The following is a 57,671-nucleotide window of genomic DNA, read 5'->3' as shown; positions in this document are numbered from 1 at the left end:
TATATAAACACATTATAATGGCATTATCTGCGCCATTTATGAGTCCTGTTTCCGAGAAAATTGAAGCACATTTAACAGGTGCTCCATCACATTCTCACAGAAACACATCTTTTTTACAGCAACTTTGGAGAGGTATCCGAATAAACGGGAGAAACTTAATCATGGAATTACTTTTAACTATTCCTATTTTGCTTTTAAAATTTATCCCAGTAGTCAATATATTTTCAACCATTCTTTTGTTTTTAGTCCAAGCGTATTATGCTGGCTTTGGTAATATGGATTATACTTTAGAGCGTCACTTTCAATATAAAGAAAGTGTTCGGTTCGTAAGGAATCATAGAGGGTTAGCCATTGGTAATGGTATTGTATTTATTTTGTTTTTGCTAATTCCGCTTATCGGTGTCATTTTAGTGTTGCCTCTTTCCGTTACAGCAGCATCGCTAAAAACAGTTGAAGCATTAAAATTAAAAAACCATTTACCTAATGCATCTTAGTTTTGACTCATATTTCATAGAACCCATTCAAACACAAGATGCTTGGAATATCTGCAATTTTGTAGTTGCTAATGAAGACAGATTAAAACGCTATTTCCCTTTAACCTTAAAAGAAAATTTAACCCCTGACTTATCAAAGCTTTTTACTGAAATAAAAGTAAAAGAATTTGAAGCTAAAGAAGAGTTTTTGTTCCTAATAAAGGAAAAAGAAACAAAGGCCTTAGTAGGCTTGATTTATTTAAAAAAACTCGATTGGGTTAAAAAAAGAGGTGAACTTGCATATTGCATTGGATATGAATTTGAAGGTAAAGGCATTACTACCAATGCTGTTACAATATTGTCTGATTATACTTTTAACAATATAGGCTTAAAAACACTTGAAATTATAGTTCATAAAACTAACATAGCAAGCATCAAAGTAGCCGAAAATTGTAATTTTATTTGGATAAAAACACTTAAAAAGGAGCATACCCCTCCAGGTGAAAACCCTTTAGATATGGAATTATATGAATTGTATAATGAAATAGAGTAACGAATGAAAGATAAGTTCTATCAGTACATACAAGATTTACAAAACACGATTACTTCTAAGCTAGAAGCTATTGATGGTAAAGCCAAATTTCAAGAAGATATTTGGGAACGACCTGAAGGTGGTGGCGGAAGAACACGCGTTATCCAAAATGGTAATGTGTTCGAAAAAGGTGGTGTAAACATTTCGGGAGTTCACGGGAAATTGCCAAAATCGATGCAAACTTATTTTAAGGTTGGTGATGTTGATTTTTTCGCATGCGGACTAAGTTTAGTATTGCATCCGAAAAACCCAATGGTGCCAACCGTTCATGCTAATTGGCGCTATTTTGAAATGTATAATGAAGCGGGAGATATTATAGATAGTTGGTTTGGTGGTGGGCAAGATTTAACACCTTATTATTTGTTTGAAGAAGATGCAATTCACTTTCACAAAACCTGTAAAACAACATGTGATAAGCATAACCTGGAGTTTTATCCAACTTACAAAAAACGTTGCGATAAATATTTTTACAACGCTCACAGAAATGAAGGCAGAGGTATTGGCGGTTTGTTTTTCGATTATTGTAAAGCTTCAGAACAGATGTCTATGGAAAATTGGTATAACTTTGTAACCGAAGTTGGTGATAGTTTTCTTGAAGCCTATGTGCCTATTGTTGAAAAACGTAAAGATTTACCATACACCAAAGCACAACGTAATTGGCAAGAAATTCGTCGCGGACGTTACGTAGAATTTAATTTGGTTCATGATAAAGGCACTCTTTTCGGGCTAAAAACTAACGGGCGTATTGAAAGTATTTTAATGAGTTTACCACCGCATGTACAATGGGTTTATGACCATCATCCTGAAGCTGGAAGTGACGAAGATAAGCTTTTAGAAGTATTAAAAAATCCTGTTGATTGGGTTCAATAATGAAAGATTTATACCATCCTAAATACGTAGAAACGCTCTTTGACAAAATGAGCTCTTCATATGAAAGAATGAATTATATATCATCTTTTGGATTTAGTGAACGCTGGAGAAGGCAATGCGTGAATTCAATTGATATCAAAAAGGATTCTGTCGTTTTAGATTTGATGACTGGTATGGGTGAATGCTGGAAACCTATACTAAAAGTATTAGACCATAATGGAGAATTGATTGGTCTTGATTTTTCGTCAGGTATGCTGAAAATGGCAAAAAAAAGAAAAGAAAAATATTCAAAGCATAAGATTAACTTACTACAAGAAAATGTTTTTAAAAACTCTATAAGAAGCGGTTCTGTGGATTGTATTATTTCTGGTTTTGGACTGAAAACATTTTCAGAAAAACAACTAAATGATTTTGCGTTAGAAGTAAATAGATTATTAAAATCAAAAGGTTCATTTTCTTTTATTGAAGTATCTATTCCTCAAAATAGGATACTAAAGTTTTTTTACCTTTTATACTTAAAATATTGTATCCCATTTTTGGGCTTTTTATTTTTAGGAAATCCTGAAACCTATAAAATGCTTGGAGTATATACATCAAGGTTTAATAGCTCTATAAATACAAAAGAAGTCTTTGAAATGAACGGGTTTAAAGTTGAGTATTTAAATTACTTTTATGGTTGTGCAACAGGCATTAAAGGTCAAAAATTGTAACATTATGTATCCACTTAGAAGAAATAGAAGATTAAGAACCACTGAAGCTATTCGTAGTTTAGTTCGAGAAACCATAATAACCCCTAACGATTTTTTAGTACCATTATTTGTGGTTGAAGGGAAAGGTGTTAAAGATGAAATTCCATCGATGCCGAATTACTACCGTTACAGTTTAGATTTACTTGAAAAAGAAGTGAAGGAACTTTGGAAACTTGGTTTAAAATCGGTGTTACTTTTCGTGAAAGTACCCGATAATTTAAAAGATAATAAAGGTACCGAAGCCTTAAATCCAAACGGATTGATGCAACGTGCTATTAAAACTGTTAAAAATGCATGTCCGGAAATGTTAGTGATGACCGATGTGGCATTAGACCCATATTCAGCTTACGGACATGATGGTATTATTGAAAACGGACAAATAATCAACGATGAAACTGCAGAAGTTTTAGCAGAAATGAGTGTTTCTCATGCCAAAGCAGGTGCCGATTTTGTGGCGCCTAGTGATATGATGGATGGACGCATTCTTACCATTCGTGAAGCTCTGGAATACCAGGGCTTTATCAATACCGGAATAATGAGTTATTCGGCAAAATACGCCTCAGCATTTTACGGTCCATTTCGTGATGCTTTAGATTCTGCTCCTGTTGATATGATTGACATTCCGAAAGACAAAAAAACCTATCAAATGGATTATGCCAACCGCTTTGAAGCCATTCGTGAAACCGAAATGGATATAGACGAAGGTGCAGACATTGTAATGGTAAAACCAGGATTGTGCTATTTAGATATTGTGCGTGAAATAAAAAACGCCGTAGATGTTCCTGTGGCTGTATACCAGGTTTCTGGCGAATATGCCATGTTAAAAGCTGCGGCTGAAAAAGGTTGGTTAGAGCACGACGCGGTTATGATGGAACAAGTAACTGCCATAAAAAGAGCGGGGGCAGATATCATTGCTTCCTATTTTGCTAAAGATGTTGTGAAATTGATTTCGTAAATTAGCCATTAACAAAAACCATTTTAATGAGCGCATTAATTTTTTGGGCAACCATCTCCATTTTCTTTTCCTTTTTATGTTCCATCCTCGAAGCTGTTTTGTTAAGTGTTACACCAACATTCATCAACGTTAAAAAACAAGAGGGCAAAGAGTATGCATCAACTTTAGAGGCTTTAAAAAAAGATGTAGACAAACCTTTGATTGCCATACTCACACTAAACACTATTGCTCACACTTTAGGTGCTATGATGGTTGGTATTGAAGCTGAAAGCTTGCCTTATAAAGTAGAGTTTTTTGGAATTAATACAGTGGGTGTTGTATCGGCTATTATGACGTTTTTAATTTTGGTAGCTTCTGAAATTATTCCTAAAACCATTGGTGCAACTTACTGGAAAAACTTGGCTAACTTTTCCTCAAAAGCCTTAACAGCTTTAATATTTCCACTTAAATGGTCTGGTATTTTATGGCTATTACAACTTACTACTAAACTTATTGGTGGTAAGGGTCATGGTAGTGTTTTTAGCAGAGAAACTTTTATGGCTATGACCGATATGGCGCATAAAGATGGGGTGTTTCACGAAAACGAAAGTAAAATAATAAAGAATTTGCTAACCTTTAAAGATGTGTTTGCAAAAGATATAATGACACCTCGTACTGTTATGCAAACCGAAGATCAAAACACAACTATTGAAGATTTTTTTAATAGAAATATGAACCTTCGTTTTTCCAGAATTCCTATTTATGACGACAATCCAGATGATATAAAAGGGCTCGTTTTAAAAGATGAGGTTTTTAAAGAAATGGCACTTGATAATGGCTCAAAAAAACTATCCGATTTAATACGAAATATCATTGTGGTAAACAGGAGCTTACCTATTCCTACTTTATTTGAAAAACTGGTTGAAAGTCGAAATCACATGGCATTAGTTGTAGATGAATACGGTTCGGTAAGTGGTTTAGTGACTATGGAAGATGTTATTGAAACACTTTTAGGTTTAGAAATTATGGATGAAAGCGATAACGTTTCTGATCTTCAACATTTAGCCAGAAAAAGTTGGGAAGCTCGAGCCAAAAAATTAGGTATAATTGAAGAAGATAACGCTTCAGAATAATGGAAACTTGCATCATCAATTCACCTTTAGGTTTTACCAAAATTGTTGGTGATGAAGAAGGAATTAGTGCTATTACCGTTCTTAATTCCGAAGAAAAAATAACAGATATTATTCCTGTTGAGCTTGAAGATTGCGTCATTCAACTCAATGAATATTTTGAAGGTTCCAGAAAGCGGTTCGACTTAAAATTAAATCCTGAAGGCACTGATTTTCAAAAACAAATTTGGAAACTTCTTGTGCAAATCCCTTACGGTAAAACACTTTCATATCTAGAACTTTCTAAACAATTAGGTGATATAAAAGCTATACGAGCCGTTGCCAATGCTAATGGTAAAAACCCTTTGTGGATTGTTATTCCATGTCACCGCGTTATTGGTAGTGATGGTAGTTTAACGGGGTATGCAGGTGGTTTGCATCGTAAGCAATGGCTATTAAACCATGAAAGCCCATACAAACAACAATCTTTGTTTTAAAGATCTTAATTTTCTGGAATTCATTTCGTTTCAATTTTATAAAGCTGAAACATGAAGGATAAATTTATTTAACTATATTTATTTTTTACAAATCTTTCTTAAATGAAATCATTTAAATTTTTATTATCCCTATTAGTTACAATAGCAGTTTTCTACATTTTTAATACTAAATTAGGGGCTATTCCTCCAATAGGAAAGTTTTTAAGCCCTTCAACAGGGATTTGGCAAAACGAAAAAGACGAATCTGTTAATGGCAATATTCAAATTGACGGTTTATCTGAAATGGTAACTGTGCATTATGATGAAAATCTAATTCCACATATTTTTGCAAATAACGACGCTGATTTATATCGCGCCCAAGGCTATATAACAGCAAAACACAGGCTTTGGCAAATGGAGTTTCAAACCTATGCAGCTGCAGGACGATTATCAGAAATTATAGGTGAAAAAGCTCTTAATTATGATAGAGCGCAACGCCGAAAAGGGATGTTATTCGGTGCCGAAAACAGTTTGGAAGTTATTAAAAAAGATGCAGAATCTTTATCCTTTTTAAAAGCTTATACCGATGGTGTTAATACTTATATAAACGAGCTTAATCCAGAAAATTATCCCGTTGAATATAAACTTCTAGATTATAAACCCGAGCCTTGGACAGTTGATAAAATAATGCATTTATTAATGTATATGACCGATATGTTATGTGGTGGTGACGAAGATTTAGAATATACAAACCTACTACGCCAATTAGGCAAAAACCGTTTTGATTTTTTATATCCTGATTTTTTCGATTTTAATGAACCTGTAATTCCAGCAGGTACAGATTGGAGTTTTATTGATGTACCACAAACTGAAAAACCAGCAAGTGAGGTGCTTCTGGACTCTATTTCAGAAATAATGGAGAAACCAAATCCAGCTAATGGAAGTAATAATTGGGCTGTTGGATCAGAAAAATCGTATTCAGGAAACCCTATTTTAGCAAACGACCCCCATTTAGGACTTAATTTACCATCCATTTGGTTCGTAATGCAGCTAGCAACTCCAGATCATAATTCGTATGGTGCCACACTTCCAGGTACTTTAGGTATTATATCAGGTTTCAATACACATATTGCTTGGGGAGAAACCAACGCAACACGTGATGTGAAAGATTGGTATAAAATTGAATTTAAAGACAATTCTAGATCTGAATACAAATACGATGGAGCATGGAAAAAAACGAGTTTAAGGCTTGAAGAAATTAAAATTAAAGGCAAAGAAACCTTTATAGACTCAGTCATTTACACACACCATGGACCCGTTAGTTACGACCATAGTTTTAAAGGAAATACCCAAAAACAAGGTTATGCCATGAAATGGGCAGGACATATGGGGCATAATTTTGCACGATTGTTTACCGAGTTAAACAAAGGAAAAAACTATGATGATTATTTAAAAGCTATCTCTAATCATGTGGCACCTGCTCAAAACTTTGTATTTGCATCATCCGATGGTGATATTGCACTTTGGATTCAAGGAAAATTTCCAAACAAATGGGAAGGTCAAGGTAAGTTTTTAATGGACGGTAGCAACCCTGACCACGATTGGCAAGGGTTTATTCCTAAAGAATTTAACGCCCATACTAAAAACCCTGAACGCGGTTTTGTGAGTTCTTCAAATCAGCATCCTACAGATTCATTATATCCTTATTATGTGTTTAATGATGGTTATGATACCTACAGAAATCGTGTGATAAATGATTTTTTTAGATCTAAAAACACTTTTAATATTCAAGATTTTAAAGATCTTCAAAATAACAACTTCAATAAAAAAGCATCAGAGCTTTTGCCTTATATGTTTGAGCATATGGATACATCTTCACTATCAAATGAAGAGCAAGAAGTTTTAAAGACGATTAAGGCATGGGATTTTAACAGTGAAACAGACCAATTAGCCCCAAGTATTTGGGATTTATGGTGGAAAAAACTGTATAACCTTACTTGGGATGAATTTGATGTAGAAGAGGTTGCCTTACAAAAACCTTATACCTACCAAGCAATTAATATACTTAAAAACTCCCCGGATGACCCATTCATGGATATAATAAACACAGAAAAAAAGGAAAACTCGCATGATTTATTTTTAATAGCCTTTAAAGAAACTGTAAAAGAACTCAATGATTGGAAGTCTGAAAATGGTGATTATAATTGGCAGATGTATAAAGGTGCTTACGTTGGTCATTTATTACAAGCTTTACCTGCTTTTTCAAGATTTAATCTTCCAATAGGTGGAGATAGAAACACCGTAAATGCAGCCGACAAAAATCATGGTCCATCGTGGAGAATGATTGTTGAAATGAGTTCGCCTCCACAGGCCTTAGGTATTTATCCTGGGGGACAATCAGGAAACCCCGGAAGTAAATATTACGATAATTTTATAGACCCTTGGGCCAATGGCGATTATTTTAAAGCCTTATTTATGCAAGATCAAAACAAAACAGAAGGTATTATTGCCACTCAAATATTAACACCATCACCATGAGAAAAAATATTGTCAATTTTATAGCAACAATAATTATAGCCGTTATTTTGTCTCAATTTTTGCCTTGGTGGTCCGTTATGCTGGCCTCATTTATTACAGGTTTATTTTTAAGTTTAAAAAGAGTAGCTGTTTTATTTGTTCCATTTTTAGCCATTGCTGTTTTTTGGATGGTTTATTCGTTTTGGTTAAGCAATGGCAACGATTTTATTTTAGCCAAAAAAATTGCTGTTTTACTACCTTTAAAAGGAAACCCTTATTTCTTAATACTAATTACAGGAATAATTGGAGGCTTAGCTGCGGGGGTTTCTGGTATATTTGGAAAACAATGTAGTTTATTATTGAATAAAAGTAATTAATAGTATTTACTATGATTTCAAAACTCAATTTAGAAAACATATTATTTTTAGATATTGAAACCGTTCCAGAAGTTCAATATTTTTCTGGTTTGGATGAAGACAAGCAAGTGCTATGGGAGCATAAATCTCAATATCAGAGAAAAGATGATGAAACCGCTGAAGCTTTTTATGAGCGTGCTGGTATCTGGGCAGAATTTGGTAAAATAATATGTATCTCAGTTGGTTACTTTACTTTTCGAGGGGATTTAAGACATTTTAGGGTTACTTCTTTTTATGGTGATGAAGTTAAAATTCTTAAAGATTTTAAAAACTTACTCATTTCTCATTTCAGTGAAGCAAAACATTTACTTTGTGCACACAACGGCAAAGAATTTGACTTTCCATATATAGCGCGTAGAATGATTATTAATGATATTGAATTGCCATATAAATTGAATCTTTTCGGCAAAAAACCTTGGGAAGTTCCTCATTTAGATACTTTAGAACTCTGGAAATTTGGCGACTATAAAACCTACACTTCCTTAAAACTCCTTACCAATGTACTAGGAATCCCTTCGCCAAAAGGCGATATAGATGGTAGCGAAGTTTATCGGGTTTTTTACGAAGAAAATGATATAGACCGAATTATAAATTATTGCGAAAAAGACACTATTGCTGTGGCACAAATATTTTTGCGTTTACGTGGCGATGACATTTTAATTGACGACGAAATTATTCATATCTAAATGTCGAATAACAATATTTTATCTTTTAAAAATTTATCTATTTCCTTTGGTGAAAATGAAGTGATTCATAATATTTCATATCACTTAAATAAAAATGAAATCTTAGGAATTGTTGGCGAATCGGGTTCTGGTAAATCTGTGTCTTCTTTGGCAATTTTAGGACTACTTCCTAAGAAAATATCAAAAATTACCACTGGTTCTATTATTTTTAATAATACAGATTTAACAACACTATCTAGTAAATCGTTTCAAAGTATCCGTGGAAAAAAAATATCCATGATTTTTCAAGAACCTATGAGTTCTTTGAACCCGTCTATGAGGTGTGGAAAACAAGTTCAAGAAATTTTATTACAGCATACCAACTTATCAAAACAAAGAGCAAAACAGGAAACTATTTTGCTCTTTGAAAAAGTAAAACTCCCAAACCCTGAAAGGGTTTATAATGCATACCCACATGAAATTTCAGGTGGTCAAAAACAGCGTGTCATGATTGCCATGGCAATTGCTTGTAAGCCCGATATTTTAATCGCTGACGAACCCACAACAGCTCTTGATGTTACGGTTCAAAACGAAATCATCAAGCTATTAAAAACTTTGCAGGCTGAAACCAAAATGAGCGTAATTTTTATTACGCATGATTTATCATTAATTTCTGAAATTGCAGACAGGGTGCTTGTTATGTATAAAGGAGATATTGTTGAACAAGGTGAAACTGCAAGTATTTTTAAAGACCCGCAACATATATACACAAAAGCGTTAATAAACTCTCGACCTTCCTTAGAGACTAGACTTAAGGTATTACCAACTATACAAGATTACCTAAACAATACTACGAATCACAAGATTATTTCTGAAGCGGATCGTAAACAGAAACATAAAATATTATACAGTAAGCCTCCTTTATTAGAAGTTAAAAATATTGAAAAAGAATATATTTCTAAAAGCGGTTGGTTTAATAAACCTACCTCATTCAAAGCTGTTAATAATGTAAGTTTCAAGTTATATGAAGGTGAAACTTTAGGTTTAGTTGGTGAGTCTGGTTGTGGAAAAAGTACTCTTGGAAATGCTATTCTTCAGCTAGATAAAGCAACTTCAGGTTCTATTTTGTATCAGGGCATAGATATTACAAAGCTTCCTAATTCTGAAATTAAAAAGTTACGTAAAGACATTCAAATTATATTTCAAGATCCTTATTCATCTTTAAATCCAAGGATTCCCGTTGGCGAAGCTATTATGGAACCCATGAAGGTTCATAAACTATATATTTCTGATAAAGAGCGTAAAGAAAAAGTAATTGATATTTTAAATAAAGTTGGGTTGAGTGAAGCGTATTTCAATAGATACCCACACGAATTTTCGGGCGGACAGAGACAACGTATTGGAATTGCTAGAACTATTGCGCTACAACCGAAGCTTATAGTATGTGATGAATCGGTATCTGCCTTAGATATTTCTGTGCAAGCTCAGGTTTTAAATCTTCTCAATGAGTTGAAAGAAGACTTTGGTTTTACTTACATTTTTATATCGCACGATTTGGCTGTTGTAAAATATATGAGCGACCAACTACTCGTTATGAATGAAGGTAGAATTGAAGAATTAGATGATGCAGATGTTATATATAAGAATCCCAAAAGGGAATACACAAAAAAATTAATTCATGCTATACCAAAAGAATTATAGCATGAATATTTTTTTGGTTAAATAAAACAAACTCCTTAAAAATTGTAAATTCTCTTTAACAGTTTCTTTGAATTTGCTTTCATCATTAGTAGGTAGTTCAGGTAGATTTTTTGCAATATTCATAAGTCTCTAAGTTTATGGTAGATTTGGGGAAATCTAAAATTTTACTTTGGTTAATTTGAGGACTGCTAATATGTAATATATTTTTAATAAATCGGTTTAAAATCAAAAAAATTCGACGAAATGCTTTTTTATTTAACATTTTATCGAATTAAAAATATCCTTTTTATACTTTCTGTAAAATTTAGAGGTTCATTTCTGGTATATTACCTTCAACAATTAAATGTCCTTCTGTAGCTTTTTTTATGTCATCTACTGAAACTCCTGGAGCACGTTCTAATAACTTAAACCCTTGATTAGTCACCTCAACAACAGCTAAATTAGTCACAATTTTTTTAACGCAACCAACTCCTGTAAGAGGTAAAGAACAACGTTTTAATAATTTAGACTCACCTGCTTTGTTAGTATGCATCATAGCTACAATTATATTTTCCGCACTTGCAACCAAATCCATAGCACCACCCATACCTTTTACCATTTTACCTGGTATTTTCCAATTAGCTATATCACCATTTTCTGCCACTTCCATAGCGCCTAAAATAGTTAAGTCGACATGTTTACCTCGAATCATAGAGAAGCTTAAAGCAGAGTCGAAAAAACTAGCCCCTGGAAGCGTTGTAATTGTTTGTTTTCCAGCATTAATTACATCAGCATCTTCTTCACCTTCAAATGGAAATGGGCCCATTCCCAAAACACCGTTTTCACTTTGAAATTCAACTTCAATATCTTCTCTTACGTAATTAGCAACCAAAGTAGGAATGCCTATTCCTAGATTTACATAATAACCATCTTTGACTTCCTTTGCTATACGCTTTGCTATACCTGTTTTGTCTAACATTTTATCAGTTTTAACTTCTTTGTCTTACAGTTCGTTGTTCAATACGCTTTTCATATTTCTCACCCTGAAAAATACGTTGTACAAAAATACCTGGAATATGAATTTGGTTAGGGTCTAAACTCCCAAGCGGGACAAGTTCTTCCACTTCGGCAACCGTTATTTTTGCAGCGCCACACATATTAGGATTAAAGTTTCGAGCAGTTCCTTTAAATATTAAGTTTCCTGCGGCATCACCTTTCCAAGCTTTTATGAAAGCAAAGTCTGCCTTAAAAGCATGCTCCAAAACATACATTTTACCATCAAACTCGCGGGTTTCTTTTCCTTCAGCCACTTCAGTTCCATAACCTGCTGGCGTATAAATTGCTGGGAAACCTGCTTGCGCTGCTCTACAGCGTTCTGCTAATGTTCCTTGTGGAATAAGCTCAACATCTAACTCGCCTGAAAGCATTTGACGTTCAAACTCATCATTTTCGCCCACATACGACGATATCATTTTTTTGATTTGCTTTTGTTGAAGAAGTAATCCTAATCCAAAATCGTCAACTCCTGCATTATTAGAAATACATGTTAATCCATTTACTCCAAGTTTGACTAATTCGGCTATGGCATTTTCAGGAATACCACTAAGTCCAAACCCACCTAACATAAAAGTCATGTTATTAGCTACGCCTTTTAAGGCTTCTTGAACATTGGCTACTTGTTTATTAATCATTATTATTCAGTTTTAGCTGCATAAAATTACGAATAATTGAATGATTTCCCGAAAATATAAACAAATAAAAAAACCATCCCTGATAAGGATGGTTTCTATATTACCTATTTAAATAATCTTTTAAAAATTTAAGTCATCTGGAGTTTTTTTGTCTGAATCATCACCAGTATCATTTGTCTCTTTAGAACAATCGATATTTATTGAAAGGTTTTCTGGAGCCACAAAGTCTTCTTTAGAGATATTTAAAGTTTCATCTGCATAACAACTCTTCATATATAACCCCCAAATTGGTAATGCCATGGCTGCTCCTTGTCCATAAGTTATGGTTCTAAAATGCACAGCTCTATCTTCTGCACCAACCCAAACACCTGTAACTAAATTAGGTACCATACCCATAAACCAACCATCACTTTGGTTTTGTGTAGTTCCAGTTTTTCCTGCAATTGGATTTGTAAACCCGTAAGGGTAACCAGTTACGACTTCTTTATAGTCTGGTTGATTAACAGCCCATGTATGTTTTAACCGTGTACCAGATCCGCCCTCTGTAACTCCCTGCATTAATTTGACCGTTACATAAGCTGTTTCTTCACTTAATACATCACGAGTTTCCGGTTTAAATTGATATAAAATTGTACCATTTTTATCTTCAATATTCGTAACCATTACTGGTTTGGTATAGACCCCTTGGTTTGCAAAGGCAGAATACGCCCCTACCATTTCGTAAACACTGATATCTGGTGTTCCTAGTGCTATAGATGGTACAGGTAGCATCTCAGATTCTACACCTAATTTTTGCGCCAAATCCACCACCGTTTGCGGGCCTACTTTATCAATTAATCTTGCTGTAATAGTATTAACAGAATTGGCTAAAGCATTTTTTAAAGTTCTTTGTCCTCCATAACTTCCTCCAGAATTCTTAGGGCACCATTCTTCGGGGTTTCCAAATTTACCTGCTTCAATACAAAATGGGGTGTCTGGAAACTCATCACAAGGAGAATAATGTAGCTGATCAATAGCCGCAGTATAAACAAAAGGCTTAAAAGTAGATCCTATTTGTCGTTTCCCTTGTTTCACCATATCGTACTGAAAGTGACGATAATTCATACCGCCTACCCAAGCTTTCACGTGACCCGTTTGTGGATCCATTGACATCATACCTGGTCTTAAAAACGATTTGTAATAACGCATAGAATCGATAGGTTTCATGATGGTGTCAATCTCTGAAGCCTGCCCGTCTACCCAAGCGAAAACTGACATTTGCACTGGTTTATTGAACGATTCCTCAATTTCTTTATCAGACTTTTTTAAATCATATTTCATGTGTCTCCAACGTTCTGATTGCTTCATAGAGCGATTAAGCAAATCTTTAATTTCACTTTGGTCTAACTCTAAGAAAGGAGCAGTAGGATTTCTGTCTGGTGTATTTTGATGAAAAAACTCTGCTTGCAACCTTGGCATATGTTGTTGCACAGCGTCTTCAGCATATTTTTGCATTCGAGAATCAATAGTGGTGTAAATTTTTAACCCATCATTATATAAATTCCATTTTGTACCATCTGGTTTCGGGTTATTTTTTATCCATTCTTTCATAAACCCATCTAAATATCCTCTAAAATAAGTGGCTATACCCTCACGATGAGATTCTGGAGAATAGTCTAAATCTAATTCGGTGTTTTGAAGAGAGTCTTTTAGCTTCTTATCTATATAATCATATTTATACATTTGTGCTAAAACCACATTCCGTCTATTTTTTACTCCTACAGGATTACGTCTTGGATTGTATAATGATGAATTTTTAAACATCCCTACTAACATAGCAGACTCTTTTACATCTAAATCTTTCGGTTCCTTATTAAAATAAATTCTGGAAGCACTTCGGATTCCGTCAGCGTTATTACCAAAATCATAAATATTAAAATACTGCGATATAATTTCTTCTTTAGTGTATTGACGTTCTAAACGTGTAGCAATTATCCACTCTCTGACTTTTTGAGAAAGTTTTTGGATAACATTAGCATTTTCTCTTCTATGAAATAATTGTTTTGCTAGCTGTTGAGAAATAGTACTTGCACCTCCTTTACTTCCAAGAAAAACTGCGGCTCTTAAAGTCCCGATTGCATCAATACCTGAGTGTTTGTGAAATCTTGCATCTTCAGTAGCAATTAAAGCATCTACCAAATGTTGTGGTAAATCATCATAACTAACAGGTGTTCTGTTATCGTTAAAATAAAATTTTCCTAGGGTTTTACCATCTGAAGAAATAATTTCTGTAGCTAAATTGGTTTTAGGGTTTTCTAAAACTGTATGGTCTGGCATTTCACCAAATACGCCCCAAGATGCTAATAAGAAAATTAATAAAATTGCTAATATGCCACCTATAAACAACTTCCAAAACCACCGAATGTGCTTTGAAAAGTCCTGTGTTTCTTTTTGTCCCTTTTTTGTTTTTGCCATGTACTTTGCTTAATAAATACTTCTCGATACAATTCAGATAAAAAAAATCAGAATCACTCGAAGTGACATTTAATTATTATTTATTTTTTCTACTCTAAAGCCAACATCTGTAACGCCTTCAAGCTCTACAACACCGTTTACTTTTCCATTTTCTCTCATGGCATGTTGAATATTAACAGTATACTCACCAGCTTCATTAAAAACAACTTGTTCTTTATACCAAAGCTTATTTTCTTTAACATCGGTAAGTCCAGTGCCCAACAATTTCCCGCTAGGTTCAGCCATTTTATATTCTAAAGTGTCTTTTATAGTTTTTCCATGAGGAAATGCCATTTCAACTATTAAAAACAGGTTGTTGTACTTATAAGAATTTGTATTTCTTAGGTTAACAAACAAATTGTAAGCATTTGTAGAGTCTGGTGGGTTTATTTTAAAACTTACGATAGAATCTTTATGCCATTTATTTGGAACCGATTTATAGGAATCGAAAACACGATTAGAATCGCAAGACACAATGCTTACAAAAGAAAAAACAAGAAGAAATAACTTTACATTACTTCGGGTCATTATTCGTTTTTTGAGGTTTTCTTTTTCTATTTTTATTTCTATTGTTTCGGTTCTTATTAGTTTTACGTTTTTTAGAACGTTTTGGACCATCGAAACGTGTTAAACTATCTTGACCTACAACGTTTTCAAACTCTGCTTTAGTATCTTCAATAACATTTGAAGCAAACTCTTCAAGACTAGCTACTTTTTTATTTTTATTATTTAGTTCAATAATTTCATTGGCTTGCTCCGTTGTTATTTTATGCCAATTCATCCATTCACCCTCGTAAGCATACCAAAGATGTCCTTTAAAAATATCTGTTTTTTGACACACCGCTGTGCCTTTTTCAGTTTGTAATTTTATATCTGTTTTTGGAAAGCTTTTTAAAGCATCCATATAAGTATCTAGCTCATAATTTAAGCAGCATTTAAGCTTACCACATTGACCTGCCAACTTTTGTGGATTTAGTGATAATTGCTGATAACGCGCTGCCGACGTGCTTACCGAACGAAAATCGGTTAACCATGTGGAGCAACATAACTCACGTCCGCAAGAACCAATGCCTCCAAGTCGTGCCGCTTCTTGACGAAACCCAACCTGTTTCATTTCAATACGGGTTCTAAACTCTCTCGCAAATACTTTAATAAGTTCTCTGAAATCTACGCGATCTTCAGCTGTGTAATAAAAGGTCGCTTTGCTAGCATCGCCTTGAAATTCGATGTCTGAAATTTTCATTTGCAAGTTTAAATCAATTGCAAACTGGCGCGCTTTAACCTTCATAGGTTCTTCTTTGTCGCGTGCTGCCGACCAAATATCAATATCTTTTTGACTTGCTTTTCTATATATTTTTAAGGCTTCTTCAATATTCTCTGGCACACTTTTGCGTTTCATTTGAACACGCACCAATTCCCCTGTAAGGGTAACCATACCAATATCATGACCAGATTGCGCTTGTGTAGCTACAATGTCTCCTATACTTAATGTTAAATTTTCGGTATTATGGTAGTATTCTTTTCTACCATTTTTATAACGTACTTCTACCCAGTTAAATGGTTTTTCTCCATTAGGTAGCGACATATTGGATAACCAATCAAAAACAGTTAATTTATTACAACTGTCTGTTCCACAAGTACCATTATTTTTGCAGCCTTTAGGTTGACCGTCTTTTGTTGAGCAACTTGCACAAGCCATATTTTATATATTGATTCCAACTAAAACCAAAGTTTTATTGGAAGATGGTTCATAAATAATTTGAATTGTAAAGATATGATTATTTACTTACTTAAGAAGGAAGAATTTCTAAATCAGTACTATAATTGCTTATTCTTTAAAACATCAAAAATATTTCTCAAATCTTTTTTATAAGGAAGATGGTCTGCGCGCCCTTTTTTGAAGATATCGTTACTATTTCCTTGCCCTTTGCGTAAGGCTTTTTGCTCTTCGTATGGTAACGCATGAATCTCTTTGCAAGTTGTAGAACAGCAATTATTCATTTCTTCCTTACATTCATCACATTGAATAAATAACAAATGACATGCTTCGTTAGCACAGTTAGTGTGTACATCAAAAGGTTTTCCGCATTGGTGGCAATAAGCAATCACATCCTCGGAAATGCGTTCTGCTCTTCTATCGTCAAACACGAAGTTCTGCCCTAAAAACTTATTATCTAGTTTTTTTTCATTGACTTGTCTTGCATATTCAATAATTCCACCTTCTAATTGATACACATTTTTAAATCCTTTATGCTTAAAGTATGCGCTAGCTTTTTCACAACGTATACCGCCAGTACAATACATCACCAAATTTTTATCTTCCTTATGGTCTTTTAAATCTTCTTCAATAATATCGAGAGATTCTCTAAATGTATCAACATCAGGCGTAACAGCATTTTTAAAATGCCCTATTTCGCTTTCATAATGATTACGCATATCAACCAGCACTGTTTTTTCATCTTCAATAAGCTCATTAAATTTTTTAGCATCAACATGAATTCCTTTGTTAGTTACATCAAAAGTATCATCGTTTAAGCCATCGGCAACAATTTTGTTTCGAACTTTAATTTTTAGTTTTAAAAAGGATTTATTGTCTTGCTCTCTAGCAATATTAAGTCGTATTCCCTTTAAAAAAACAATAGAATCTAAGTGCTTTTTAAATTCTTTAAAACGATCTGCTGGAAGCGAAAGCTGCCCATTAATACCTTCGTGTGCTACATAAATTCTGCCCAGAACATCAAGTGCATCCCAAGTAACAAATAAATGATCTCTAAAAATTTGTGGATTGCCTATTTTGGCATACTTATAAAAAGAAAGTGTTAATCGATTTTTCCCTGCCTTATCGATTAATTCTGCTCTTTCTTTTGCGCTTAGTTTATTGTACAGTTGCATGCTATACTAATTTATAAGGTTAAAGAAATATTTTAAAGTGCAAAAGTACAATTTTAAGGGAATGTCACAATGTAAAGCATAAAAAAAGCACTTTAATAACCTTAAAGTGCTTTTAGTAAAGTTCGAGTTAGTCTAAAATTCAAACCGTTTTTGGATAAATCTCATAGCAAAATTTTTCCATCTTTTATAGTAGATGCAGAATGTTGAAAAAGGTTGCGTTATAAAATTGTATTCTGACAAAACTTATAGTATTTTAGCATACAATTTTTTAGAAATATATAGAAATGAGCAGCGAAAAAGAAGCGAAATTAAAAGCACTAAAACTTACACTAGACAAACTTGATAAAGCCTACGGAAAAGGAACCGTAATGAAAATGAGCGACTCTGCTATTGTAGATGTTGATGCTATTCCTTCTGGTTCTTTAGGTTTAGATATTGCATTAGGCGTTGGCGGATATCCTCGTGGACGTGTTATAGAAATTTATGGTCCGGAATCTTCAGGAAAAACAACATTAACTTTACACGCTATTGCTGAAGCGCAAAAAGCAGGTGGTATTGCAGCATTTATTGATGCTGAACATGCTTTTGACAGGTTTTATGCTGAAAAATTAGGTGTAGATATTGATAACTTAATAATTTCTCAACCAGATAATGGAGAGCAGGCTTTAGAAATAGCTGATAATTTAATTCGCTCTGGCGCCATTGATATTGTAGTGATAGACTCCGTTGCTGCATTGACTCCGAAAAGTGAAATTGAAGGCGAAATGGGCGATTCTAAAATGGGCTTGCATGCAAGATTAATGTCTCAGGCCTTAAGAAAACTAACTGCATCAATTAGCAAAACCAACTGTACTGTTATATTTATTAACCAATTGCGCGAAAAAATTGGTGTTATGTTTGGTAACCCAGAAACTACAACAGGTGGAAATGCTTTAAAATTCTACGCGTCTGTTAGGCTAGACATTCGTCGTTCTACCCAAATAAAAGAGACGGATGGTAATGTAACTGGTAATAAAACACGCGTAAAAGTTGTTAAAAATAAAGTAGCACCACCTTTTAAAATGGCAGAATTCGATATTATGTATGGCGAAGGTGTTAGCAAAGTAGGTGAAATATTAGATTTGGCTGTTGAACACGAAATTGTTAAGAAAAGTGGCTCGTGGTTTAGCTATGACGAAACTAAGCTTGGACAAGGAAGAGATGCTGTTAAAGCATTGATAAAGGATAACCCAGAACTGATGGATGAACTTGAAGCCAAGGTTAGAAAAATAGTCTCAGAAAAATAATTAAAATCCCGTTAATTCGGGATTTTTTTGGTTTTACGCGCAACCTTTTTATTATCTAAGCATCTATAGCTATATAAACATGTTAGTTAATAATTTTAATTTTTATGAAAAAGTTACTTGCCCTGAGTTTAACTTTAGTATTATTTGTTTCGTGTAGCCTTAATGATGATACTGTAAGTTATAGTTTTGAAATTTTGCCTGTTGAGAGCGTAGATATTCCTAGTGAGTTTCAATTAGGAGAAACATATCCAATTACTGTTTCGTATTTTAAGCCTTCAACTTGCCACAGTTTTAAAGAGTTTTATTATTTAAAAGAAAATAATGAACGTACTGTGGCTCCAATTACTTATGTTTTTGAAGATAACAGTTGCAGCACACTAGAAAATGAATTGGTAGAAGCAACGTTTAACTTTATAGTTACTAGCAATGGTTCTTATATTTTTAAGTTTTGGCAAGGAGAAGATTCTCAAGGCGAGCCAATATATTTAATTATTGAAGTACCAGTAATAGACTAAAGTTTAAGTATTAATTAATACATGTTTAATTTGAGTTTAGATCAACTCATAGAAAATTGTAAAAAAGATGATACTAAAGCACAAAGCGAATTATATAAACTCTTTTCGAGCAAATTATTCGCAGTTTGCTTAAAGTATTCACGCAATTATGCAGAAGCTGAAGATAATCTGCAAGACACTTTTATTACAGTTTTTAAAAAAATTGAACAGTATAAAGGCAAAGGCTCTTTTGAAGGTTGGTTAAAACGCATTACGGTAAACACTGCGTTACAACGATACCGAAAAGAAAAGGTTTTTGATATAATTAATGAAAATACTATTGAAGATGTTGAATTAGAAGTTGATGAAGATTCTCTTTCAATCGATTATCTATTACAAATCATTCAAGAATTACCGGACAGATACCGCTTGGTTTTTAACCTTTATGTATTGGATGGTTATTCGCATAAAGACATAGCAAGTATGCTTGATATTAATATAGGAACATCAAAATCTAATTTAGCACGAGCAAGACAAATTTTGAAGCAAACGATTGAGCATTACAAAACAAAACAACATTCACAATCGCAATAATGAGTGAAAAAAAACATATAGACAGACTTTTTCAAGAGGGTTTTAAAGACTTTGAAGCGACTCCTAGTGATGCTGTTTGGAAAAACATTGAAGCATCTCTTAACGAGAAAAAGAAGAAACGTCGTGTAATTCCTATTTGGTGGCGATATGCCGGTGTAGCAGCCTTATTGCTTTTGCTTTTTACTGTTGGTTACACATTTTTTAATGACAATAGCAAAACACCAACAAATCAAGTGGTGGAAACTGATAACGATGCCTCTTTAGAGCAATTAAACGAGGAAACTAATTCCTCTTTAAAAAATTCAGATAATACTACTGACATTAAAACCGCTGTTATTGATAATGAAGAATCAAAAGAAGGTTTAAATACTTCCAATGAAAAAACGTCTCTTGAAAAATCTCAAAATAAGTTAAATTCAATAAACGAGTCTTCGATAGTTGAATCTTCTAAATCAACAAGAAAAAGTAATAATAGTGTTAATAATGTTTCAAAAGATAACATAAAAAACAAACTGGTGAATCCCGCTAGTAATAATGCTATAGCAGACCTTTCAGAAAAGGAAGAAAAGGGCAATGCGCTTGTTACATCTTCAAATGACGAAAATAATACAAGTAATGAATCTTTAATTGATAAAGAAAAGGCTCGTGAACTTTTAAATAAACTTTCAGATAACAGTAATAATATTGCCCAAAACAAAGACGAACAGTCTGAAAGTGCAACTGAAAATGAAACTGAAAAAAATGCCCTTTCCATTGAAGAGGCTTTAGATAAAAACAAAGATCTTAGTGAAGAAGAGGAACTAAAACAAAACAGGTGGAGTATTGCCCCAAATGCTGCGCCTGTTTATTTTAATTCGCTTGGTGAAGGGTCCTCCATTGATCCGCAGTTTAATAAAAATGCCAAAAGCGGTGAAGTAAACATGAGTTATGGTATATCTGCAAGTTATGCTATAAACAATAAATTAAGCGTGCGTTCAGGTATTAATAAAGTTAATTTAGGTTACAATACTAATGATGTTATTATTTTTCAATCTGCAGGCTTAAATTCTAGTAGTGGTGCATTGCAAAATGTTAATTCAACTGGTAATAATAGTTCTAGTGATGCTGTTTCAGTGATAAGCGCCGAAAGTTTAAATAACAATACTATCCCTGAAGATTTTGCTACTACTAACACCTCTCTAAATCAGGCATTAGGCTATATAGAAATTCCTTTAGAAATTCAATACACACTTTCTGATAAAAAATTAGGCGTAAATGTTATTGGTGGGTTTAGTTCATTCTTTTTAAATGATAATGAAATATATTCTGAGGCAGAAAATGGAAATAGAACTTTTTTAGGTGAGGCTAATAATATTAACAAAGTAAGTTATAGTGCTAATTTTGGTTTAGGTTTTAACTATCAGGTTTCTAAAAAAATAGACTTGAATTTAGAGCCTATGTTTAAATATCAAATTAACACATTTAAAAATACATCAGGTAATTTTACACCATTTTTTATAGGTGTTTATACCGGATTTGCTATTAAATTTTAGGTTTTTGGTTAGATCTGGATATACATTTTCATTTAAGCTCGGAAATGCATATCGAAAAAAAACCGTCTCTTCCCCGAGACGGTTTTTTATTTATTGTAAGCTTGCAGCTGGTTTAAAATAATAGCTCTTGCCTCTTCATTTAATCTCTTTGTGCCCTCAATAGTTAAACCCTTTGTAGATAAAAACTTGTGTATTTTCACACGCATGTTCCCTGGACCGCCACTAAAAAAAGTATAAGAAAAACGCTTTTTATTATCGGCAAATGTCAATGGTACAACAGGAATTTGATGGTTTATGGCTAACCTAAAAGCGCCATCTTTAAATTCATCTAACAAAATATGCTCTTCAGGTACACCTCCTTCAGGAAAAATACAAATACTAACTCCTGTTTTTAATCGTTTTTGGGCTCTTAAAAATACTCCTTGCCTACTTTTAGGTGAACTTCTATCTACTAGAATGCAGGTTCGTTTATAGAAAAACCCAAAAAGTGGAATTTTAGCCAGCTCTTTTTTTCCAACAAATACAAATGGATTTTTAACTGAAACCAGCATGAGCATTATATCAGCCATCGAGGTATGATTAGCAATAAACATATAGCTTTTTGATGGGTTTGGAGTTTGCTCGCTTTCAACAATCCATCTAAAACCCATTCCAACTAAAATAAACTTCGCCCAAAAACGCGCGAGTTTAAAAAAGAAGGGATACCATGATTCTTTAGAAATAGAAATTAAAAGAACGGGGAACATAACGATTATTGGTAAGGCTACAAGAATGTAAAACCAAATACGGTATAATACCCAGAAAATATATTTAAAAATCTTCATAAAGACCAAAAATACATATTTGTATTGAGCTATTCTATTAAAAAAATTACCTTTGCCTTTTGTTTAACTCTTAAAAAATTCCTGCTGAAGTTTATCTTGAGCGGAGCCGAAAGGCAGGAAGTATTATGGCAAGAATACTTACAGGTATACAAAGCACCGGAACACCGCATTTAGGAAATATTTTAGGTGCCATTATTCCAGCGATACAAATGGCAGAAAAGCCAGAAAACGATTCGTATTTATTTATTGCAAATCTGCATACCTTAACTCAGATTAAGGATGCTGACACATTAAGAATGAATACCTATTCAACGGCTGCAGTGTGGTTAGCTTTTGGTTTAGACATACAAAAAACGGTATTTTACAGACAGAGCGACGTGCCACAAGTAACTGAATTGTCTTGGTATTTAAGTTGCTTTTTTCCATATCAACGGTTAACATTGGCGCACAGTTTTAAAGATAAAGCCGATAGACTAGAAGATGTAAACTCTGGTTTATTTACTTACCCGATGCTTATGGCTGCCGATATTTTGCTTTATGATGCAGAAATTATTCCTGTTGGAAAAGACCAAGAACAACATATTGAAATGACCCGTGATGTGGCATCAAGATTTCATGCCAAAGTTGGAGAAACTTTTGTTTTACCTCGAGCTGAAGTACAAAAAAACACCATGCTTATTCCTGGAATCGATGGTGAGAAAATGAGCAAAAGTAGAAATAACATCATCAATATCTTTTTAGATGATAAAAAACTACGAAAGCAAATCATGTCTATTGAAACCGATAGCACCCCGCTTGAAGCACCTAAAGATTGGAAAACTTGTAACTGTTTTGCTATTTATAGTTTACTAGCTTCTGATGAGCAAATTGCAACTATGAAAGCTAATTACGAAAACGGAAATTATGGTTACGGACATGCAAAACAGGCTTTGTTTGAGTTAATTATTGAAAAATTTGCTAAAGAACGTGAGCGTTACAATTACTACATGAATAACCTCAACGAAATTGATAAAGCACTGGCCGTTGGAGCAGAAAAGGCAAAATTAGTAGCAGACACTGTTTTAAATAGAGTTAGGGAAAAGGTTGGGTATTAAACCACCTCGAATAACTTCCCAGGTAAAGGTCTAATTATACCCTTTAATTCCATATTTAATAGTGTACTACTGACCTTAAAAATAGGTAGACTGCAATTAATAGCAATTACGTCCAACTGTTGCTTTTCGTTTTCTTTCAGATAATTATAAATCGCCTTTTCAGTAGTATCTAACTCAACAAATAGCTTTTTTTGAATCGCCGGTTTTTTATCGTCCTCTAACTTCCAATTTAAAATATAAGGCACATCTAAAGGTGTAGTAAGCATATGAGCTTTTTGATGTTTAATTAAATTATTACACCCAACACTCTGGCTATCAGTTGTTCTACCTGGAACTGCAAAAACATCTCTGTTATAAGAATTTGCAATGTCTGCAGTAACTAAACTTCCGCCTTTTTCGGCAGACTCAATCACAATTGTTGCCTCACTCAATCCTGCTATAATTCTATTTCGCTTTAAAAAATTGTTTTTATCAAAGGTGTCTGTACTCCAAAAATCAGATAAAAATCCACCGTTTTTTTCTACATCAACCATATACTTTTTATGAACTTTAGGATAAATAGTATTTAATCCATGTGCTAAACAACCTATAGTTTGCAAATTATTTTTAATCGCCGCTTTATGAGCTGTAATATCGGTTCCGTAAGCAAACCCAGAAACAATTATAGGGTTATAAGGTGCTAATTTCTCAACCACATCTTCACAAAACGCCATACCACTTGTTGTAATTTTTCTAGCTCCTACAATGCTAATAATATGCTGGTTTTCTAAGTTAACATTTCCCGTTTCAAACAATAAAATAGGTGCATCAATACAATGTTTTAGCTTCTCTGGATAACTATTACCCTTAAAATAGGTAACTTTTATGTTATTAGTCTTTATAAATTCGATTTCCTTTTCAGCTTCTTTTAAATGATGTGATTCATACAAATCGCTTAAAACCACTGTTCCAATACCATTTATTTTAAGTAGGTTTTGCTTTTTTTCTTTTAAAACCGCCTCAGCAGAACCACAATGAGAAATAAGTCTTTTTGCAATAATATCTCCAATATTTGGTACATGCTGCAATGCCAAAGTATAAAGCAAATCGTTTTCTGTCATCTTAAATGTTTGATTTTGAAACCGCAATAAAAGAATTTTTACACTGTTAATAAATACTTGAGGTTAAATTTTATCTAACAGCAAAAAATTTTAACTTTGTTTTTATGCAATTAGAAACCTATATAAGCGATTTATTATACCGATATGAATGTGTTACCATACCTGATTTTGGTGCTTTTTTAACACAAAACACATCAGCCACCATTGATGGAGCTTCTAACACTTTTTATGCGCCAAAAAAAATGGTTTCATTTAATGAGCAAATTCAAAAAAATGATGGCTTATTAGCACATTACATAGCGGATGTAGAAAAAATTCCTTTTGAAACAGCCAATAAAAAAATTGCTAAACGAGTCAAAATACTTAAGTCTTATTTAACCCAAGGTGAAACCCTAACCTTTAAAAATATAGGCGAAATTGTTTTTAATAAAGAAGGTAAAATCTTGTTTGAGCCTTCATACCATCTTAATTATTTAACCGATTCTTTCGGTTTGTCTCAATTTGTATCGCCCTCTGTTAATCGAGAAGTTTATAAAGAAACGGTTGAGACTATTGAAAAAGTAATACCAATTGCTGTTACTCCTGAAAAGCGCAAAGCAAGACCTTATTTAAAATATGCTGCTGTGGCATTAATAGCATTAACCTTGGGAGGATTAGTTGCTTCTAATTTTTATGTAAACCAAATTGAGCAACATAATCAATTAGCACAAGAGGAAGCGGCTCAACAACTTGATACTAAAATACAGCAAGCTACTTTTAATTTAAATCCGCTACCTGCAATTACATTAAATGTTACTAAACAATCAGGCAATTATCATATTGTTGCTGGGGCTTTTAGAGTTGAAGAAAATAGTGATAAAAAAATTGCTCAACTAAAAGCTGATGGTTTTAGCGCAAGAAAAATTGGTGTTAATAAATACGGTTTGCACGAGGTTGTTTATGCAAGTTATGAAGACCGATTGGAAGCATTAAAGGCGTTAAGAAACATCAAGAAAACGCATAATAAAGATGCTTGGTTGTTGGTTAAGAAATTAAACTAATTAGCTAGTAAATTTTTCCTTCTAAATCCTAAAATCGTTTTACCTTTGCCACATCATTAAACAAAACCTGATGAAAGCAAAAACACCCGAACAATCTAGAACGATTATGACCGATATGGTCTTACCTGGTGAAACAAATCCTTTAAATAATTTATTTGGTGGCGAACTTTTAGCTCGTATGGATAGAGCTGCTAGTATTGCTGCAAGACGCCACAGCAGACGTATTGTAGTTACAGCCTCGGTTAACCATGTGGCTTTTAATAGAGCTGTTCCGTTAGGTAGTGTTGTAACCGTTGAGGCAAAGGTGTCTCGTGCTTTTAAAACCTCAATGGAAGTGTTTATTGATGTTTGGATTGAAGACCGCGAGTCGGGTAATAAAACAAAAGCAAATGAAGCTATTTATACGTTTGTGGCGGTTGATGAGACTGGGAGACCTATTGTAGTGCCTGAAGTAATTCCTGAAACCGATTTAGAAAAACAACGCTTTGATGCTGCTTTACGCAGAAAACAATTGAGTTTACTTTTAGCTGGAAAAATAAAACCAAGTGAAGCTAGCGAATTAAAAGCTTTGTTTGAATAATTAAACCTTTTTTAATTCACGTAGTCTTATAGTAGAACCAAATTTTAAAACTATGAGACCTATTATTTTATTTTTCGCATTTTTAATGATGCTTAGTTTGTCATCATGTGCAACAAGAGTTGTTACTAGACCATCTGCTGTAACGGTTGTAAAAACACGTCCTGCAAATTACAAAATTGTTAAAGTAAAAGGAAAACGTTACTACTTTTGGAATGGAAATCATTACAGAAAAACAAGAAACGGATACGTTATTACACGTTTGTAAATAAGTTCAACATATCTAAAAATATTTACATTCTGTAAATCCAACTTGCTGGATCTTCAAAGTCCGAGCCTTTAGATATGGTAAAACTTAAAATAGTTTCACCTGAATAGTTATTTGTTGCAACTTCCCCTATAATTTGCTTCGTAGTAATTTTGTCACCTTTTTTTACATAAACTTTCGATAAGTTTTTATACAAAGTTACATAACTACCATGACGGACCATTACCATTGGATTTGTGTTTTTCATTCTAATGATTTCACTTACCTCACCATCAAATACCACCATAACTTTAGCGCCTTTTTCAGTAGCAATTCTAACTCCATTACTTTTTATAATTAAGCTATTATCAATATTAGATTTTTGAGTACCATAACCTAACCTTACAATTCCTTTTTCTACAGGCCAAGGTAGTTTTCCTTTATTCGAAACGAAATTGGAAGCAAGGACTTTCTCTTCTGGAGTTAATGCAAACGTGGTTGAATTTTCACTTTTTCCTGCTTTTCTATTAGAGCTTGCAATGGCTGCCTTAATAATTCGATCTATTTCGGCATCTATTCTATCAACTTCCCTTTGCTTCTGCTTAATTTGTGAAGCATATAATGACAAGTTTTGTTTGATTGACTTCATTAACCTCTCATGTTCACTTCGCTCTTTTTCCAATGATTTTTGAATCTCTCTATTCTCAGCAATTAACTTTTTCTTTGATTCTTGTTGCTTTAACAAGTCGCTATTTACTTCTTGTAATTCTAAAGTTTTTGCTTTTATAGTTTCACCTTGTTGTTTTTGATGATCGGAATATTGCTTGATATATTGTAGTCTCTTATAGGCTTGCTTAAAATTGTTTGACGACAATAAAAACATAATCCTACTCTGTTGGTTTTTACTTTTATAAGACTTAACAATCATTGCCGCATAAGCTTCTTTTAATTCTTTTAACTCGTCTCGTAAACTGGTTATCTTTTTCTGGTTAGAATTTATTTGACGCGTTAATAAATTAGCTTGTTGATTAGTAACTTTTATTAAATTAGATAATACTCTTATTTTATAATTAAAATCTTCAATAAGCGATACTTGTGACTTTTCCTTTGATTTATTTTCCGCTCGTAATTCATTAATTTTTTGAATCTCTCTGCGCAATTCCTGACGGCGCGTTTCAAGCTCTTTTTGCTTATTATTCTGAGAAAAAATCAATGTGCTGCAAAGCAAAAAACTGAGCAGAAAAAGAATCTTATATGCGTTTTTAAAAGGAATCATTAAAGTTCTATTTCTTTAAAACCAGATGGTATTTTAAAAGGAAATCTTAAATCTTCGTTTAAAGAAATATTTTTAAATTCTAAATTTAGAATAACTTCCTCATTGTTCTCAACAGCTATTACTTTTATTAGTTCAGGTAAGATTTGCTTATCAACATTTTGATGTGATAAATAGTCTACTTGCAAATGTCTGTGTTGTTTTGGTTGTGTAATCTGTTGTGATTTTACTTTAAAATGTGATGGATCTAATAAAAAGAATATTTCAAACAATTCGCGTTGCTTTTTAGGTTGAACAACATACGAACCTTCATCAACTGAAGCTTTATAATCATCATCTTTTAAATTGAAAATAGCTTCGCCAATTAATAAATTTTGCACCTTTTGAAAATCTAATTCAGTTCCTAATAAGTTGCTCAAATACTTATAATCACCATCGAAATAAGTGTTGTCCAACTTATTATAAAAACTAACCTTTTCTGGAGTCACCAGGGCTCTAATCACTGAAAAAGAAGCGTTTATCCAGAGCATTTCATCCTTCTTAGCTCTAAAGTTTACGGTATGTGTTTGGGATTTACCGTTTTGCTCTAATGTTATTTTTAGCTTAGATTGTAACGTATTATAGTTTGGGGTTTGTTTTGCGTTTTCTTTTATTAATTGCTTAGTGGATAACTTATAATTGGCTTCGCCGCTGTTAATAGTTTTAGCAGATTTACAATTATATACTAAAGCTGTTAATACGGTTAAAATAAATAGGGCTCGTATGTTCATTAATTTGAAGTTTCTATTTGTTTTGCTTTATCTGTAAACGCTTTTGCTTTAACAGTATTGTTTAATAGGGTATATGCCTTACTTAACTGGTTGTAAAAATCAGCTTCCATTTTTGGGTCTTCTATGATGTAATCTAAACCTGTTTCTAGCGATACCAGTGCCTTTTTTGGTTGATTTAATTCGTTTAATGCTACACCATTTATTAAATAAAATAAAGGTTGAGACGGATATTTCTCCAATACTTCAGCGCTTTTGTCATTGACAAGATTGTACTTTTTTAAATCTAAATATAAAAGCATTACATTTCGTAACACGCCAAAATTATCTGGTTCTAATTGATGCGCCGTTTCATAATATTCTAAAGCCTTTTCCTTATTGTTTTTTGCTAAATGATATTGACCTAATTCTATAAGAGTTTTACTGTTGTTAGAGTCGCTTACCATAGAGGTTGCCTCAACTAAATCGGCTTCATATTGAGGGTTATTACCAACAAATTGAACAAAATCGGTTAAAACTTTAAGTTTTGCTTCGGGTTTAATTTCTGAGCTATTAACTACTATTTTCATAGACTCAATAGCTTTTTCAGCATTATCTTCATCTAAATAAAACTTGTAAAGTGCCAGATGAACCAACTGCGAATTAGGATTTATTTTTAAAAGCTCTTTTGCGGTTTCAAAGGCTTTGTCTTTTTCATTGTTTTCGCTATATCGATAAATAAGTGCTAAATAGTTTGATTCTTTATCAGGATTATTTTCAACACGTTCTTCAAGGTTCTTAATTTGATCTTTTTTGCGACCGGTAACTTCATAAATTCTATTTCGCATTATATCCCGCGAAATAGAAATTCCAAACGCATCATCTAGCTCATCTAAAATCTCCAAAGCATCATCGTATTTTTCAACTCTCACATAAAGTGAAGCTAAATCTTCTTTATAATCAGGGTGGTATTTTACAAGTTGTTTAACTGCCTTTATTGCTTTGTCATAATCATTTTGGGATACATAAAATCCATATAATTCATCCAAAAACCATTCGTTATCTGGGTCTTTATCAACTGCCTTTTTTAAGGCATCTTCAGCAGCACCAAAATTTTTAAGTTGATTATAATTTTTTCCTAGCTCAAAATATAATACGGGTACTGAGTTATCTATATCAATACACTTTAAAAGTGCTTCAACCGAGCGGTCGTAGTTTTCAATCCCTTTTTGTTTTAAAGCTTCATAAAAAAACTCTTGGAACTTATCCTCATTATTCCCTAAATCGTCATTTTGAGCATGATGTATCTTTGGAAATATTAAGCTTCCAATAAAAATAAGTAGAATGTAGGTTTGTTTTTTCATATCACCATGAGGCTTCGAATAAGTTCGGAATGACAAATAACTCTCAAATTGTATTCCAAATTTTTAAATTATTCCAATACGGAATAATCACCAATACTAACACTTTTAAAATCACCATTATAATTTACGTGATTACCTATCATTGCATTATCTAAATTAGCATTTTTAATGATTGTATGCGTTTGTATTAAGCTATTTTTAACTATTGAATTTTCAACAACAGTATCATTCCCGATAGAAACGAAAGGCCCAACAGTCGTATTTTTTAGGACCACATTTTCGCCAATGTAGCAAGGTTCGATAATTTTTGAATTTTCTAATTTAGCCGAAGAAGCCACTAATTGCTCCTCGCCATCTGCTTTTAAAAAGCCTAACATGCGTTGATTGGTTTCAATAGTAATGGCTTTATTTCCACAGTCCATCCACTCATCAACCGTTCCTGTTTTAAATACTTTACCATCAGCCATCATACGCTTAATACCATCATTAATTTGGTATTCCCCTCCATTTGTAACGTTTTCGTCAAGAATTTCTTGTAATTTTTCTTTTAAAACAGCCACATCCTTAAAGTAGTAAATCCCAATTACGGCTTGATCGCTTACAAACGTTTTAGGTTTTTCAACCAATTCAATAATTTCTTCTTTATCATTTAATTTAACTACTCCATAAGCTTCAGGGTTATCCACTTTTTTAGTCCAAATAACGCTATCAGCTTTATCATCTAAATCAAATTCTGCTCTAATTAAAGTATCGGCATAAGCAATAACTGCTGGACCCGAAAGTGATGGTTTTGCACACATGATAGCATGACCAGTTCCTAAAGGCAAATCTTGACGATAAATAGACGCTTTAGCACCTAAACTTTTTGCTAAGTTTTGTAAACTAGATACAACTTCATCACCAAACCATGCGGGATCACCTAAAACAAAAGCTATTTCTTCAATAGGTTGTTTTAAAACTTTAGCAATATCTTTTACCAATCGGTGAACAATAGGTTGTCCAGCAACTGGAATTAAAGGTTTTGGTACAGTTAAACTATGTGGGCGAAGACGTGAACCACGACCTGCCATTGGGACTATAATTTTCATTTTTTAAAAGTTGATTCGTTTATATATTGATTTATTTGACACCAGTGCTCCCAAATCCGCCTTCTCCTCTTGAAGTTTCTGATAATTCTTGAGATTCAACCCATTCAGCGCGCTCATGCTTCGCAATTACTAATTGCGCAATACGCTCTCCATTTTGAATGGTAAAATCTTCATTGGACAAGTTTACTAATATCACGCCTATTTCGCCTCTATAATCGGCATCAATAGTTCCTGGTGCATTTAGCACTGTAATGCCTTTTTTAGCCGCTAAGCCACTTCTCGGGCGTACTTGAGCCTCAATACCCACAGGAAGCTCAATAAATAGTCCTGTGCCTACAATACTGCGCTCTAGTGGCTTTAAAACCCTTGATTCTGATATGTTAGCACGTAAATCCATTCCTGCGGAAGCAATGGTTTCATAATGCGGTAATTCGTGATTGGATTTATTTATGATTTTAATTTTCATATTACCTTTTTAACAATTGTTTAATTTGATGTCTCTCAGAAAAATAAATGATGCCCAAAAATACAATTAACATTGAGATTCCTATAGTATAATCCCCTCTAAATCGATAAAATGACAACATTGAAAATGCTATTGAACCCATTAAATACAGTGCTATTTTTTTCAAATTATACGGAATTGGATAATATTTTCTCCCAAAATAATAAGATAATAACATCATACTTGCGTAAGCACTTAATGTTGCAATGGCAGACCCTTTATAGCTGATTATTGGAATGAGCCAAAAGTTAAGTGCTAAAGTTAATATAGCGCCAAATACTGATATATAGGCGCCAAATTTTGTCTTATCTGTTATTTTGTACCATACAGAAAGGTTGTGGTAAATGCCTAAACAGAAATTTGCCAACAAAATAATAGGGACAACCCACATGGCTTTCCAGTAAGCCTCATCACCAATAAAAACAACTTTTAATATGTCTGCAAAAACGACTACTGTAAGCAATATTAGCGAACCAAAAATCACAAAGTATTCTAATATTCGTGCATAATTTTTTTGAGGGTTTTCCGTTTTAGCATGACTAAAAAAGAACGGCTCAATTCCTAATCGATATGCTGTCGCGAACAGTGTCATAAACAGGGCTAGTTTGTAACAAGCAGAATACATCCCTATATCGGTTTTAGCTATATTCTCAGGCAATAGTTTATCTAATAAAATTCGATCAAAAGTTTCATTTATAGAAAAGGCTACCCCAGCGATTAAAACGGGAAATGCATATCGCATCATTTGCCTCCATAGTCTTTTATTAAATGTGTATTTTACTTTGAAATAAAACGATAGCATCAACAATAAAGTAACAGCACTAGCTACTAAATTTGCTATAAAAATATAGTTGATTTCAAAATTGGGTTTGTAAATAGATTCAAATATTGATACCTCTGACGCTAATCCTTTTAGCCACAATAGCAAAAACAGATTTAATCCTAGGTTGATTACTACGTTTAGTATTTTAATAATCGCATATTTTAAGGGTTTCGCATTTGCTCTTAACCATGCAAACGGAATGATGACCAAAGCATCTAAAAGTAAAATCCAAATAACTAGGTTAATGTATTCTGCTTTTATATCGATAGCATTGGCGATTTTATCTTGAAAAAGTAAAGCCAAAGCAAAAAACAATAGTGATGTTACAATTAAAGAAATAGTAGAAGTTCCAACAACCTTAGCCTTATCATCCTCTTTATTAAAAAACCTAAAAAATGCGGTTTCCATGCCATAGGCTAAAATGACATTAAATAAAACGAAGTAAGAGAATATTAAGGAAACATCACCATAGTCAGCCACTGATTTTAGAACACTATCATCGGTATGCAATCGAACCAATAAAAAGCTTAACATTCTTGGTAGCACCGTGGCTAATCCATAAATAAAAGTTTGTTTAAATAATGTTTTGAGTCCGCTCAAAGAATAGTTTTTAATTCCGCTAAAAATACGTTTTTACCAAACGTAAACCAAAAGATTAGTTATTGCGGTTTACTTGCAGGAAATAAGGTTTCTTCATCCTGTTTTTTAACGATATTGGTAATCTTAAAGAACTTGGTTTTACTACCATTTTTATAGCTAACAGCACATTCGTCTTCTTTTAATTCAAACGGAATTTTCTCAGGAATTTTAGGTGCATTATTACCGTATTCTCCATAGGGCTCATTGCTCATTATAATATCCAGAGGTTTATTTTTATCTGTTTCAAAACGACCGACACAAAGTGTGTCATTTATACGTTCCAATTTGGCTTGTTTACCTCTAAAATATACAGTATCTAATTGAATATTATTTAAACTAGACTGCATTGGAATAAACAAGTTAATTCCAGACCCACCATATCTTGCACCTGCTACCCACTCGCTAAAATAAACGTTTCCTAATTCTAATGGAGCTCCTTTCTCCAATTTTGGCTTACTAGCGCATTGAGAGAAACTCATCATCAAAATAGCTATTAAAAATATTAAAAGTGTTTGTTTTAGAAGCTTCATTACTAGGTTTTAAATATTATAAATATACAATTTCAAAATTGATGCCATAAAAAAAGCCTCACTAAAAGTGAGGCTTGATATTTATTTGATTAGACTGAAACAAGTTCAGCATGATACTCTATTATTAAAGGCCGCTACTGTTTGAATAATTTAGCTTCGTTTAATTATTAAGTGCTTCCGCACCACCAACAATTTCTAAAATTTCGTTAGTAATAGCTGCTTGACGCGCTTTATTATAAGTTAATTTAAGTTGATCTCTAAGTTCTGTTGCGTTATCAGTTGCTTTATGCATTGCTGTCATTCGAGCCCCGTGTTCACTTGCAAAAGAATCTCTTATACCTTTATATAACTGAGTTTTTAAAGATTTAGGAATTAATTGCTCAACAATTTCTACTTTTGATGGTTCAAAAATATAATCCATATTGTTAGCTATTTCTCCTTCAATCGGCACAATTGGTAAAAACTGTTCAGTAGTTACTATTTGTGTTGCTGCGTTTTTAAATCTGTTGTAAACTATTTCAATTTTATCAAACTCCCCAGCAACAAACTTATCCATTAAAAGTTGAGCAATTTCTGCAACATTATCAAACGTTAAGTCGTCAAAAACTTCACTTTTATTAGCAATAACTCTTTTAGTTTTCTTAAATGCATCGTTAGCTTTTTTTCCTATTGCCAGATACGATACTTCTTGATTTGCATAAGTTTCAGAAGTAAGTTTATTTACTTCTTTTATGATGTTTGAATTAAATGCTCCTGCCAACCCTCTATTTGAAGTAATCGCAACGATTAAAACCTTTTTTACCTCACGCTGAGTAGAAAACTTACTTCCAGAATCAGCATCCAAAGTGGCACTTAGGCTTTGTAAAAGCTCAGTTAATTTATCAGCATAAGGTCGCATTGCAGTAATAGCATCTTGAGCTTTCTTTAATTTTGCAGCAGATACCATTTTCATGGCACTGGTAATCTGCATCGTTGAAGATACCGATGATATTCTATTACGTATTTCTTTTAAGTTTGCCATTCTTTAATTTATAAAGACTCTTCGATACTTCGACTGCGCTCAGCACAGACTGTACTCAGAGTGACATTAATTTTAAACTTCGAGTTTTAAGCTCTATATTTCCCTGATAAATCTTTAGCTACAGCTGTTAATGTATCTGTAACTTCATCAGTTAATTTTCCTGCTTTTAATGTGCTTAATACACCTGCATGTTTTGCCTTTAAGAATTCAATGAAATCTCTTTCAAATTCTTTTACCTTTTCAACAGGAACATCTCTTAATAAGTTTTTAGACCCTGCATAAATAATAGCAATTTGGTCTTCAACTGTAAACGGATCGTTTTGAGCTTGTTTTAAAATCTCAACGTTACGTTTTCCTTTTTCAATTACATTCAAAGTAACCGCATCTAAGTCAGAACCAAACTTCGCGAATGCTTCTAACTCACGATATTGTGCTTGATCTAATTTTAATGTACCTGCAACTTTTTTCATAGATTTAATCTGTGCGTTACCACCAACACGAGATACCGAAATACCCACGTTAATTGCTGGACGAACACCAGAGTTAAATAAATCTCCATCTAAGAAGATCTGTCCATCTGTAATAGAAATTACGTTTGTTGGAATATATGCTGATACGTCACCCGCTTGAGTTTCAATAATTGGTAAAGCTGTCAACGAACCGCCACCTTTCACTAATGGTTTTAATGAATCTGGTAAATCGTTCATATCCTTAGCAATTTCATCATCGTTAATCACTTTTGCAGAACGCTCTAATAAACGCGAGTGTAAGTAGAAAACGTCACCTGGATAGGCCTCACGTCCTGGTGGACGACGTAATAATAAAGATACCTCACGGTATGCAACAGCTTGTTTCGATAAATCGTCATAAATGATTAATGCTGGACGACCTGTATCTCTAAAGTATTCACCAATTGCGGCACCCGCCATTGGCGCGTATACTTGCATTGGAGCAGGATCTGAAGCATTCGCTGCAACAATAGTCGTATAGGCTAAAGCGCCTCTGTCTTCTAATGTTTTAGCAATGTTTGCTACAGTAGATGCTTTTTGACCTACAGCAACATATATACAATATACAGGCTCACCTGCATCGTAAAATTCTTTTTGATTTAAGATGGTATCAATACAAACGGTAGTTTTTCCAGTTTGACGATCGCCAATTACCAACTCCCGTTGTCCACGACCTACAGGTATCATCGCATCAATAGATTTGATACCAGTTTGTAATGGCTCGGTTACTGGCTCACGGAAAATAACACCAGGAGCTTTGCGCTCTAAAGGCATTTCGTATGTCTTTCCAGATATAGGACCTTTTCCATCTATTGGGTTTCCTAAAGTATCTACAACTCGACCAACAATACCTTCACCTACATTGATAGAAGCAATACGTCCAGTACGTTTTACGGTTGAACCTTCTCTAACTCCTACCGAAGCTCCTAACAATACAATACCAACATTATCTTCTTCAAGGTTAAGTACAATACCTTCTAGTCCACCCTCAAACTCTACTAGCTCACCATATTGAGCGTTAGCCAATCCGTAAGCGCGTACAATACCATCACCCACAGTTAATACAGTTCCTACTTCATCTAATGAAGCACTTGCTTCAAAACCTGAAAGTTGTTTTTTTAAGATTGCTGATATTTCAGCTGGTTTTACTTCTGCCATCTTATTATTTATTTAGATATAAATATCTTAGTTTAATGTAAATTCTCTTTTTAATTTGTTTAGTTGATTTGCAACACTTGCGTTATACTGGACATCTCCAATTCGCAAAATGAAACCACCTAATATGCTTTCGTCTATAATATTTTTTACTTCAATATTCTTTCCTGTAAGCTCTTTAGCTTTTGCTAAAACTTTCTTCTCTAAATCTGCTGTTAACGCCACCGCCGTGGTAACCGTAGCAAGCTCAATACCTTTAGATTTATCAAATAATTGATTATACTTAAGTGCAACATCACCTAAAATACTAATCCTGTTATTACTAATTAAAGTGTCTATTAAGCTTAATGTTGTTTTATCAGATTTTTTAAAAACCTCTAACAAAACAGATTTTTTAACTGAAGAAGGTACTACAGGGCTTTGAAGCATCTCGTTTAAGTCCTTACTGTCTGCAATAGTTTTAGCTATTTGCAACATATCATTATTTACAGCATCTGCTGTTTTTTGATCTGATGCTAAACTTAACACCGCTTTTGCGTAACGTATTGCTGCTCTTGCTCCTGACATACTACTACTAGTTATATTAGTTTAATTTAGCTTCACCTAACATAGATTCAACTAGTTTTAGTTGCTTGTCTTTGTTAGATAGTTCTTGACGCACTACTTTTTCTGCAATATCAATTGATAAGTTTGCTACTTGAGATTTTAATTCAGATATAGCTGCTTTCTTTTCGCTTTCTATTGCGGCTTGTGCTTGCTGAATCAACTTATTTGCTTGTTCTTGGGCTTCTCCTTTAGCATCTTCAATCATTTTATTTTTGATATCACGCGCTTCTTTCAACATAGCTTCACGTTCTGCTCTAGCTTCTTGTAAAAGTTTTTGGTTATCAGCTTGAAGGTTTTGCATCTCTAATTTTGCTTTTTCAGCAGAATCTAATGCGTTTTTAATCCCCTCTTCTCTATCATTAACAGAATCTAAAATGGGTTTCCAAGCAAATTTCTTTAATAAAAGAATTAGTGCTATAAATAATACAGCTTGCCAAACAAATAACCCTAATGAAAAGTCTTCAAATAATTTCATAATAATTTATATTTCTAAAACCTTATGTTTAATTTAAAAGAACAGCTATAACCAACCGTTATAGCTGTTTCTCTTATTTGTCTTACACTGCAAATAAAGCAGCAAATCCAATACCTTCAATCAAAGCTGCTGCAATAAGCATAGCTGTTTGAATTTTTCCTGTAGCTTCAGGTTGACGAGCGATTGCTTCCATAGCAGAACCACCGATTCTACCAATACCAATACCTGCTCCAATTACTACTAAACCTGCACCTACGATAGCTGGAATTTCCATAATATATATATTAATTAATTAAACATTCGATTTATTAATGTGCTTCATCATGATGTTCTTCAACGGCCATACCGAAGTATAATGCTGAAAGCACGGTAAAAATATATGCTTGTAAAGCTGCTACTAGCAACTCTAGAATAGCCAAAACAAAAGCTAATAAGAATGACAACGAACTACCTATCCAGTTTTGGAATAAGAATATCATTCCTATAATACTCATTAATACCACGTGGCCTGCAGTGATGTTTGCATACAAACGAATCATTAAAGCAAATGGCTTAATAATGGTACCCAATAATTCTATTGGTGCCAAAATAATTTTCATTGGTACCGGAACTCCAGGCATCCAAAAAATATGTTTCCAGTAATTTTTGTTTCCAGAAAACGTAGTGATAAAATAAGTAATAAGCGCTAAACATAATGTAACTGCAATATTGTTAGTTACGTTCATTCCTATAGGAGTTAACCCAAAAAGGTTCACTATCCAAACAAAGAAAAATACGGTTAACAAATAACTCATATATCTCTTGTAATGCTTCTCACCAATGTTAGGAATTGCAATTTCATCACGAACATAAAGTACAATAGGCTCTAAGAAACGTCCCATCCCTTTTGGCATACCATTATTCTTTTTATAAGATTTTGCCATTCGGCTAAACATGAAAAACATAATAGCAAAAACCATAAATATCATGGTAACATTTTTGGTAATTGAAAAATCTAATGGTTTATCATTTATAGCGTGATGGTTCTCATCTTCTATGATCTCTCCATTTGGACCATCCACTTTATAAATTTTTGAATGATGTAATTTATAGTAATCCCCTCCAACTTCTGCAATCGTTTTTCCATGATGGAACTTTGATGATGAAAACACCTTTAACCCATTATCCCATAAAATTACTGGTAACGGAAACCCAACATGTTTTTCTTCACCTGCATCTGTTGTATATGAAAACAAGTTAAAATCGTAAGAATCTTTTAAATGGTGTTGAATATATGCTTTTACTTCAGACTCAGTAGCTTTTCCGGTTTTTTGTTCACCGTGACCTTCTTGTTCTTTTCCAAAAGAAACAAAGGTTGTTAAAAGTAGTAATAGTGTAATTGGTTTTAAAGATATTTTTCTTCGCATATCACTCTAAATAATAGTGGCTTAAAAATCGCTGCAAAGGTATGTTTTTATCTCAAAAACAAAAACAATTTTGCCTTTTATTTCATCTATTATTTTAATGTCAATAATTAATGGTGTTATTGGAGTTTATTTAGCCATTTACTCAAGCTTACAGATTCTAAAACTAAACCAACTGCATAAGGAATAAAAAAGGCTGCAAATTCTAGTCTAGTTATTTCATTATCAATTTTATAGTAAGGGTAGAAGAGGATGAAAAAAACAATGAATTTTAAAAAACTTCCTGCTAAAAATAAAAATCCTAATTGGCTTTTATACTTTTTTTTAAGCAGATAAAGTGCTCCGAAAATAACAATGACTAAAACCAGATTTACTATATAGGATAAAACAATCTTGTTTTCGAATAACGGTATCTGTAATAAATGCAAAACACCTAGATGAACTCCAAAAACAATACACAGGATAATAGTAGTTTTTAAGGTAAAACTGAAAAATGGGTTTTTCATTAATATTTTATTCGATTGACTTGTTTAAGAACAGCATATAAGGAAATGCCAACACCAAGTAACGTCATAATGATAATGTAGAGTTTATTGCCATCATTATAATTGGTGTCTAGCCACTTGCCTATAAGCACAAACAGGTAAATGGTTACTCCCATTTGAATCCCAATTCCCGTGAGTATTGCTACGTTTTTAAGCTGTTTTTTCGGCTTCTGGTTTTCTTGTTTGTCCGCCATTATTCATTTCTTTTACTGCGCCTTTCATTACGCAAGTTACATTGAATGTGGCTCCAGGTTCTACGGCCAGTTTACCAGCAACTACTTCCCCTTCAACATGTGCCGATGCTTTTAAGGTTAATGTACCCGATAGTGCTAGTTTACCTGAAAATTTTCCCTCAAAATAAGCATCAGTGCCTTGTAGAGTACCTTTTATTAGTCCCGATTTACCAAGCACCACTTTTCCTGTAGTTTTTACGTTACCTTCAATAATTCCGTCAATTCTAAAATCGCCTTCGCTATTAAAATCGCCTACCATCTTAGTGCCTTGGGCAATAAGATTTTGGTTTGATGTACCTTCTACCATTTGTTTGTCTTTTTTGTTTTCAGAGAACATAATACGTTAAGTTTAATTGTTATTTAGATTCAAATAAGCATCCAAATTTTTATGAATTTGAATAATTTGATAATTTGTAGATGTTACTACAAAATATGGGGTTTTTATTTTTTTCTTGTCTTCTTTTGTTAGTAATTGATCAAATGTTCTAGCAACCGTTCCCGTTTTTAACCCATGTACAATTACAAAACTAATGTCTTTATTATAAACATCTTTTGACGATGATAATTTATAGTATTTTATATTTTTTAAAACAGTATCTAAGGTTTTTTGAAACTCAGCAATCTTCTCCGGTTCAGAGTTTTTAAATTGAAACACTACTTTATAATGGTTAGAAATACTATCACTTTCAGCCACAAAATCTGTACTTGCTAATTTTGGCAACAAATTAGTTTCAATATTCTGTGCTTGCTTACCTTCTAGGGTATTAGCATAAGTAATAGCAAGATAGTTTATAGCTTTACTATAAGCTTCGTATCCATTTAAGCGACCTAACGCAGTTGCTTTTAATAATTCGAATTTTGGGACGATGGGTTCTCCATCAAATCTATTTATATAATCTTCACTTTTAGAAATAACCTCAGCATATTCTTGGTTTTCATGCAGAAGGTATAACGCTTCGTATAAACTTTCTGGACTGTTTTCATCTTTATCCGAAACTAAATCAGGGTTGTTCAAAATAGTTGCATACCTAGAATTGGGGTATTTTGAAACAATTTCGTTTTTAGCAATCGTAGCCTCATCATTTTCTCCTAAAAGCTCATATATTCTATACAAATTGTACTTAGATGGTAAAATTAACCGTTCCTCCGGATTACTCTTTAGCAAGTTTTGAAGCTTTCTTTTAGCCAATCCGTATTCTTTAAATTTCTCTTTATAAATTAACCCTAATTGGTAATAAGCGTAATTTCTATCCTTTGAAATGCTATCAATTTCTTTTTCTGTTGAAGGGATTTTGGATATATAAAATTGCGGATCGAATTTTTCCTCATCAGATGCTGAGGCAATTAAGTTATCGGTAGAATTTGCTGTGTTATCTATAACTCCTGAGATACCTTTACTAGACCATCTCCAATCATCTTCTAAGGTTCTATCTCCCCAAATTTTTATAAACTCATTTTTACCGTAAGCTACCGTTGTAGGGTTATAAAAATAAAACACTGCTGACTGATTAGGAGCGCCTATTCTTGGTCCTTGCCCTCCAATAGTATTGTTTACCGTAGCTAATCCACTATTTCGTTCAGCAGCTTCTTGCTTTTCTTTTTCTTCCTCGGCTTTGGCCTTTAAATCTTCAACAAAACTCTCAAAATAAGCAATACGTTCAGGCTCTGAAAGGTTTATTAAATCTAAAATACTATCGTTTGTTTTTGCAATGGCTTCATAATAAATAACATCTTCTAGATTATCTCTTTTCCGCTTAATTACACGGTAAGGCTTTGAGTTAAGCACTAAGTTACTCATTGTGCTATCATAATATTTTCCAGCTTCAGCATACAAAGAAGCATCAAAATTCATATCGCCTAAAATTTCATAATTTTTTGCTTTCAAGAATTTGTCTACTGAGTTGGTTCGTAAAGACTTATTGTAATACGCAACTGCTAAAGAATCAGAACTATTATTTAAATGAAATGTTCCTATTTGATGATATATTTTATCTAAAAAGGGGCGGTTTTCTCTGTTTTCTTCTAATTCTGTGAGTAGTTCTGTGGCTTCTAATTTGTTTCCGTTTTCGTAATCGAAGTTTTTAATTTTTTCGAGATGCGCTGTTATTAAATAAATTCGAGGTGTTTTTCTGTTAAGTTCAATTACTTTATCAAATGCAATATTTGCGCTGTCTTTATAACCCAGTTCATTGTACAATTGCCCTTGAATAAAGCGATAGCGACCACGTTCATCATTGCTTTTTGTGGCATTTGATGCAATTTCCAGTTGAGTTATTGCTGTATCAATAGATTTTGTGTTTAAATAAGCTTGAGCCAAAATAGACGTTGCATCGGCTAAGTCTTGACCTTCTAGTGATTCTTGTTTTAGTAATCGCTTCAGATTTTTAATGGCTAACTCGTTATTATCCAACCGGATATTCGTTTTTTCGCGCCATACTTTAGCCTGATTAATTTTATCGCTTGCAGGATATTTGTAAAGAATGTAGTTAAAAGCTTCTAGTGCGGGAATAAAACGCTGATCGAAATACCGAGCCTTTCCTAAAAGTAAATACGCTTCATCGATTTGAGGATTTTTTTCCTTACCATCAATATTCATGCTGTGCTTCTGAATAGCTTTAGTTGCTTTTTCTTCGGCTCTCGTAAAATTGTCGTTTTTAGATTGCCCAGGAAGCACAATCTCTTCAAAAACCTGCATACGTTCAATAGGCAAGACTTCCCAATAATTGTCAAAATACGCCTCGTTAAGATTATTTCTGCCTTGTTCTAAAGCATTATATCCATTATAAAGCGCATTAAATTCTGCTGTAACAGCGTGGAAATTTCGATTAATAAACTTATCCTTTTTTCTGGAACAGCTTGTAACCAAAAAAGAAGCTAGTAAAACAAGTAGTATGGCTTTAGTAAATATTCTCAAATGCTGGTGTTTTTAGTCTAAAATAATAACTGCAAACTCTTGCTATTATTATATATAGTGGTAAAAATAAGCATCTTTTTGAATTAACCTAAAATATGCAATGACTTTTGGATGAAATACTAATTTGAAAAATGTGCTTCCAATTCTTTTAAAGTAGCAGTACTTGTTGATAAATCTTTTACAATTTCTCCTTTCTCTAGCACAACAATCCGCTCACAAACGTCCGTTACATGTAATAAATCGTGGCTTGAAATTAAAACCGTTACGCCTTGCTTTTCGGCTAAATCCTTAATAATGCTCTTTAATCGAATTTGCGTTGTTGGATCTAGGTTGGCAAATGGCTCATCCAAAATTATAACTTCTGGGTTTCCTATTAAAGCCGCCACAATACCTGCCTTTTTCTGGTTTCCTTTACTTAAATCACGCAAATACTTTTTTTGCCCCAATATTTCTCCATGAAAGAAGTCTTCAAATTGAGAAACGAGTTTATCTACATCTGCCTTGTTTTGTCCACGCAATTCACCAATAAAATAAAAGTATTCTTCAGCGGTTAAATAACCAATCAAAAAGCTTTCATCAATAAACGACGCTGTAAAAGGTTTCCAGTCTTCACTTTCATTTACTTTTATCTGGTTGTTTTTTATATATCCTGTTGTTGGTTGAATTAAGTCTAAAAGTAAACTGAAATACGTTGTTTTTCCAGCACCATTGTTGCCAACTAATCCGAAGCTTTGTCCTTTTGGGATGTCTAAAGATTCTATATTTAAAACGGTATTACCACCGTATTTTTTTGATAAGTTTGATGTTATTATCATGATTGTATGTTGTTAGTTATTTTGATCAAAAGCATTGATCATTTTATATTTTGATTCTAGATATTTTTCCGTAATTATTCTCATCAATTTTTGGTGAAATACAATACCTACCACACCTAATAATCCCATTATTAAACAAGCTATTTCAAAACCTATTAAAAAATAAAATAAGGCAAATAACCCCATTGGAAGTAACAACAACGGAATACCTATAAGCCATTGTACGGCACCTGTACCTTGGTAGTTAAAAGCTGCTTTTTGGCTTAAATCTATCTTCTTTCTATTAAAGGAACCGCCATATAAAATAACATGGGTATTAACGCCTACGTTATAAATAGCTGCTGCAAAATGTGCCAATAAAATTTTCCAACCAAAAAACACATAGGGAATGCCTAATACAAAAAGAATTACCACACTTACTGCCATGAGTGTAAATTTTGATTTTAAATACTGTTCGTACTTAATATTTTGGCTCATAAGTAGCTTGTAATAGCCACTATCCCACGCTGGAATAAATTGCCCGAAATTAATTAGAAATATACCCGTTGAAAACACACCAATGAATACGAAAAACCATGGTAAATTTTGATAGGTGGGTTGTGGATAGAAAAACAATCCATAAAGCAATCCTATTGCCAACATCCAAACAGACGATTTTGTTCGTTTATTGCGCCAAATAAGTTTTAAGTCTAGCTTTAAAAACGGTGCAATATCTCCAAAGTTTTTTGTCCATTCTAAATTGGATGCATTAACTTCCTTTATTTTAGTTTTTAAGCCCGAGTCTAAAAATAATTTTCTTCTTAGTAATTTAAAATTGAACAAGTACAACCCCATAAGTATGAGTAATGGGACTAAAATGAAAATGGGCGACTCATAAATAGCATTAAACCCTTTTGCAACAATTTCGTTAAACGAAATAATATTAAAGTGATTAAGCGCATATAGTCCTCCTGTAAGTAATATGATAGGGAGAAAGGAAAGTTCTGTTTCTGAGGAAAAATTTTCTATTATAAAATTTAAAAAATTAATAATTAGTACTGTTAAAATCAAAGCTAGCATCCAAATTAAAACAGAATTAACTGGGTAACCCTTTGTTATTAAGGTAATTCCAAACGGAATAAAAGCAAAGAGCGGTAAAAAGTTAAAAAAGGATAATGCTGATTTACCTAAAACAAAGTTTACAATTTTACTTCTTTTAATGGGTAGTGTTAATAATGGTTTTACACTCATTACTGGAAGTTTCTGGAAGAAAAACCTAAAAACTAAATCGGCTAATATCCAGTAAAACAATAAGCCATTTACAATAAGTAATGGGTCTTTATCAGGAAAAACTTCCTTTAATCCAGGATAAAGTGCTATTCCCATTATTAAAAACATGGCAATAAAATACAAAGACAAAAAGCCCATAAATATTTTTATGCCCAAGCTTTTTCCAAAACTTGCAGACCTTAAAAAGGATTTCCATTCTAATCTTAAAAAATGTTTTATCATAGCAGGTTATTAGTTATATTTTTGAGCAATCGCCTGAACTTCCATTCCCCAAGATTGACCAAACATCATGGCTTTTTGAGTTAGCCCAAGCTGTTTTGTTGCCAGTTTTTTTCCTAAATCAGTATTATAAAAAACAACCAACTCTTGAATTTCACTTTGTGTAAATTCTGCCATATATAATTCCGCCATTTTATCATACAAGCCATCTAAGGTTCCATTGGCTTCTTTAATATAAGCTTCTTTGTTTTCTTCTGAAACCATAGCACCAATTTGTTCTATAGCAGTTTTAAAAGCATCGCCTGCACCTGTGAGTTTTAAAAACTCAACGGTTTCTTTTTTAAAATCTGAATTGTCTTGTGCTTGAATTTGTGTAGAAACGCCTAAAATAAAGAGACTTAAGAGTAAAATTTTCTTCATGTTATAAACTTTTTAATGGTTAGTATTAATATTACTGTAGATAAATATAATATGTTGGTAAACTTTTTAGGGTAATTGTTACAAACAAAGTTAAAATTTGAAAACCAACTTCACTATTTTTGCTAAAAATAAATTTACATGTCATCATTTCACAAACTTGCAATAAAAAATATTGAGCGTTTAACCGATAAATCTATAAGCATATCATTTAATGTTCCCGAAAACTTAAAGGAAACCTTCGCCTTTAAAGCTGGACAATATATTACTTTAAAAACTATTATTGATGGTGCTGAGGTTCGTAGAGATTATTCGCTTTGCGAATCCCCAAAAAGCGGTGAACTTAAAGTGGCTATAAAAGAAGTTACCGATGGTACTTTTTCGGCTTACGCGAATACTAAATTACAAGCGGGTGACACAATTGAAGTTGCTTCTCCAAAAGGGCGATTTATTTTTGAACCCAACGATTCTAAAACTAAGAACATTGCACTTTTTGCTGCTGGTAGTGGCATTACACCTGTTTTAAGTATAATAAAATGTGCTTTAGAAGAAGAGGTTTATAGCAAAGTAATTTTGGTTTACGGTAATAAATCTACTACCGATACTATGTTTTTAAATGAACTTTTAGAGCTTCAACACACATATAAAGATCGTTTTTCAATTCAATTTGTGTTCAGTCAACAAGATGAAGACGACTCTATTTTTGGTCGCATTGAAAAAAGTACCGTTAATTATGTTATGAAAAACAAGCATAAACATATCGAAGTTGATGCATATTACCTTTGTGGTCCAGAAGCCATGATTCATACCGTTAAGGATGTTTTAACCGAACACGGAATTGATAAAGATAGAATTCATTTTGAGCTATTTAAAGCATCAAAAGTCGACGAGGTTGAGGAGCTTGGAAATGTTTCAAGCGGAAAAACTAAAATTACTGTTACAGTTGATGATGAAACTACCACGTTCGAAATGTCTCAAAAGCAAACCATTCTTGAGGCTGCTTTAGATGAAGATTTAGATGCACCCTATTCTTGTCAAGGAGGTATTTGCAGTAGTTGTTTAGCACGCATAAAAGAGGGTGGAGCTACGATGAGGCAAAATAATATTTTAACAGAAAGCGAAGTGGCTGAGGGCTTAATTTTAACCTGTCAAGCTCATCCAACAACTCAAGAGATTGTTGTTGATTATGATGATGTCTAAAAATAATAAATGAATTAGTTTTTTTAGAAGCTTCCCTTTTAAATAACTCCCTTTATTTTTTCAATAATAGTTTCAGGAGTTATGCTTCTAGAAGCCTCTTTGTAGTTTTTTGGATACTTGTTTCCATATATAGAAGTTGGAATTAACGGGAATTGTTCCCTGTCTGCCAAAAGTGTATAATCTTTGGGTTGATTAAATGGTGCAAATCCTGCGTACGGATGGGTTACTCCCCAAATGGTTATTACTTTTATTCCTAACATGGCTGCCATATGGGCATTTCCAGAATCCATCGAAAGCATGACGTCTAAATTTGAAATTAGATCTAATTCTTCCTCTAAAGATAGTTTTCCGGCTACATTATGTACATTTTCAAACCTTCTATCAAAATCATTTAAAATATCAATCTCCTTATTTCCGCCTCCAAATAAAATCACTTTGTGCGCCTTTGAAAGTTCTTCTATAACCTTTATCATTAAATCTAGCGGGTACATCTTACCTTCATGAGCTGCAAAAGGAGCAATGCCTATGCGTTTTTCTGAACTACTTCCAATAAGATTTTGAATGTTCTGATTTAATCCGCCCTTATTCGGAAATTTAGGATTAGATAAATCTACCGTAAATCCAAGGGTTTTAAAAACATCAGCGTAACGCTCGTATGTTGTTTTTAGTGGTTCAAAAGTTTTACCATAAGTTAAAAGACGCTTTTCTTTCCTTCCCTTGTCAATGGAAACGAATCGTTTACACCGTACAAACTTTTTTAAAATCTTACTTCTTAAAACATTATGTAAATCGGCTATAGCATAAAAATGATTGTTTTTATTCAGTTCTCTTGCTAATTTATAAAGCCCAAAAACACCTTTGTGTTTACCTTTTAGGTCTACTGGAAAAACAGACACATTTTGTAAATCTCTAAAAAAAGGCGCAAAAAAATCACGTGTTAAAACCGTGATTTTTAATTCTGGATACTGTTGATTTAATGCTCGTAAAACCGGAACTGTAATGGCTACATCTCCTAATGAAGAGAATCGAATAACCAAGATGTTTTTTGTAGTTTCAGGCATCTTTACTCATAGTATGAGATTCCTACTTTTATTGGAATTTATTTCTGAGAACGAAGAACAGGGTTTAATTCATCGTCATTGTACATCTTCATTTGCTTGTACACTTTCATGTACTTATCGCCTTTTTCAATATCACTTAAAAGTGTATCAATAGCGGTTGATAAATCTACGCGTTGCTCTAATAAAACGCCTAATTTTTTTTGACAAGCAGCTCTATGTGCATCAGAAGCATCTTTACGAGTTGCTTCTTCGTTCATATGATAAATTTTTAAAGCTAAAATTGAAAGTCTATCGATTCCCCATGCAGGACTTTCTGTGTTAATTGTTGCATTAGCCTTTGGAGTTACATGATTGTATTTTTCAAGAAAATAACTGTCAATATACTCAACCATATCGGTTCTGTCTTGGTTAGAAGCATCTATTTGACGCTTTAATTTTAAAGCAGCAACCGGGTCTATTTGTGGGTCGCGAATAATATCTTCATAATGCCACTGTACCGTATCAATCCAACATTTTCTATATAACAAATGTTCAATTAAACTAGTTTTTGGGTAGGCATTTTCAAACGGTTGGTCAACCGTGTTTATAATGTGGTATTTTTCAATAACGTCTTGAAAAATCTTGTTGGCTTTACTTGTAAACATATGGCATTAAATTTAAGGTTACAAAGCTACATAAATTATATAAGAACTTTTTATATTGATGAAAAGTAGTTTTAAGGTTTTGAAATGTATAAATAGATTTAATTAACTTTACTTTTGAAAAACTTATTACAAATATGCATATTCATAACATCTCTAAAGAAAACTCTATTCTAAACACTTTTATTTCAGAAATTAGGAATAAAGAAATCCAAAAAGATAGCATGCGCTTTAGAAGAAATATTGAGCGTATTGGTGAAATATTAGGCTATGAAATGAGCAAAGTATTGAGCTATAAAACTAAGGATGTGGCTACGCCTTTAGGCACTGCTCAAATTAATTTACCAATAAATGATATTGTTTTATGTTCAGTTTTGAGAGCTGGTGTTCCATTACATAATGGGTTGTTAAATTATTTCGATACTGCAGAAAATGCTTTTATTTCGGCCTATCGTCACCACAAGCACAGCCCTGAAAGTTTTGAAATTATAGTTGAATATTTAGCATGCCCAAATCTAGAAAACAAAACTCTAATTTTAGCAGATCCTATGTTGGCTACAGGGCAATCTATGGTAGCTACTTTTGAGGCGTTAAAACCTTTTGGTAAGCCTAAAGAAATTCATTTAATAAGTGTGATAGGTGCGCAAGAAGGCATTGACTTTGTAAACAAGCATTTTGATAATAATGTACATTTATGGGTTGCAACTATAGATGACACCCTAAATGAAAAAGGCTATATTGTACCTGGGCTGGGAGATGCCGGTGACCTAGCATTTGGTGAAAAGCTACAACAGTAATAGTGTAAAAGGCATTAAAACTAATACTAATAAAAACACCTCTTTAAACCACTTTTCTTTGATGGTTTCAATATAGTTTGTAATTATTATCGCTAAAGGCGCAAATAAAAACAGAAACTCGCTTCCGTTTTTTACCGGACCCAGTATCACAATAAAAAATGCAATGATTGCTGCCACAATAATAATTTTAAAGGATGCACGAGAGGCCTTTTTTTTGTTCTTAATATTTTTCAAGTAAAAAATTGACGACCATATCCCAAAAGATAAAAGTACAGTTAAGGCCACAAGGTGTTTCATAGAGTTATAATTACTAAAATCGTAACTCATTTGAGGAGACACATCAAATAATTCAAAATAACTATCATATAAAATAATCGACACAGAAACCGCTATTGTAAAAACGGTTAATACCCCTAAAAAAGGTATGATCCAATGGCGAATATTCTTATCAGCATATAAGACAATTGCAATCAGTATCAGTAGGAAAAATAAAATAGCCCAAAAATAAAATAATGCTCCGATGGCAATCCAAAATGAAGCATCAAACAGTTTCTTATTTATGTCTTTTTCAGAACGTAAGCTTATTATTCGTCTTAATCCTAATAGGACAAAAAAGTTAGATATTAATATATTTGAATGACTTGTTGTTTGGGTAATTGTTAGTAAAAACAAACTAAAAAGTAACATTTCATAATTGTTTTTTTTAGTTAAACTATTCTTACTTACAATAAAGTTTAAAAGCAAAATAGAGGCACAAATTACAAAAAACAAAGTAGTTTGCTTTCCAATAAATCCCAGTGTAATCGCTTCATTAACTACATTGAACTTAGCAACAATAAACGCCAAAAGTGCTATAAAAAAAATAACAATAAAATTTATTGACTTTGATTTATTAAAAATACTTGTTATCATTAACTGTTTTTGTATTTTTGCTTTGTAAATATACTAACAATACGTTTAGAAAATAATAAAGTTACATCATGAAAGATTTCTTTTACGCTATACAAGATTTATTTGTTAATGTGCTTTTCGCTCCATTTGACGCGTTAAGAGCTTTAGAACTAGAAAACTGGTTTGCAGCAAACATAGTTTCTTGGTTATTCCTTATCATTGGCTTGGTTGCCACGGTTTATTGGATGGGGCAACTTAAAATTTTTAATGATAATAATGAGGAAGACAAAAGTATTTCTTCTCATTCATTCTTATAAATCAAAACCAATATCTTTACGATAATACATCTTATCAAAGTGTAGTTTTTCTATATTTTGATAAGATTTTTTTATGGCTTCTTTGTACGTATCCCCATAAGATGTAATCGCCATAACACGACCACCTGATGTTATTATTTTACCGTTTTGAACTTGAGCACCTGCATGAAATGGAATTGAATCTTTGATGGTTTCAATGCCTGTTATTTCTTTACCTTTTTCATAACTTTCAGGATATCCTCCTGAAACTAACATAATGGTTGTTGCTGCGCGTTCATCTATTTCAATATCAATTTCATTAAGCGTACCATTTGCCATAGCTTGCAGTACTTCTACCAAATCGTTTTTAAGTCTTGGGAAAACAACTTCGGTTTCAGGATCACCCATACGCACATTATATTCAATAACTTTCGGATCATCTCCTACTTTTATCAGCCCTATAAAAACAAAACCAACATAAGGTAAATTGTCCTTTTTAAAGCCTTCAATAGTTGGTTTTACAATACGATTTTCAATTTTATTTAGGAATTCATTTGTTGCAAAAGGCACTGGAGAAACAGCTCCCATGCCCCCAGTATTTAATCCCGTATCACCTTCACCAATGCGCTTATAGTCTTTAGCTGTGGGCAAAATTTTATAATGCTCGCCATCAGTTAACACAAAACAACTTAATTCTATCCCATCTAAAAACTCTTCAATCACCACTTTGGTACTTGCTTCTCCAAATTTTGCATCAACAAGCATACTTTTTAATTCTGTTTTTGCTTCTTCTAAATCATTTAATATCACGACACCTTTTCCAGCAGCTAAACCATCAGCCTTTAAAACATAAGGAGGTTTAAGAGTTTCTAAAAATTCATACCCTTTTTCAACCGTTTCTTTTGTAAAGCTCTCATACGCTGCTGTTGGAATGTTATGGCGAAATAAAAACTCTTTAGCAAACTCTTTACTGCCTTCTAATTGAGCGGCAACTTTTTGTGGCCCAATAACAGATATATGTTTTATTTCTTCATCATTCAAAAAATAATCGTGTATCCCTTGTACCAATGGGTCTTCCGGACCAACAACAACCATATCAATATTTTTCTCTAAAACCAATTTCTTAATGGCGTCAAAATCAGTAACACTAATATTTACATTAGTCGCTACAGTGTTTGTTCCTGAGTTTCCTGGTGCTACAAATAACTGGCTGCATTTTGGGCTTTGGGCTATTTTCCATGCAAACGTATGCTCCCTTCCTCCAGAGCCAAGAATTAAGATATTCATATAGTTTTTGTTGTTTGCGCAAAAATAAAACTAATGACTCTAATACACGAATATTTTTTATTTACTTTACAAATTATGTTTCATCATTTGAATTTATTCAACCTTTCTTTAAAATTAAATGGCTTCCCAATTAGGAAAGCTAAAAATCTATTGAAAGAAATTCAAAATAAAAGTGATAATGACTTTGAAGTTTATATAGATACTAAAAAGCATGAAATTATTGCTTATCATTTGCAGCATAATTCTTTTTATAAAGAATTTTCAAAAGGCTTAAATCCTTTAGATTGGAATACAGTTCCAGTAATAACCAAAAGAGATTTACAACAACCTTTAAGCGATAGACTCTCCAACGGATTTGCCAAAAAAAATGTTTACATAAATAAAACATCTGGTTCTTCTGGTGACCCATTTATTTTTGCTAAAGATAAGTTTTGTCATGCTTTAACGTGGGCAGTTATAATGAATCGATTTGGATGGTATGATTTAGATTTTAACTCATCTAAACAAGCCCGTTTTTATGGGATTCCTTTAGACAAAAAAGGATATTATATAGAGCGTTTTAAAGACGCCTTAAGCAACAGGTATCGATTCTCAGTTTTTAATTTGAGTGATGATTCGTTTGAAAAACACTTAAAAAAGTTTGAGACAATAAAGTTTGATTACATCAATGGATATACCAGTTCCATCATTCAGTTTGCTAAATTTCTTCAGAAAAAAAACTGTGTTTTAAAAAATATTTGCCCTAGCTTAAAAGCTTGTGTGGTGACATCCGAAATGCTTTTTGACATTGACAAAAAACTTATGGAAACACAATTTAGAGTTCCAGTAGTTAATGAATACGGTGCTTCCGAACTTGATTTAATAGCTTTTGAAAACCCTAATGGAAAATGGCAAGTAAATAGTGAAACGCTATTTGTTGAAATTCTTGATGAAAATAACAATGTTCTACCTTTTGGAGAAGAAGGTCGCATTGTAATTACGTCGCTTTATAACAAAGCCCATCCGTTTATCCGATACGATATTGGTGATATTGGTGCGCTTTCAAAAGATAGTACTCTTAAAAAACCTATACTTGAAAAGCTAGTTGGCAGAACTAACGATATTACTATTTTACCTAGCGGAAAAAAAGCTGCTGGTTTAACTTTTTACTACATTACTAAAAGCATTATTGAAGACGATGGAAATGTAAAAGAATTTGTTATTGAGCAATTGAAACTCGATACGTTTAAAATTATTTATGCAAGTCAAAAAGAACTTTCCGAAGAAAAAATAAGAAGAATAGCTAAAGAAATGGAAACCTACCTAGAAAAAGGGTTAACCATATTCTTTGAAAGACAAGACCAGTTAATTCGCTCAAAAAGTGGTAAATTGAAACAGTTTTCATCCTACTTAAATCAAAATACATGAATATTACCATAGTTGCTGGTGCTAGACCAAACTTCATGAAAATCGCACCCATTATTGAAGCCATCCAAAAGAAAAAAAATGAGGGCTTTAATATTAATTACAGGTTGATACATACCGGACAACATTATGATAAGAATTTAAGTGGAACTTTTTTTGAAGAATTAAATATCCCGTTGCCAGATGTTAATTTAGAGGTTAAAAGTGGTACACAAGCTGAACAAACCGCAGCCATAATGATTGGTTTTGAGAAAGAACTAAAACAAAACCCATGTGATTTAGTAATGGTTGTAGGTGATGTAACCTCAACTATGGCTTGTACTATTGTAGCTAAAAAAGCACATATTAAAGTAGCCCATGTCGAAGCTGGAATTCGCTCTGGAGACATGCGCATGCCTGAAGAAGTTAACAGAATTGTTACCGATAGTTTAACGGATTATTTCTTTACAACCTCTATACATGCTAACAAAAACCTAGAACTATTAGGTGTTGGACAATCAAAAATCTTTTTTGTTGGAAACGTAATGATAGATACTTTGCTAAAAAATGAAAATAGATTAAAACAACCGACTCTGTGGAAAGAATTAAATCTATCAAATAAAAAATATTTGGTAATGACCCTACACAGACCAAGCAATGTTGATGAAGAAAAACAGCTAAAAGAGTTAATCACCCAAATTGTAACCCTTGGTAAAGATTATCCTATTATTTTTCCAGTACACCCTAGGACACAAAAGCTTTTAAGTGAATTACATTTGAATTTTGAAAATCTTCATTATGTTACCCCTCTCGGGTATCTAGAATTTAATTATTTAGTTAAAAATGCTTTAGCTGTAGTAACTGATTCTGGTGGAATTACCGAGGAAGCAACCATTATGAATGTACCTTGTATTACATTAAGAGATAGTACTGAACGTCCAGAAACTTGTGATATTGGAACTAATATATTGGTAGGAAGTGATTCTGAAAAAATTACGATGGTATTTAAGCTTTTATACTCTGGTACATGGAAACCAGGTGGTATCCCAGAATTATGGGATGGACATGCTGCTGAGCGAATTGTAAATCATTTAACACATGCTTTTAAACTATAAATGAAGGAAATCCTCATTATTACAAATTACTTTCCTCCGGAAACTGGAGCTGCCTCAAACCGTATTTTTCATTTAGCCGAAGGTTTGCAAAAACACAATTTCACAGTTTCGGTTATAACACCATTACCTAATTATCCTACTGGGAAGGTTTTTAAGGCGTATAAAGGCTGCTTTAAGTGTACTTCAAAAGAAAACAATATCAGCGTTCATCGGATATGGATTTATGCTAGTAATTCTAAGAATAAGCTCTTACGCTTAATAGCTATGTTATCCTATAGTTTTAGCTTATTTTGGTTTTTTATTTGGAATAAAATCCCTAAAACTGTTATTATCCAATCACCACCGTTACTTGTTGCCTTTACATCCGTACTTTTTTTGCGTTCTAAAAAAAGAAAGCTCATTTTAAATGTAAGTGATTTATGGCCTATTGCTGGTCTAGAGCTTGGCGCATTAAAAAAGAATTTTAGCTATAAACTCCTTGAAAAAATTGAACGATTTAATTACAAACACTCTAATTTAATTTTAGGTCAAAGTAATGAGATATTAAATCATGTTACGTCCATTTTTCCTAATAAACACATTTTTCTATATAGAAATTACCCAAATTTTGAAGCACCAAAACTAATTCAGAATGGTAGTTCAAACGGAAAATTAAAAATAGTTTATGCAGGTTTACTTGGTGTAGCACAAGGTGTTTATAAATTGTGTAATGAACTCGATTATTCTAACATTCAACTACATATTTATGGGGATGGGGCTGAAAAACAAAAAATTGAAGACTTAATTGCAGAAAACCGTGCGTTAGATATTGTGTATCATGGTGAGGTTACAAGGCAAGAACTGCACAAAGAATTACTCAATTATGATATTACAATAATTCCTTTGATAAACAGGATTTATGGCGCTGTGCCTTCAAAAATATTTGAATATGCACGATTGGGGTTGCCCATGATTTATTTCGGTGGTGGAGAAGGTGAAAACTTAATAAAAACTTATAGTTTAGGTTGGGTTGCCAAAGCGGGTGATTACAAGCATTTGAATACTGTTATATCTAAAATACAGGTTTCAGATTTACAATTAAAATGTAAAAAGAAGATACAACAAACTTCAATAGAAAACTTTAACTTTAATACTCAGTTGGGACTCCTTGTCAAAAAACTTTAATATGCCTTTTCTTCTCCTTTTAAAGCATTAATAAACGTTTGAACAATAATCTTGATATCTAATAAAAGTGACCAGTTTTCAATGTAAAAAATATCGTATTTAACACGGTTTATTATATCCTTATCGGTTTCTACTTCTCCTCTAAAACCACTTATCTGAGCCAGTCCTGTTATTCCAGGTTTAACAAAGTGTCTCACCATAAACTTGTCAATTCTTTGCGCATACATGTTTGTATGGCTTACCATATGGGGGCGTGGTCCTACTACTGACATATCGCCAAAAAGCACATTAAAAAATTGCGGCAATTCATCAATACTAGTTTTACGAATAAAAGCACCTACTTTTGTCACACGCAAATCTCCTTTAGTTGCTTGATATAAGTGTGCGTCATCATTAGGCTTCATTGACCTAAATTTATAGCAATCAAATTCTTGGTAATTAAACCCATTTCTGGATTGTTTGAAGAAAACAGGCCCTTTAGACTCTAGTTTAATTAGTATTGCCAAAATTGGAGTTAGCCATGATAAAACGAAAACTACGATAAAGGAAGAAATTAATATATCAAAAAATCTTTTCGTTGCTTTATTTATGGGGTCTTGAATTGGGATAGCTCTTAATGATAAAACTGGAATATAATCGTAATACTCATATTTTAGTTTTTTAGAATAAATGTCCTTATTGTCCGGTATAAATTTTAATTCTCTAAGGTTGTTATCCGCAAAATCAACAAGCTTATTTATTTGTTTGTTTGATAGCTCCGCCACGGAAAAATAGATTTCATCAATATTGTTTTCGATAACAAATTTCAAGCATTCTTCAAATGATTTGCTGTCATCAATAGTAAACTGTCCTTTAAAATTGTACCCAAAATCAAGCCTAGTTCTTATAGTTTTTATTAGTTGTCGAATTCTTTCATTGGCTCCAATTACTATTACATTTCTAGTATTCCCTTTTAGTACTGCTCTATATTTTTTTAATAAAAAAAACGTGAAAAATTTAAAAACTGTAATAAATAAAAAAACTGCTAACAAATAATTACCTAAAGCCAATCTACTTATATTAGGTTGTTTAAAAAACCCAATGAATGCATATAAAGTTATTGCAAATAACAAAAACTGTATTATTAAAAGGGGAATGATTTGAATAACTCTTGTGTGCCTTTGAACCTCATAAAAGTGGTTCCTGAAAGAAATTACTATCCAGATTAATGATATATAAAAGTTGAATAAATATATATTAGTAAGGTTGATTTCAAACAAAAGAACACTAAAATTTATAATCAATAAATCTATGGTACCAAATAGTGGCTTAATAATCCCTGAATATCGACCTTGTTTGTAGCTCAAATTATTTTTTTATGAAATTTTTAAAATCTCTATGTTCACTTATATAAAGCTCTTCTTTCGTCAAACTTCTAAAATAATCAAAAGTAATTTTCATTCCTTGTTCCCTACCTATTTTTGGTTCCCATCCTAATAGTTTTTTTGCTAAACTAATATCCGGTTGCCTTTGCATTGGGTCATTAACAGGTAGGGCTTTGTAAATTGTTTTTTGAGTAGTTCCTGTTAATTTTATAATTTCTTCTGCAAACTCTTTAATACTTATTTCATGAGGATTACCGATATTAACCGGTCCTACATAATCGCTTAAAAGCAATCTATAAATACCCTCAACTTGATCATCAACATAGCAAAAAGATCTGGTCTGAGAACCATCTCCAAAAACAGTTAAATCTTCTCCTCTTAATGCTTGCCCCATAAATGCAGGTATAACACGACCATCGTTGAGGCGCATTCTTGGACCATAGGTGTTAAAAATTCGAACTATTCGCGTTTCCAAACCATGAAATCTATGATACGCCATGGTAATAGATTCTTGGAAACGTTTTGCTTCATCATAAACTCCTCTGGGCCCAATGGTATTTACGTTCCCATAATAATCTTCAGTTTGAGGGTGCACTAATGGATCTCCGTATACTTCTGAGGTTGATGCAATAAGTATTCTCGCGTTTTTAGCTTTAGCTAAACCTAATAAATTATGAGTCCCTAAAGACCCTACTTTTAATGTTTGAATGGGTATTTTTAAATAATCTATTGGACTTGCTGGTGAAGCAAAATGTAAAATATAATCCAAATTTCCATCTATATTTATATGCTTTGTAACGTCGTGATGAATGAATGTAAAGTTTTGATTCCCTTCAAAATGTTGAATGTTTTTTTTATTGCCAGTAATAAAATTATCCATAGCAATCACAAAATAACCTTCCTTTATAAATCGATCGCATAAATGTGATCCCAAAAACCCCGCAGCACCAGTAATTAAAACTTTTTTCATTTATTTTTTGCTTATAAGATGTTTAAACAGTTGTAGCACTTCCAATTTTGTAGCATATAAAACCAATCTTACTTAAAGCTTTTGTATCTAAAATACCTCTGCCATCAAAAATAAATGCTGGTTTATGCATATTATCGTATATTTTTTGCCAATCATAGGTTTTAAACTCATCCCATTCAGTTAAAATAGCAATAGCGTGAGAATTCTTAATTGCATTGTAAGGATTATTTTGAACTTTCAATAGCTTCCTGTTCTCTTCTTCCGAGCGAGAATTTAAATAGTCTAAATCAGCATAAATACGTTCTTCAGTAACTTTGGGGTCGTAAACTGATAAATTTGCCTTTTCGCTTAATAAGTTATCAGCTACTTTAATAGCTGCGGATTCACGCGTATCATTTGTATCTTTTTTAAACGCCCAACCAAAAAATGTTATTTTTTTACCTGACACTGTATTGTATAGTGTACTAACAATATTATCTGAAAACCTGTTTTTTTGATAATCGTTCATCAAAACAACTTGTTCCCAATAATCAGCCACCTCATCTAAGCCATACGTTTTTGCAATATAGACTAAATTTAGAATGTCCTTTTGAAAACAAGACCCACCG

At 32.9% G+C, this 57,671-nt stretch carries 60 protein-coding genes (2 of these 60 running past the window's edge); 25 read left to right on the top strand and 35 right to left on the bottom strand.

From position 1 onward, the window contains the following. From L3X39_RS03390 to L3X39_RS03340, 11 genes are all read left to right on the top strand, one after another. Positions 1 to 494, top strand: partial view of an EI24 domain-containing protein gene (locus L3X39_RS03390; RefSeq protein ID WP_237230335.1) — the 3' portion only. Its footprint begins 265 nt before the window's first position; only the last 494 of its 759 coding nucleotides appear in the window; the start codon falls outside the window, past its left edge; it ends in the stop codon at positions 492 to 494. Next, on the top strand, positions 484 to 1,026 hold the full coding sequence (locus tag L3X39_RS03385; RefSeq protein ID WP_237230334.1) for a GNAT family N-acetyltransferase: 543 nt from the start codon (positions 484 to 486) through the stop codon (positions 1,024 to 1,026). The genes L3X39_RS03390 and L3X39_RS03385 overlap by 11 nt, the downstream gene beginning before the upstream one ends. A gap of 3 nt (positions 1,027 to 1,029) precedes the next feature. Then, entirely contained in the window at positions 1,030 to 1,935 is a 906-nt protein-coding gene (gene hemF / locus L3X39_RS03380) for an oxygen-dependent coproporphyrinogen oxidase (RefSeq protein ID WP_237230333.1), read from the top strand. Next, on the top strand, positions 1,935 to 2,645 hold the full coding sequence (locus L3X39_RS03375; protein ID WP_237230332.1) for a class I SAM-dependent methyltransferase: 711 nt from the start codon (positions 1,935 to 1,937) through the stop codon (positions 2,643 to 2,645). Before hemF ends, L3X39_RS03375 begins: the two co-directional genes overlap by 1 nt. Before the next feature lie 4 nt (positions 2,646 to 2,649). After that, positions 2,650 to 3,639 (top strand): porphobilinogen synthase, encoded by a 990-nt coding sequence (gene hemB / locus L3X39_RS03370; RefSeq protein WP_237230331.1) that lies wholly within the window; start codon positions 2,650 to 2,652, stop codon positions 3,637 to 3,639. A 26-nt stretch (positions 3,640 to 3,665) separates the two neighbouring features. Beyond that, positions 3,666 to 4,751: a CNNM domain-containing protein gene (locus tag L3X39_RS03365; RefSeq protein WP_237230330.1), complete on the top strand. Its 1,086-nt coding sequence runs from the start codon at positions 3,666 to 3,668 to the stop codon at positions 4,749 to 4,751. Next, a complete protein-coding gene (locus L3X39_RS03360) occupies positions 4,751 to 5,224 on the top strand; it encodes a methylated-DNA--[protein]-cysteine S-methyltransferase (RefSeq protein WP_237230329.1) in 474 nt (157 codons plus the stop codon). Before L3X39_RS03365 ends, L3X39_RS03360 begins: the two co-directional genes overlap by 1 nt. A 102-nt stretch (positions 5,225 to 5,326) precedes the next feature. Beyond that, the gene (locus tag L3X39_RS03355; protein WP_237230328.1) at positions 5,327 to 7,741 is read left to right on the top strand and encodes a penicillin acylase family protein; all 2,415 of its coding nucleotides are present in this window, start codon (positions 5,327 to 5,329) and stop codon (positions 7,739 to 7,741) included. Then, positions 7,738 to 8,097 (top strand): hypothetical protein, encoded by a 360-nt coding sequence (locus tag L3X39_RS03350; protein WP_237230327.1) that lies wholly within the window; start codon positions 7,738 to 7,740, stop codon positions 8,095 to 8,097. The genes L3X39_RS03355 and L3X39_RS03350 overlap by 4 nt, the downstream gene beginning before the upstream one ends. Positions 8,098 to 8,108: 11 nt before the next feature. Beyond that, positions 8,109 to 8,822, top strand: coding sequence for a 3'-5' exonuclease (locus L3X39_RS03345; protein WP_237230326.1), 714 nt, complete (start codon positions 8,109 to 8,111; stop codon positions 8,820 to 8,822). Continuing rightward, complete coding sequence (locus L3X39_RS03340; protein ID WP_237230325.1) at positions 8,823 to 10,502, top strand: ABC transporter ATP-binding protein; 1,680 nt, start codon at positions 8,823 to 8,825, stop codon at positions 10,500 to 10,502. Positions 10,503 to 10,806: 304 nt separating this feature from the next. On the opposite strand, the gene L3X39_RS03335 is transcribed toward L3X39_RS03340, so the two are convergent. The 6 genes from L3X39_RS03335 to trhO all read right to left on the bottom strand — a co-directional run bounded on the left by L3X39_RS03335 (position 10,807) and on the right by trhO (position 17,557). Further along, the gene (locus L3X39_RS03335; protein ID WP_237230324.1) at positions 10,807 to 11,460 is read right to left on the bottom strand and encodes a 3-oxoacid CoA-transferase subunit B; all 654 of its coding nucleotides are present in this window, start codon (positions 11,458 to 11,460) and stop codon (positions 10,807 to 10,809) included. Between the two features lie 10 nt (positions 11,461 to 11,470). Next, positions 11,471 to 12,172 (bottom strand): CoA transferase subunit A, encoded by a 702-nt coding sequence (locus L3X39_RS03330; RefSeq protein WP_237230323.1) that lies wholly within the window; start codon positions 12,170 to 12,172, stop codon positions 11,471 to 11,473. Positions 12,173 to 12,292: 120 nt separating this feature from the next. Next, positions 12,293 to 14,626 carry a penicillin-binding protein 1A gene (locus L3X39_RS03325; RefSeq protein ID WP_237230322.1) on the bottom strand — a complete coding sequence of 778 codons (2,334 nt, stop codon included), beginning with the start codon at positions 14,624 to 14,626 and terminating at the stop codon, positions 12,293 to 12,295. A gap of 69 nt (positions 14,627 to 14,695) precedes the next feature. Beyond that, positions 14,696 to 15,193, bottom strand: a complete 498-nt coding sequence (locus tag L3X39_RS03320) for a gliding motility lipoprotein GldH (RefSeq protein WP_237230321.1) — start codon at positions 15,191 to 15,193, stop codon at positions 14,696 to 14,698. Next, positions 15,180 to 16,364, bottom strand: a complete 1,185-nt coding sequence (locus L3X39_RS03315) for a PSP1 domain-containing protein (protein WP_237230320.1) — start codon at positions 16,362 to 16,364, stop codon at positions 15,180 to 15,182. Before L3X39_RS03315 ends, L3X39_RS03320 begins: the two co-directional genes overlap by 14 nt. A gap of 119 nt (positions 16,365 to 16,483) precedes the next feature. Next, positions 16,484 to 17,557, bottom strand: a complete 1,074-nt coding sequence (gene trhO / locus L3X39_RS03310; RefSeq protein WP_237230319.1) for an oxygen-dependent tRNA uridine(34) hydroxylase TrhO — start codon at positions 17,555 to 17,557, stop codon at positions 16,484 to 16,486. A gap of 284 nt (positions 17,558 to 17,841) precedes the next feature. Between trhO and recA the strand changes: the two genes are divergently transcribed. From recA to L3X39_RS03290, 4 genes are all read left to right on the top strand, one after another. Next, positions 17,842 to 18,843 carry a recombinase RecA gene (recA, locus tag L3X39_RS03305; protein ID WP_237230318.1) on the top strand — a complete coding sequence of 334 codons (1,002 nt, stop codon included), beginning with the start codon at positions 17,842 to 17,844 and terminating at the stop codon, positions 18,841 to 18,843. A gap of 104 nt (positions 18,844 to 18,947) precedes the next feature. Beyond that, the gene (locus L3X39_RS03300) at positions 18,948 to 19,358 is read left to right on the top strand and encodes a hypothetical protein (protein WP_237230317.1); all 411 of its coding nucleotides are present in this window, start codon (positions 18,948 to 18,950) and stop codon (positions 19,356 to 19,358) included. A 30-nt stretch (positions 19,359 to 19,388) separates the two neighbouring features. Further along, positions 19,389 to 19,931 carry an RNA polymerase sigma factor gene (locus L3X39_RS03295; protein WP_237230316.1) on the top strand — a complete coding sequence of 181 codons (543 nt, stop codon included), beginning with the start codon at positions 19,389 to 19,391 and terminating at the stop codon, positions 19,929 to 19,931. After that, the gene (locus L3X39_RS03290) at positions 19,931 to 21,463 is read left to right on the top strand and encodes a hypothetical protein (protein ID WP_237230315.1); all 1,533 of its coding nucleotides are present in this window, start codon (positions 19,931 to 19,933) and stop codon (positions 21,461 to 21,463) included. Before L3X39_RS03295 ends, L3X39_RS03290 begins: the two co-directional genes overlap by 1 nt. A gap of 86 nt (positions 21,464 to 21,549) precedes the next feature. On the opposite strand, the gene L3X39_RS03285 is transcribed toward L3X39_RS03290, so the two are convergent. Next, positions 21,550 to 22,287, bottom strand: a complete 738-nt coding sequence (locus L3X39_RS03285) for a lysophospholipid acyltransferase family protein (protein ID WP_237230314.1) — start codon at positions 22,285 to 22,287, stop codon at positions 21,550 to 21,552. Between the two features lie 125 nt (positions 22,288 to 22,412). On the opposite strand from L3X39_RS03285, the gene trpS reads away from it, so the two are divergent. Next, on the top strand, positions 22,413 to 23,381 hold the full coding sequence (gene trpS, locus L3X39_RS03280; protein WP_237230313.1) for a tryptophan--tRNA ligase: 969 nt from the start codon (positions 22,413 to 22,415) through the stop codon (positions 23,379 to 23,381). Here the strand turns inward: trpS and dprA are convergent. Next, positions 23,378 to 24,481, bottom strand: coding sequence for a DNA-processing protein DprA (gene dprA, locus L3X39_RS03275; protein ID WP_237230312.1), 1,104 nt, complete (start codon positions 24,479 to 24,481; stop codon positions 23,378 to 23,380). The genes trpS and dprA overlap by 4 nt on opposite strands. 104 nt (positions 24,482 to 24,585) lie before the next feature. On the opposite strand from dprA, the gene L3X39_RS03270 reads away from it, so the two are divergent. The 3 genes from L3X39_RS03270 to L3X39_RS03260 all read left to right on the top strand — a co-directional run bounded on the left by L3X39_RS03270 (position 24,586) and on the right by L3X39_RS03260 (position 26,366). After that, positions 24,586 to 25,521 (top strand): HU domain-containing protein, encoded by a 936-nt coding sequence (locus L3X39_RS03270; protein WP_237230311.1) that lies wholly within the window; start codon positions 24,586 to 24,588, stop codon positions 25,519 to 25,521. Between the two features lie 70 nt (positions 25,522 to 25,591). Then, a complete protein-coding gene (locus L3X39_RS03265) occupies positions 25,592 to 26,101 on the top strand; it encodes an acyl-CoA thioesterase (RefSeq protein WP_237230310.1) in 510 nt (169 codons plus the stop codon). Positions 26,102 to 26,153: 52 nt separating this feature from the next. Next, positions 26,154 to 26,366 (top strand): DUF6515 family protein, encoded by a 213-nt coding sequence (locus L3X39_RS03260; RefSeq protein ID WP_237230309.1) that lies wholly within the window; start codon positions 26,154 to 26,156, stop codon positions 26,364 to 26,366. Positions 26,367 to 26,391: 25 nt separating this feature from the next. Here the strand turns inward: L3X39_RS03260 and L3X39_RS03255 are convergent, their stop codons facing one another. From L3X39_RS03255 to L3X39_RS03160, 20 genes are all read right to left on the bottom strand, one after another. Then, positions 26,392 to 27,621, bottom strand: a complete 1,230-nt coding sequence (locus L3X39_RS03255; protein WP_237230308.1) for a murein hydrolase activator EnvC family protein — start codon at positions 27,619 to 27,621, stop codon at positions 26,392 to 26,394. Next, positions 27,621 to 28,388, bottom strand: a complete 768-nt coding sequence (gene lolB1 / locus L3X39_RS03250) for a lipoprotein insertase outer membrane protein LolB1 (RefSeq protein WP_237230307.1) — start codon at positions 28,386 to 28,388, stop codon at positions 27,621 to 27,623. The genes L3X39_RS03255 and lolB1 overlap by 1 nt, the downstream gene beginning before the upstream one ends. Continuing rightward, a complete protein-coding gene (locus L3X39_RS03245) occupies positions 28,388 to 29,728 on the bottom strand; it encodes a tetratricopeptide repeat protein (protein ID WP_237230306.1) in 1,341 nt (446 codons plus the stop codon). The genes lolB1 and L3X39_RS03245 overlap by 1 nt, the downstream gene beginning before the upstream one ends. Before the next feature lie 68 nt (positions 29,729 to 29,796). Beyond that, positions 29,797 to 30,816: a sugar phosphate nucleotidyltransferase gene (locus tag L3X39_RS03240; RefSeq protein ID WP_237230305.1), complete on the bottom strand. Its 1,020-nt coding sequence runs from the start codon at positions 30,814 to 30,816 to the stop codon at positions 29,797 to 29,799. 31 nt (positions 30,817 to 30,847) lie between these two features. Continuing rightward, positions 30,848 to 31,282, bottom strand: coding sequence for a dUTP diphosphatase (dut, locus tag L3X39_RS03235; RefSeq protein ID WP_237230304.1), 435 nt, complete (start codon positions 31,280 to 31,282; stop codon positions 30,848 to 30,850). A gap of 1 nt (position 31,283) precedes the next feature. Next, positions 31,284 to 32,744: an oligosaccharide flippase family protein gene (locus tag L3X39_RS03230; protein WP_237230303.1), complete on the bottom strand. Its 1,461-nt coding sequence runs from the start codon at positions 32,742 to 32,744 to the stop codon at positions 31,284 to 31,286. Positions 32,745 to 32,803: 59 nt separating this feature from the next. Beyond that, complete coding sequence (locus tag L3X39_RS03225) at positions 32,804 to 33,313, bottom strand: hypothetical protein (protein WP_237230302.1); 510 nt, start codon at positions 33,311 to 33,313, stop codon at positions 32,804 to 32,806. Positions 33,314 to 33,473: 160 nt separating this feature from the next. Continuing rightward, positions 33,474 to 34,334 (bottom strand): ATP synthase F1 subunit gamma, encoded by an 861-nt coding sequence (gene atpG, locus L3X39_RS03220; RefSeq protein ID WP_237230301.1) that lies wholly within the window; start codon positions 34,332 to 34,334, stop codon positions 33,474 to 33,476. 86 nt (positions 34,335 to 34,420) lie between these two features. Further along, positions 34,421 to 36,001 (bottom strand): F0F1 ATP synthase subunit alpha, encoded by a 1,581-nt coding sequence (atpA, locus tag L3X39_RS03215; RefSeq protein ID WP_237230300.1) that lies wholly within the window; start codon positions 35,999 to 36,001, stop codon positions 34,421 to 34,423. A 27-nt stretch (positions 36,002 to 36,028) separates the two neighbouring features. Further along, a complete protein-coding gene (gene atpH / locus L3X39_RS03210) occupies positions 36,029 to 36,565 on the bottom strand; it encodes an ATP synthase F1 subunit delta (RefSeq protein WP_237230299.1) in 537 nt (178 codons plus the stop codon). Positions 36,566 to 36,581: 16 nt separating this feature from the next. Beyond that, positions 36,582 to 37,082, bottom strand: a complete 501-nt coding sequence (locus L3X39_RS03205; protein ID WP_237230640.1) for a F0F1 ATP synthase subunit B — start codon at positions 37,080 to 37,082, stop codon at positions 36,582 to 36,584. 79 nt (positions 37,083 to 37,161) lie between these two features. After that, the gene (atpE, locus tag L3X39_RS03200; RefSeq protein ID WP_102756010.1) at positions 37,162 to 37,353 is read right to left on the bottom strand and encodes an ATP synthase F0 subunit C; all 192 of its coding nucleotides are present in this window, start codon (positions 37,351 to 37,353) and stop codon (positions 37,162 to 37,164) included. Between the two features lie 34 nt (positions 37,354 to 37,387). Further along, positions 37,388 to 38,485, bottom strand: coding sequence for a F0F1 ATP synthase subunit A (atpB, locus tag L3X39_RS03195; protein ID WP_237230298.1), 1,098 nt, complete (start codon positions 38,483 to 38,485; stop codon positions 37,388 to 37,390). A 116-nt stretch (positions 38,486 to 38,601) separates the two neighbouring features. Then, on the bottom strand, positions 38,602 to 38,988 hold the full coding sequence (locus L3X39_RS03190) for a hypothetical protein (RefSeq protein ID WP_237230297.1): 387 nt from the start codon (positions 38,986 to 38,988) through the stop codon (positions 38,602 to 38,604). Beyond that, entirely contained in the window at positions 38,988 to 39,221 is a 234-nt protein-coding gene (locus L3X39_RS03185; protein WP_262910950.1) for an AtpZ/AtpI family protein, read from the bottom strand. The genes L3X39_RS03190 and L3X39_RS03185 overlap by 1 nt, the downstream gene beginning before the upstream one ends. Continuing rightward, complete coding sequence (locus L3X39_RS03180) at positions 39,178 to 39,597, bottom strand: bactofilin family protein (RefSeq protein ID WP_237230295.1); 420 nt, start codon at positions 39,595 to 39,597, stop codon at positions 39,178 to 39,180. The genes L3X39_RS03185 and L3X39_RS03180 overlap by 44 nt, the downstream gene beginning before the upstream one ends. Positions 39,598 to 39,609: 12 nt before the next feature. Continuing rightward, on the bottom strand, positions 39,610 to 42,174 hold the full coding sequence (gene porW, locus L3X39_RS03175) for a type IX secretion system periplasmic lipoprotein PorW/SprE (protein WP_237230294.1): 2,565 nt from the start codon (positions 42,172 to 42,174) through the stop codon (positions 39,610 to 39,612). 119 nt (positions 42,175 to 42,293) lie between these two features. Continuing rightward, complete coding sequence (locus L3X39_RS03170; RefSeq protein WP_237230293.1) at positions 42,294 to 42,989, bottom strand: ABC transporter ATP-binding protein; 696 nt, start codon at positions 42,987 to 42,989, stop codon at positions 42,294 to 42,296. A 12-nt stretch (positions 42,990 to 43,001) separates the two neighbouring features. Then, on the bottom strand, positions 43,002 to 44,480 hold the full coding sequence (locus tag L3X39_RS03165) for a DUF5687 family protein (RefSeq protein WP_237230292.1): 1,479 nt from the start codon (positions 44,478 to 44,480) through the stop codon (positions 43,002 to 43,004). 9 nt (positions 44,481 to 44,489) lie between these two features. Next, a complete protein-coding gene (locus tag L3X39_RS03160) occupies positions 44,490 to 44,897 on the bottom strand; it encodes a DUF2059 domain-containing protein (RefSeq protein WP_237230291.1) in 408 nt (135 codons plus the stop codon). A gap of 138 nt (positions 44,898 to 45,035) precedes the next feature. Here L3X39_RS03160 and L3X39_RS03155 point away from each other — a divergent pair, with 138 nt between their 5' ends. Continuing rightward, entirely contained in the window at positions 45,036 to 46,094 is a 1,059-nt protein-coding gene (locus L3X39_RS03155) for a ferredoxin--NADP reductase (RefSeq protein WP_237230290.1), read from the top strand. A gap of 38 nt (positions 46,095 to 46,132) precedes the next feature. Here the strand turns inward: L3X39_RS03155 and L3X39_RS03150 are convergent, their stop codons facing one another. Then, entirely contained in the window at positions 46,133 to 47,155 is a 1,023-nt protein-coding gene (locus L3X39_RS03150) for a glycosyltransferase family 9 protein (RefSeq protein WP_237230289.1), read from the bottom strand. A 38-nt stretch (positions 47,156 to 47,193) separates the two neighbouring features. Further along, complete coding sequence (locus L3X39_RS03145) at positions 47,194 to 47,799, bottom strand: DUF4254 domain-containing protein (protein ID WP_237230288.1); 606 nt, start codon at positions 47,797 to 47,799, stop codon at positions 47,194 to 47,196. A gap of 134 nt (positions 47,800 to 47,933) precedes the next feature. On the opposite strand from L3X39_RS03145, the gene upp reads away from it, so the two are divergent. Then, positions 47,934 to 48,593, top strand: coding sequence for a uracil phosphoribosyltransferase (gene upp / locus L3X39_RS03140; protein ID WP_237230287.1), 660 nt, complete (start codon positions 47,934 to 47,936; stop codon positions 48,591 to 48,593). Here upp and L3X39_RS03135 read toward each other — a convergent pair. After that, the gene (locus L3X39_RS03135; protein WP_237230286.1) at positions 48,582 to 49,505 is read right to left on the bottom strand and encodes a DUF6427 family protein; all 924 of its coding nucleotides are present in this window, start codon (positions 49,503 to 49,505) and stop codon (positions 48,582 to 48,584) included. The genes upp and L3X39_RS03135 overlap by 12 nt on opposite strands. A gap of 68 nt (positions 49,506 to 49,573) precedes the next feature. On the opposite strand from L3X39_RS03135, the gene L3X39_RS03130 reads away from it, so the two are divergent. Further along, positions 49,574 to 49,801, top strand: a complete 228-nt coding sequence (locus tag L3X39_RS03130; RefSeq protein ID WP_237230285.1) for a DUF6341 family protein — start codon at positions 49,574 to 49,576, stop codon at positions 49,799 to 49,801. On the opposite strand, the gene purD is transcribed toward L3X39_RS03130, so the two are convergent. Next, on the bottom strand, positions 49,796 to 51,067 hold the full coding sequence (gene purD / locus L3X39_RS03125) for a phosphoribosylamine--glycine ligase (RefSeq protein WP_237230284.1): 1,272 nt from the start codon (positions 51,065 to 51,067) through the stop codon (positions 49,796 to 49,798). The two genes, L3X39_RS03130 and purD, sit on opposite strands and share 6 nt — an antisense overlap. A 33-nt stretch (positions 51,068 to 51,100) precedes the next feature. Between purD and L3X39_RS03120 the strand changes: the two genes are divergently transcribed. The 3 genes from L3X39_RS03120 to L3X39_RS03110 are packed head-to-tail and all read left to right on the top strand — an operon-like array spanning position 51,101 to position 54,729. Then, positions 51,101 to 52,474: a phenylacetate--CoA ligase family protein gene (locus tag L3X39_RS03120; RefSeq protein WP_237230283.1), complete on the top strand. Its 1,374-nt coding sequence runs from the start codon at positions 51,101 to 51,103 to the stop codon at positions 52,472 to 52,474. Continuing rightward, complete coding sequence (wecB, locus tag L3X39_RS03115) at positions 52,471 to 53,565, top strand: non-hydrolyzing UDP-N-acetylglucosamine 2-epimerase (protein WP_237230282.1); 1,095 nt, start codon at positions 52,471 to 52,473, stop codon at positions 53,563 to 53,565. The genes L3X39_RS03120 and wecB overlap by 4 nt, the downstream gene beginning before the upstream one ends. After that, entirely contained in the window at positions 53,566 to 54,729 is a 1,164-nt protein-coding gene (locus tag L3X39_RS03110; RefSeq protein ID WP_237230281.1) for a glycosyltransferase family 4 protein, read from the top strand. Here the strand turns inward: L3X39_RS03110 and L3X39_RS03105 are convergent. The 3 genes in view from L3X39_RS03105 to L3X39_RS03095 are tightly spaced (at most 22 nt apart) and all read right to left on the bottom strand, a layout consistent with a single transcriptional unit that may run on beyond the window. Then, positions 54,726 to 56,075 carry an undecaprenyl-phosphate glucose phosphotransferase gene (locus L3X39_RS03105; RefSeq protein ID WP_237230280.1) on the bottom strand — a complete coding sequence of 450 codons (1,350 nt, stop codon included), beginning with the start codon at positions 56,073 to 56,075 and terminating at the stop codon, positions 54,726 to 54,728. The two genes, L3X39_RS03110 and L3X39_RS03105, sit on opposite strands and share 4 nt — an antisense overlap. Before the next feature lies 1 nt (position 56,076). Beyond that, positions 56,077 to 57,063, bottom strand: a complete 987-nt coding sequence (locus L3X39_RS03100) for a UDP-glucuronic acid decarboxylase family protein (RefSeq protein WP_237230279.1) — start codon at positions 57,061 to 57,063, stop codon at positions 56,077 to 56,079. Between the two features lie 22 nt (positions 57,064 to 57,085). Next, positions 57,086 to 57,671: the final stretch of a UDP-glucose 6-dehydrogenase gene (locus tag L3X39_RS03095; protein WP_237230639.1), read on the bottom strand. Its footprint extends 818 nt past the window's final position; the window shows 586 of its 1,404 coding nt (coding positions 819-1,404); its start codon lies beyond the right edge, outside the window; it ends in the stop codon at positions 57,086 to 57,088.

This window comes from Flaviramulus multivorans, assembly GCF_021728415.1.
Taxonomy (GTDB): Bacteria; Bacteroidota; Bacteroidia; order Flavobacteriales; family Flavobacteriaceae; genus Sabulilitoribacter; species Sabulilitoribacter multivorans.
This window is presented reverse-complemented; position numbering and strand designations above follow the sequence as displayed.

Bases quoted from the DNA above. Each gene is read 5' to 3' on its own strand.
- L3X39_RS03260 (WP_237230309.1), top strand. From the start codon at position 26,154: ATGAGACCTATTATTTTATTTTTCGCATTTTTAATGATGCTTAGTTTG.
- L3X39_RS03110 (WP_237230281.1), top strand. From the start codon at position 53,566: ATGAAGGAAATCCTCATTATTACAAATTACTTTCCTCCGGAAACTGGA.
- L3X39_RS03160 (WP_237230291.1), bottom strand. From the start codon at position 44,897: ATGAAGAAAATTTTACTCTTAAGTCTCTTTATTTTAGGCGTTTCTACA.
- L3X39_RS03385 (WP_237230334.1), top strand. From the start codon at position 484: ATGCATCTTAGTTTTGACTCATATTTCATAGAACCCATTCAAACACAA.
- atpE (WP_102756010.1), bottom strand. From the start codon at position 37,353: ATGGAAATTCCAGCTATCGTAGGTGCAGGTTTAGTAGTAATTGGAGCA.
- L3X39_RS03180 (WP_237230295.1), bottom strand. From the start codon at position 39,597: ATGTTCTCTGAAAACAAAAAAGACAAACAAATGGTAGAAGGTACATCA.
- trpS (WP_237230313.1), top strand. From the start codon at position 22,413: ATGGCAAGAATACTTACAGGTATACAAAGCACCGGAACACCGCATTTA.
- L3X39_RS03375 (WP_237230332.1), top strand. From the start codon at position 1,935: ATGAAAGATTTATACCATCCTAAATACGTAGAAACGCTCTTTGACAAA.
- L3X39_RS03300 (WP_237230317.1), top strand. From the start codon at position 18,948: ATGAAAAAGTTACTTGCCCTGAGTTTAACTTTAGTATTATTTGTTTCG.
- atpA (WP_237230300.1), bottom strand. From the start codon at position 36,001: ATGGCAGAAGTAAAACCAGCTGAAATATCAGCAATCTTAAAAAAACAA.
- L3X39_RS03365 (WP_237230330.1), top strand. From the start codon at position 3,666: ATGAGCGCATTAATTTTTTGGGCAACCATCTCCATTTTCTTTTCCTTT.
- L3X39_RS03135 (WP_237230286.1), bottom strand. From the start codon at position 49,505: ATGATAACAAGTATTTTTAATAAATCAAAGTCAATAAATTTTATTGTT.
- dut (WP_237230304.1), bottom strand. From the start codon at position 31,282: ATGAAAATTAAAATCATAAATAAATCCAATCACGAATTACCGCATTAT.
- L3X39_RS03265 (WP_237230310.1), top strand. From the start codon at position 25,592: ATGAAAGCAAAAACACCCGAACAATCTAGAACGATTATGACCGATATG.
- L3X39_RS03130 (WP_237230285.1), top strand. From the start codon at position 49,574: ATGAAAGATTTCTTTTACGCTATACAAGATTTATTTGTTAATGTGCTT.
- L3X39_RS03360 (WP_237230329.1), top strand. From the start codon at position 4,751: ATGGAAACTTGCATCATCAATTCACCTTTAGGTTTTACCAAAATTGTT.
- L3X39_RS03150 (WP_237230289.1), bottom strand. From the start codon at position 47,155: ATGCCTGAAACTACAAAAAACATCTTGGTTATTCGATTCTCTTCATTA.
- L3X39_RS03245 (WP_237230306.1), bottom strand. From the start codon at position 29,728: ATGAAAAAACAAACCTACATTCTACTTATTTTTATTGGAAGCTTAATA.
- L3X39_RS03145 (WP_237230288.1), bottom strand. From the start codon at position 47,799: ATGTTTACAAGTAAAGCCAACAAGATTTTTCAAGACGTTATTGAAAAA.
- L3X39_RS03350 (WP_237230327.1), top strand. From the start codon at position 7,738: ATGAGAAAAAATATTGTCAATTTTATAGCAACAATAATTATAGCCGTT.
- L3X39_RS03120 (WP_237230283.1), top strand. From the start codon at position 51,101: ATGACTCTAATACACGAATATTTTTTATTTACTTTACAAATTATGTTT.
- trhO (WP_237230319.1), bottom strand. From the start codon at position 17,557: ATGCAACTGTACAATAAACTAAGCGCAAAAGAAAGAGCAGAATTAATC.
- L3X39_RS03100 (WP_237230279.1), bottom strand. From the start codon at position 57,063: ATGAAAAAAGTTTTAATTACTGGTGCTGCGGGGTTTTTGGGATCACAT.
- L3X39_RS03255 (WP_237230308.1), bottom strand. From the start codon at position 27,621: ATGATTCCTTTTAAAAACGCATATAAGATTCTTTTTCTGCTCAGTTTT.
- L3X39_RS03155 (WP_237230290.1), top strand. From the start codon at position 45,036: ATGTCATCATTTCACAAACTTGCAATAAAAAATATTGAGCGTTTAACC.
- wecB (WP_237230282.1), top strand. From the start codon at position 52,471: ATGAATATTACCATAGTTGCTGGTGCTAGACCAAACTTCATGAAAATC.
- L3X39_RS03170 (WP_237230293.1), bottom strand. From the start codon at position 42,989: ATGATAATAACATCAAACTTATCAAAAAAATACGGTGGTAATACCGTT.
- L3X39_RS03270 (WP_237230311.1), top strand. From the start codon at position 24,586: ATGCAATTAGAAACCTATATAAGCGATTTATTATACCGATATGAATGT.
- L3X39_RS03345 (WP_237230326.1), top strand. From the start codon at position 8,109: ATGATTTCAAAACTCAATTTAGAAAACATATTATTTTTAGATATTGAA.
- L3X39_RS03330 (WP_237230323.1), bottom strand. From the start codon at position 12,172: ATGATTAATAAACAAGTAGCCAATGTTCAAGAAGCCTTAAAAGGCGTA.
- upp (WP_237230287.1), top strand. From the start codon at position 47,934: ATGCATATTCATAACATCTCTAAAGAAAACTCTATTCTAAACACTTTT.
- L3X39_RS03335 (WP_237230324.1), bottom strand. From the start codon at position 11,460: ATGTTAGACAAAACAGGTATAGCAAAGCGTATAGCAAAGGAAGTCAAA.
- atpG (WP_237230301.1), bottom strand. From the start codon at position 34,334: ATGGCAAACTTAAAAGAAATACGTAATAGAATATCATCGGTATCTTCA.
- L3X39_RS03285 (WP_237230314.1), bottom strand. From the start codon at position 22,287: ATGAAGATTTTTAAATATATTTTCTGGGTATTATACCGTATTTGGTTT.
- dprA (WP_237230312.1), bottom strand. From the start codon at position 24,481: ATGACAGAAAACGATTTGCTTTATACTTTGGCATTGCAGCATGTACCA.
- L3X39_RS03355 (WP_237230328.1), top strand. From the start codon at position 5,327: ATGAAATCATTTAAATTTTTATTATCCCTATTAGTTACAATAGCAGTT.
- L3X39_RS03225 (WP_237230302.1), bottom strand. From the start codon at position 33,313: ATGAAGCTTCTAAAACAAACACTTTTAATATTTTTAATAGCTATTTTG.
- atpB (WP_237230298.1), bottom strand. From the start codon at position 38,485: ATGCGAAGAAAAATATCTTTAAAACCAATTACACTATTACTACTTTTA.
- L3X39_RS03240 (WP_237230305.1), bottom strand. From the start codon at position 30,816: ATGAAAATTATAGTCCCAATGGCAGGTCGTGGTTCACGTCTTCGCCCA.
- hemB (WP_237230331.1), top strand. From the start codon at position 2,650: ATGTATCCACTTAGAAGAAATAGAAGATTAAGAACCACTGAAGCTATT.
- L3X39_RS03190 (WP_237230297.1), bottom strand. From the start codon at position 38,988: ATGAAAAACCCATTTTTCAGTTTTACCTTAAAAACTACTATTATCCTG.
- L3X39_RS03185 (WP_262910950.1), bottom strand. From the start codon at position 39,221: ATGGCGGACAAACAAGAAAACCAGAAGCCGAAAAAACAGCTTAAAAAC.
- L3X39_RS03290 (WP_237230315.1), top strand. From the start codon at position 19,931: ATGAGTGAAAAAAAACATATAGACAGACTTTTTCAAGAGGGTTTTAAA.
- atpH (WP_237230299.1), bottom strand. From the start codon at position 36,565: ATGTCAGGAGCAAGAGCAGCAATACGTTACGCAAAAGCGGTGTTAAGT.
- lolB1 (WP_237230307.1), bottom strand. From the start codon at position 28,388: ATGAACATACGAGCCCTATTTATTTTAACCGTATTAACAGCTTTAGTA.
- hemF (WP_237230333.1), top strand. From the start codon at position 1,030: ATGAAAGATAAGTTCTATCAGTACATACAAGATTTACAAAACACGATT.
- recA (WP_237230318.1), top strand. From the start codon at position 17,842: ATGAGCAGCGAAAAAGAAGCGAAATTAAAAGCACTAAAACTTACACTA.
- L3X39_RS03325 (WP_237230322.1), bottom strand. From the start codon at position 14,626: ATGGCAAAAACAAAAAAGGGACAAAAAGAAACACAGGACTTTTCAAAG.
- L3X39_RS03165 (WP_237230292.1), bottom strand. From the start codon at position 44,480: ATGATAAAACATTTTTTAAGATTAGAATGGAAATCCTTTTTAAGGTCT.
- purD (WP_237230284.1), bottom strand. From the start codon at position 51,067: ATGAATATCTTAATTCTTGGCTCTGGAGGAAGGGAGCATACGTTTGCA.
- L3X39_RS03340 (WP_237230325.1), top strand. From the start codon at position 8,823: ATGTCGAATAACAATATTTTATCTTTTAAAAATTTATCTATTTCCTTT.
- L3X39_RS03315 (WP_237230320.1), bottom strand. From the start codon at position 16,364: ATGGCTTGTGCAAGTTGCTCAACAAAAGACGGTCAACCTAAAGGCTGC.
- L3X39_RS03320 (WP_237230321.1), bottom strand. From the start codon at position 15,193: ATGACCCGAAGTAATGTAAAGTTATTTCTTCTTGTTTTTTCTTTTGTA.